49 protein-coding genes and 3 pseudogenes (2 of these 52 only partly in view) are annotated in these 57,671 nt (G+C 63.7%); 25 read left to right on the plus strand and 27 right to left on the minus strand.

The features are described 5' to 3' along the window. The 3 genes in view from QE449_RS05600 to QE449_RS05610 are tightly spaced (at most 30 nt apart) and all read left to right on the plus strand, a layout consistent with a single transcriptional unit that may run on beyond the window. A protein-coding gene (locus tag QE449_RS05600; RefSeq protein ID WP_307108399.1) for a Z1 domain-containing protein crosses the window boundary here: on the plus strand, positions 1-147 show its final stretch. It extends 2,769 nt beyond the left edge of the window; the window shows 147 of its 2,916 coding nt (coding positions 2,770-2,916); its start codon lies beyond the left edge, outside the window; its stop codon occupies positions 145-147. A 30-nt stretch (positions 148-177) separates the two neighbouring features. After that, on the plus strand, positions 178-1,032 hold the full coding sequence (locus QE449_RS05605; protein ID WP_307108400.1) for a ParA family protein: 855 nt from the start codon (positions 178-180) through the stop codon (positions 1,030-1,032). Beyond that, positions 1,029-1,529: a hypothetical protein gene (locus QE449_RS05610; protein WP_307108401.1), complete on the plus strand. Its 501-nt coding sequence runs from the start codon at positions 1,029-1,031 to the stop codon at positions 1,527-1,529. Before QE449_RS05605 ends, QE449_RS05610 begins: the two co-directional genes overlap by 4 nt. 204 nt (positions 1,530-1,733) lie before the next feature. Here the strand turns inward: QE449_RS05610 and QE449_RS05615 are convergent. Further along, positions 1,734-2,021 (minus strand): annotated as a pseudogene (locus tag QE449_RS05615) (HNH endonuclease); the annotation flags it as partial. A 430-nt stretch (positions 2,022-2,451) separates the two neighbouring features. After that, on the minus strand, positions 2,452-2,688 hold the full coding sequence (locus tag QE449_RS05620; RefSeq protein ID WP_307108402.1) for a hypothetical protein: 237 nt from the start codon (positions 2,686-2,688) through the stop codon (positions 2,452-2,454). A gap of 262 nt (positions 2,689-2,950) precedes the next feature. Here QE449_RS05620 and QE449_RS05625 point away from each other — a divergent pair, with 262 nt between their 5' ends. From QE449_RS05625 to QE449_RS05640, 4 genes are read left to right on the plus strand one after another with little or no spacing between them, the layout of a single operon-like run. After that, positions 2,951-4,090, plus strand: a complete 1,140-nt coding sequence (locus tag QE449_RS05625; protein WP_307108403.1) for a DUF6361 family protein — start codon at positions 2,951-2,953, stop codon at positions 4,088-4,090. Further along, positions 4,077-5,858 carry a phospholipase D family protein gene (locus QE449_RS05630; protein WP_307108404.1) on the plus strand — a complete coding sequence of 594 codons (1,782 nt, stop codon included), beginning with the start codon at positions 4,077-4,079 and terminating at the stop codon, positions 5,856-5,858. Before QE449_RS05625 ends, QE449_RS05630 begins: the two co-directional genes overlap by 14 nt. Next, positions 5,851-9,048, plus strand: coding sequence for a helicase-related protein (locus QE449_RS05635; RefSeq protein ID WP_307108405.1), 3,198 nt, complete (start codon positions 5,851-5,853; stop codon positions 9,046-9,048). Before QE449_RS05630 ends, QE449_RS05635 begins: the two co-directional genes overlap by 8 nt. A 50-nt stretch (positions 9,049-9,098) precedes the next feature. Next, positions 9,099-9,908 (plus strand): GIY-YIG nuclease family protein, encoded by an 810-nt coding sequence (locus QE449_RS05640; protein ID WP_307108406.1) that lies wholly within the window; start codon positions 9,099-9,101, stop codon positions 9,906-9,908. Positions 9,909-10,173: 265 nt separating this feature from the next. Here QE449_RS05640 and QE449_RS05645 read toward each other — a convergent pair whose 3' ends face one another. From QE449_RS05645 to QE449_RS05665, 5 genes are read right to left on the minus strand one after another with little or no spacing between them, the layout of a single operon-like run. Then, a complete protein-coding gene (locus tag QE449_RS05645) occupies positions 10,174-11,439 on the minus strand; it encodes a hypothetical protein (protein ID WP_307108407.1) in 1,266 nt (421 codons plus the stop codon). Between the two features lie 4 nt (positions 11,440-11,443). After that, positions 11,444-12,562 carry an AAA family ATPase gene (locus QE449_RS05650; RefSeq protein WP_307108408.1) on the minus strand — a complete coding sequence of 373 codons (1,119 nt, stop codon included), beginning with the start codon at positions 12,560-12,562 and terminating at the stop codon, positions 11,444-11,446. Further along, positions 12,552-13,112, minus strand: a complete 561-nt coding sequence (locus QE449_RS05655) for a hypothetical protein (RefSeq protein WP_307108409.1) — start codon at positions 13,110-13,112, stop codon at positions 12,552-12,554. Before QE449_RS05655 ends, QE449_RS05650 begins: the two co-directional genes overlap by 11 nt. After that, complete coding sequence (locus QE449_RS05660) at positions 13,109-15,262, minus strand: hypothetical protein (protein WP_307108410.1); 2,154 nt, start codon at positions 15,260-15,262, stop codon at positions 13,109-13,111. The genes QE449_RS05655 and QE449_RS05660 overlap by 4 nt, the downstream gene beginning before the upstream one ends. Then, entirely contained in the window at positions 15,259-16,338 is a 1,080-nt protein-coding gene (locus QE449_RS05665) for a DNA adenine methylase (RefSeq protein ID WP_307108411.1), read from the minus strand. The genes QE449_RS05660 and QE449_RS05665 overlap by 4 nt, the downstream gene beginning before the upstream one ends. Before the next feature lie 680 nt (positions 16,339-17,018). Between QE449_RS05665 and QE449_RS05670 the strand changes: the two are divergent. Further along, positions 17,019-17,995 (plus strand): annotated as a pseudogene (locus QE449_RS05670) (IS481 family transposase). An 816-nt stretch (positions 17,996-18,811) separates the two neighbouring features. Here QE449_RS05670 and QE449_RS05675 read toward each other — a convergent pair. From QE449_RS05675 to QE449_RS05695, 5 genes are all read right to left on the minus strand, one after another. Next, complete coding sequence (locus QE449_RS05675) at positions 18,812-20,167, minus strand: Fic family protein (protein WP_307108412.1); 1,356 nt, start codon at positions 20,165-20,167, stop codon at positions 18,812-18,814. 215 nt (positions 20,168-20,382) lie between these two features. Further along, positions 20,383-21,192 (minus strand): ABC transporter ATP-binding protein, encoded by an 810-nt coding sequence (locus QE449_RS05680; protein WP_307108413.1) that lies wholly within the window; start codon positions 21,190-21,192, stop codon positions 20,383-20,385. Positions 21,193-21,200: 8 nt separating this feature from the next. Beyond that, positions 21,201-22,226 carry an ABC transporter substrate-binding protein gene (locus QE449_RS05685; RefSeq protein WP_027504834.1) on the minus strand — a complete coding sequence of 342 codons (1,026 nt, stop codon included), beginning with the start codon at positions 22,224-22,226 and terminating at the stop codon, positions 21,201-21,203. Between the two features lie 40 nt (positions 22,227-22,266). After that, entirely contained in the window at positions 22,267-23,136 is an 870-nt protein-coding gene (locus QE449_RS05690; protein ID WP_042572922.1) for an ABC transporter permease, read from the minus strand. A gap of 116 nt (positions 23,137-23,252) precedes the next feature. Continuing rightward, a complete protein-coding gene (locus tag QE449_RS05695) occupies positions 23,253-24,284 on the minus strand; it encodes a LacI family DNA-binding transcriptional regulator (RefSeq protein WP_056074312.1) in 1,032 nt (343 codons plus the stop codon). A 214-nt stretch (positions 24,285-24,498) separates the two neighbouring features. On the opposite strand from QE449_RS05695, the gene QE449_RS05700 reads away from it, so the two are divergent. Genes QE449_RS05700 through QE449_RS05710 form a run of 3 tightly spaced genes read left to right on the plus strand, consistent with a single transcriptional unit; the run spans position 24,499 to position 27,658 of the window. Further along, positions 24,499-25,656, plus strand: coding sequence for a Gfo/Idh/MocA family protein (locus QE449_RS05700; RefSeq protein WP_307108414.1), 1,158 nt, complete (start codon positions 24,499-24,501; stop codon positions 25,654-25,656). Beyond that, on the plus strand, positions 25,653-26,834 hold the full coding sequence (locus QE449_RS05705; RefSeq protein ID WP_307108415.1) for a dihydrodipicolinate synthase family protein: 1,182 nt from the start codon (positions 25,653-25,655) through the stop codon (positions 26,832-26,834). The genes QE449_RS05700 and QE449_RS05705 overlap by 4 nt, the downstream gene beginning before the upstream one ends. Next, a complete protein-coding gene (locus tag QE449_RS05710; RefSeq protein WP_307108416.1) occupies positions 26,831-27,658 on the plus strand; it encodes a sugar phosphate isomerase/epimerase in 828 nt (275 codons plus the stop codon). Before QE449_RS05705 ends, QE449_RS05710 begins: the two co-directional genes overlap by 4 nt. Here the strand turns inward: QE449_RS05710 and QE449_RS05715 are convergent, their stop codons facing one another. From QE449_RS05715 to QE449_RS05750, 8 genes are all read right to left on the minus strand, one after another. Continuing rightward, entirely contained in the window at positions 27,659-28,675 is a 1,017-nt protein-coding gene (locus QE449_RS05715) for an HNH endonuclease signature motif containing protein (RefSeq protein WP_307108417.1), read from the minus strand. Between the two features lie 184 nt (positions 28,676-28,859). Further along, positions 28,860-29,567, minus strand: coding sequence for a hypothetical protein (locus tag QE449_RS05720; protein ID WP_307108418.1), 708 nt, complete (start codon positions 29,565-29,567; stop codon positions 28,860-28,862). A 6-nt stretch (positions 29,568-29,573) separates the two neighbouring features. Further along, a complete protein-coding gene (locus QE449_RS05725) occupies positions 29,574-30,854 on the minus strand; it encodes a competence/damage-inducible protein A (protein ID WP_307108419.1) in 1,281 nt (426 codons plus the stop codon). A gap of 24 nt (positions 30,855-30,878) precedes the next feature. Further along, a complete protein-coding gene (locus QE449_RS05730) occupies positions 30,879-32,171 on the minus strand; it encodes an MFS transporter (protein ID WP_373428260.1) in 1,293 nt (430 codons plus the stop codon). 55 nt (positions 32,172-32,226) lie between these two features. Beyond that, positions 32,227-33,621 (minus strand): dihydropyrimidinase, encoded by a 1,395-nt coding sequence (gene hydA / locus QE449_RS05735; protein WP_307108421.1) that lies wholly within the window; start codon positions 33,619-33,621, stop codon positions 32,227-32,229. Beyond that, entirely contained in the window at positions 33,618-34,004 is a 387-nt protein-coding gene (locus tag QE449_RS05740) for a gamma-glutamylcyclotransferase (RefSeq protein ID WP_042572931.1), read from the minus strand. Before QE449_RS05740 ends, hydA begins: the two co-directional genes overlap by 4 nt. A 6-nt stretch (positions 34,005-34,010) precedes the next feature. Then, a complete protein-coding gene (locus tag QE449_RS05745) occupies positions 34,011-35,165 on the minus strand; it encodes an FAD-binding oxidoreductase (RefSeq protein WP_307108422.1) in 1,155 nt (384 codons plus the stop codon). Beyond that, positions 35,155-36,117 carry a dihydrodipicolinate synthase family protein gene (locus QE449_RS05750; RefSeq protein ID WP_307108423.1) on the minus strand — a complete coding sequence of 321 codons (963 nt, stop codon included), beginning with the start codon at positions 36,115-36,117 and terminating at the stop codon, positions 35,155-35,157. The genes QE449_RS05745 and QE449_RS05750 overlap by 11 nt, the downstream gene beginning before the upstream one ends. A 169-nt stretch (positions 36,118-36,286) precedes the next feature. Between QE449_RS05750 and QE449_RS05755 the strand changes: the two genes are divergently transcribed. The 5 genes from QE449_RS05755 (at position 36,287) to QE449_RS05775 (ending at position 42,314) form a co-directional block, all read left to right on the plus strand. After that, positions 36,287-37,303, plus strand: coding sequence for a LacI family DNA-binding transcriptional regulator (locus QE449_RS05755; RefSeq protein WP_307108424.1), 1,017 nt, complete (start codon positions 36,287-36,289; stop codon positions 37,301-37,303). A gap of 165 nt (positions 37,304-37,468) precedes the next feature. Next, positions 37,469-38,329 carry an ABC transporter substrate-binding protein gene (locus QE449_RS05760; RefSeq protein ID WP_307108425.1) on the plus strand — a complete coding sequence of 287 codons (861 nt, stop codon included), beginning with the start codon at positions 37,469-37,471 and terminating at the stop codon, positions 38,327-38,329. Between the two features lie 11 nt (positions 38,330-38,340). Beyond that, positions 38,341-39,081: an amino acid ABC transporter permease gene (locus QE449_RS05765; RefSeq protein ID WP_222649603.1), complete on the plus strand. Its 741-nt coding sequence runs from the start codon at positions 38,341-38,343 to the stop codon at positions 39,079-39,081. A gap of 26 nt (positions 39,082-39,107) precedes the next feature. Then, the gene (locus tag QE449_RS05770; RefSeq protein ID WP_307109686.1) at positions 39,108-39,857 is read left to right on the plus strand and encodes an amino acid ABC transporter ATP-binding protein; all 750 of its coding nucleotides are present in this window, start codon (positions 39,108-39,110) and stop codon (positions 39,855-39,857) included. Between the two features lie 222 nt (positions 39,858-40,079). Next, the gene (locus QE449_RS05775; protein ID WP_307108426.1) at positions 40,080-42,314 is read left to right on the plus strand and encodes an NADP-dependent isocitrate dehydrogenase; all 2,235 of its coding nucleotides are present in this window, start codon (positions 40,080-40,082) and stop codon (positions 42,312-42,314) included. Between the two features lie 92 nt (positions 42,315-42,406). Here the strand turns inward: QE449_RS05775 and QE449_RS05780 are convergent, their stop codons facing one another. Further along, positions 42,407-43,468, minus strand: coding sequence for a hypothetical protein (locus QE449_RS05780; RefSeq protein ID WP_307108427.1), 1,062 nt, complete (start codon positions 43,466-43,468; stop codon positions 42,407-42,409). A gap of 117 nt (positions 43,469-43,585) precedes the next feature. Here QE449_RS05780 and QE449_RS05785 point away from each other — a divergent pair, with 117 nt between their 5' ends. Continuing rightward, positions 43,586-43,975, plus strand: coding sequence for a DUF4440 domain-containing protein (locus QE449_RS05785; protein WP_307108428.1), 390 nt, complete (start codon positions 43,586-43,588; stop codon positions 43,973-43,975). Between the two features lie 378 nt (positions 43,976-44,353). Here the strand turns inward: QE449_RS05785 and QE449_RS05790 are convergent, their stop codons facing one another. Further along, positions 44,354-45,295, minus strand: a complete 942-nt coding sequence (locus tag QE449_RS05790) for a GlxA family transcriptional regulator (RefSeq protein WP_307108429.1) — start codon at positions 45,293-45,295, stop codon at positions 44,354-44,356. Between the two features lie 107 nt (positions 45,296-45,402). Between QE449_RS05790 and QE449_RS05795 the strand changes: the two genes are divergently transcribed. The 4 genes and pseudogenes from QE449_RS05795 (at position 45,403) to QE449_RS05810 (ending at position 48,470) form a co-directional block, all read left to right on the plus strand. Then, entirely contained in the window at positions 45,403-45,714 is a 312-nt protein-coding gene (locus tag QE449_RS05795) for a putative quinol monooxygenase (protein ID WP_006247389.1), read from the plus strand. Between the two features lie 94 nt (positions 45,715-45,808). Next, positions 45,809-46,408 (plus strand): annotated as a pseudogene (locus QE449_RS05800) (transposase); the annotation flags it as partial. A 70-nt stretch (positions 46,409-46,478) separates the two neighbouring features. Then, positions 46,479-46,988, plus strand: a complete 510-nt coding sequence (locus tag QE449_RS05805; protein ID WP_307108430.1) for a hypothetical protein — start codon at positions 46,479-46,481, stop codon at positions 46,986-46,988. Positions 46,989-47,099: 111 nt separating this feature from the next. Beyond that, positions 47,100-48,470, plus strand: coding sequence for a cytochrome P450 (locus tag QE449_RS05810; protein WP_307108431.1), 1,371 nt, complete (start codon positions 47,100-47,102; stop codon positions 48,468-48,470). Between the two features lie 4 nt (positions 48,471-48,474). On the opposite strand, the gene QE449_RS05815 is transcribed toward QE449_RS05810, so the two are convergent. The 3 genes from QE449_RS05815 to QE449_RS05825 form a co-directional block, all read right to left on the minus strand. Continuing rightward, positions 48,475-49,050, minus strand: a complete 576-nt coding sequence (locus QE449_RS05815; RefSeq protein ID WP_056073380.1) for a zeta toxin family protein — start codon at positions 49,048-49,050, stop codon at positions 48,475-48,477. 4 nt (positions 49,051-49,054) lie between these two features. Beyond that, entirely contained in the window at positions 49,055-49,405 is a 351-nt protein-coding gene (locus QE449_RS05820) for a hypothetical protein (protein WP_052493090.1), read from the minus strand. A 69-nt stretch (positions 49,406-49,474) separates the two neighbouring features. Beyond that, the gene (locus QE449_RS05825; protein WP_307108432.1) at positions 49,475-51,364 is read right to left on the minus strand and encodes a DEAD/DEAH box helicase; all 1,890 of its coding nucleotides are present in this window, start codon (positions 51,362-51,364) and stop codon (positions 49,475-49,477) included. A gap of 397 nt (positions 51,365-51,761) precedes the next feature. On the opposite strand from QE449_RS05825, the gene QE449_RS05830 reads away from it, so the two are divergent. Further along, on the plus strand, positions 51,762-52,229 hold the full coding sequence (locus QE449_RS05830) for a hypothetical protein (protein ID WP_307108433.1): 468 nt from the start codon (positions 51,762-51,764) through the stop codon (positions 52,227-52,229). After that, positions 52,226-52,978 carry a hypothetical protein gene (locus QE449_RS05835; RefSeq protein ID WP_307108434.1) on the plus strand — a complete coding sequence of 251 codons (753 nt, stop codon included), beginning with the start codon at positions 52,226-52,228 and terminating at the stop codon, positions 52,976-52,978. The genes QE449_RS05830 and QE449_RS05835 overlap by 4 nt, the downstream gene beginning before the upstream one ends. 8 nt (positions 52,979-52,986) lie before the next feature. Here QE449_RS05835 and QE449_RS05840 read toward each other — a convergent pair whose 3' ends face one another. After that, positions 52,987-54,612 carry a long-chain fatty acid--CoA ligase gene (locus QE449_RS05840; RefSeq protein ID WP_027504863.1) on the minus strand — a complete coding sequence of 542 codons (1,626 nt, stop codon included), beginning with the start codon at positions 54,610-54,612 and terminating at the stop codon, positions 52,987-52,989. A gap of 87 nt (positions 54,613-54,699) precedes the next feature. Beyond that, positions 54,700-55,506 (minus strand): acyl-CoA thioesterase II, encoded by an 807-nt coding sequence (locus QE449_RS05845; RefSeq protein ID WP_307108435.1) that lies wholly within the window; start codon positions 55,504-55,506, stop codon positions 54,700-54,702. A 258-nt stretch (positions 55,507-55,764) separates the two neighbouring features. Between QE449_RS05845 and chvE the strand changes: the two genes are divergently transcribed. Together chvE and mmsA are read left to right on the plus strand one after the other, a co-directional pair. Further along, positions 55,765-56,901, plus strand: coding sequence for a multiple monosaccharide ABC transporter substrate-binding protein (gene chvE, locus QE449_RS05850; protein WP_307108436.1), 1,137 nt, complete (start codon positions 55,765-55,767; stop codon positions 56,899-56,901). Between the two features lie 8 nt (positions 56,902-56,909). After that, positions 56,910-57,671, plus strand: partial view of a multiple monosaccharide ABC transporter ATP-binding protein gene (mmsA, locus tag QE449_RS05855; RefSeq protein WP_285184593.1) — the start only. Its footprint extends 777 nt past the window's final position; only the first 762 of its 1,539 coding nucleotides appear in the window; the start codon lies at positions 56,910-56,912; the stop codon falls past the right edge of the window.

The following is a 57,671-nucleotide window of genomic DNA, read 5'->3' on the forward strand; positions in this document are numbered from 1 at the left end:
TTCAAGAAAGCTCTGACTGGCCCTGTTGATCCCCGCGATGTCGCTACGTTGTTTTCCTACGCACTTCCGTACGCGGCAGAACCCACGCCGCGTGTCGGTTTTCGAGTCAAAGCGTCTGGAGCAGGTGCGATAGTCGATGCAGATTGAGAATAGCAAAGATGTGAGGACTGATAGTCAATGGCCAAAGTGATCGCAACTATCAGCCTCAAAGGTGGGGTTGGTAAAACTACTATAACTGCGGCCGTTGCCGAGTTCATGTCTCTCGAGTTCGGTCAGAGGGTGCTGCTGATCGACTTGGATTCCCAGATCAATCTCACGACCATGATGATCAGCGAAGAAAAGTGGTTGACTCTCAACAATCACGGTCTCACGCTCGCTACAATTTTTTCTGACGCAGCGCACGGGTCAAGGAACTTCGACCTTAAGCAGACCATTCAACGCGGTGTTTCACCGGTGAAGGGTGTCAACGGGATCGACATGATCTCGTCGTCGTTGGATCTGATTGGTCTGCAGGAGGAGATAAGCGCTCTTCGCGTCGCCGGACAGATGGGGCTCGATTCAGTTCGAATTCTCGAACAAGCCGTGGCTCCGGTTAAAGACTTCTACGATTACATTCTCTTGGATTGTCCGCCGAATATTGGCCCGATTACCTTGAACGGTTTGGCCATGTCGGACGGCTACATCATTCCTACCATCCCCGACGTGCTGTCCACGTATGGCATCCCGCAGATCCAGAAGGAGGTGCGTAGTTTCAGTCGACAGCTTGGTCGCACGATCGTGGAGCTTGGACTGGTGATCACAAAATATAAATCTAACTCGGCAATACACAAGACTACTGTCAAGAATCTTCGGCGTGACTCGAATATCCAGAACGTACTCCCCGTGTATCTGCCGGAGGCGAACTCGATCGCGGCCTCAGCCGAATTCCAGTACTACGCGAGCCTGAAGGCAAAGTACGGCAATGCGGGTCAGTTCGACGCGCTGCGCGAAATCACCAAGCACATCATGACGGAGGCGCAGGCGAAACTATGACTATCGATGATGCGCAGCAAAGAGTTCAGGTTCAAGAACTGAGCGGGGCCTTGCTCAAGCTGGGGTCGAAACACGGCGACACCGCGACGCTATTGACGAGGCTTTTCCAGGTGATCGCGGACGAAGCAGTCAGAACGCCTCGATTCGCGACGGCGGTGACAGCTGCTCTAGCGGTGACCGCAGGTAGTGGTGGTGGCGGTGAGTCGGATGGCCCAGTGGTTCCCAAACCGCAGAAACGTCAGCGAGCTACACCGGCGAAAAAAGTCGGGCGGCAGCCTGGCATGTTCGACCCGTTCGAGGTACTCAAAGTGTCGGGTGAAGAAGAGTTGTTCGAAAAGCTTAGTCAGCTCACCGTGGACCAGTTGCGAGACATCATTGCCGAGCAGGAAATCGACACGAGGAAGGAAGCTGCTCGCAAGCGGTCGGCTGGGCCGATCGTCGTGTGGACGGTCGAGCGGGTCAAAGCTCTTGCCTCGAAGGGGAGTGTGTTCCGCTAGTCCGATTTGTGCAGGATCCGTGGGAGCGCGACTCGTCTAGAAGATGATGCTCTTTGATAAGAGACGACGGGGCACGCCAGCCGCTCGGCGTAGGATCCGCAACGCAATCCCCTAGAAGTTTGCATTTACGGTCAGTGGCCTCCCTTACTTTGCTGTGGCCCCGGTAGGGATGAGTAAAACGGAGCGGTCCTGCCGTAGGAAATCTCACGCAGCATCCACTCGCCACATGGTGCGGTGTGCAGCGAACCATTGTTGTTGCCGCTGAGTCGGTTCGATGGTGAGGCTGCGCCCATGGAGCTTGCCGTACAGCTCGAATGGTTCCAAGGATTTGTGCACGGCGATCGTGGCATCCTTGCGGACGGCGATCTTACCGAAATCAAAGAGTCGGTGTAGATCGCGTCGCAGCAACAGCCCACCTTCGTCGTGGTGTTCTCCGACCTGGGCGTAGCTGTAGAGATGCGCAGCTTCGAGTACTTCATGTGGCATGGCGCCGGAGAACGCGCAGTTCGACGCGTATTTTCTGCATCAGTTGTGCGCGAAAGGCCGGTTGCCCCAGCCGCACCCGAGTGATTCGGTCTGTGAACCCTCCGCCCAACTGGACGGACACCGAGTTCATGAGATTCAATCCGCGGTGGCTGTGGTCGGTCGAGAGACTCGCCGTGAATGCCGACCAATCCAGTTCGCGAATGCTCAGCTGTGACTTCGGGCTCTTGCATACCGAGCGGAGCTGCTCTGCAGTGAGCTCCCCGGTCAAGTCGATCCATGCCTCACCATGATGCGTTCGGTACACGGTGACGTCGATGTTCTCGGTCAGCGGGACGTCGAACTCGTTCTTGCATCGACCGCATTTATATCGAGGAGTTAGCGTGAGACGTTCATCGAGCGAGCGACCAGGACCGCAGTAGGGGCACTTTTTCTGCTCCTAGGTACCTGGTTCGCTGTCGACTCGCTCGACCACGGAAGCACCGAGCAATCGCTTCTGGTCCCACACCACCAGGGCATCCCCAGCCGCGATGTTCCGGCTGTTCGGTACCTGACTGTCGCTGACATAGCGGGACGACGGATCGTCGTCATAGGCATGCCCGCCGCGCCCGCCGAGCTGGTCGTCCTTGGACAGGACCAACCACGCCCGAGAAATCGAGCCCGTCGAGGGCCACACGTAGTCCACTATCGAACCCCGGCGGGGTGTCTGACAGTCTGCATGTCTCTGTCTAGCCGGTGCGCTTGCGTTGACGCAACTCCTTCGGAGACATCGCGGTGTTTCAGCACGGTCGAGCTTGATCATTTGTTGATCAGGGACTTCCGCGACGACTACCAGCACGAACGGCTTGGTGGAGGTTCATGAATGTCCGGTTCGCCACCTCGACCGACCGTCTCTGGCACTATCCGTATTCGAAGGCCGTTGATGAAGGGAAGCATTTGTGTCGAACATTGCCTGGCTGGACACGTCGCCCGATGAGGAGCGGCAGATGCGAGAGCTGGTCAAGCTGTTCTCCGACAACGGGACATTGGACGACATCGGCATCGGCCAGGTGCGAGACGCCCTGACCGACCAGCTGTTTCCCGCCACGTCGACGGTTCACACCCGCGCGAAGTACTTCCTGCTGGTGCCGTGGATCTACGAGGAGGCGGCCAGGAAGTACACCGGAACTTCGGCCCGGACCAAGGCGAGGGACGCGGAGCGCAAGCTCATCGAGGCCATGCGGCAGGCTGGGCATACGAGCGGACTCATCGGGCGGGTCGCCGGGGCGAGCGTTAACACCCTCCCATCGAACTTGTACTGGGCGGCATTGAAAAGGTTGAACATTCGTCTCGACGACCCGCAGGGCGTCGGATGGAACGTGGGCCCGACGCCGCCAGAGGGCTTTCCTACCCGGGTAGGCAATGGCCTCGACTTGAATCAGGAACAAGCGAGTTGGTTGCAGGAACGGATCCTGAGTTCCGCGCCGACCACTTATCTCGCGCACCTCGTGCGCCACGGGTTGGAGGTCGACATCACAGACGTCGTGCTGCCGTGGAACCATCCTGCTCTGTCGACGGCGTCCGATTACACCAAGGCGTTGGTCGATCATGCGCGGTTGTTCTCACTGACGATCCACGGAGCAGGTTTGCTGTACAACCTTCTGCTGGCTGAGAAGTTCGATGTGTCGGAAGGGTCGACGTCGTACGTTCAGGACTATCGAGATGCTCTGGACGACTGGGCGAATGACGTTGCAGCCTGTCGATCCGATATTGCCGGATGGAATGGACACGATTTCTGGAAAGCAGTCGACCGAGGACGGAACACCCCGGTGCCGCTGAACACTCGCTTGTTCGTCGACTCGTGGCTCACGGCGGTACGCGGTGGTAGCGCCTACGATCCGGCACGATCGCCCGCTCTTCGCACCCTGGTGGCAGACAGGGAGCGAGCGAACAAGGGAGAGCAATCCCGTCTCAACAACGACCGGTTGTTACGGGCGTGGTCGGGTGCGTCCGGTGCCGGGCGTCTGGTGTATCGCTGGCCGAATGTCCAGGTCCTCGTCGGGGACATTCGGGAAGGACTCAGTCGTGCTGCCTCCTGACAGTCGGGTCACCCTGTTGGAACGTCTCGAACCACCGCCGGGGTACGTCGTCACCCACGTGGTCGGAACCACGTACACGGTGGACCTCGACAGTGCGCTGCTACCGTCGCTGGCTTTGTCACGGAGTGCATCCGCGGCAACTGCGGACCCTCTCGAGACCATCGCTGCCGTCCAAGCCAGTATCGACAAGATCGACGTGTTTCATCAGCGCGGCATGATCGCCGTTCCTACCACTCGATCTCGCCTTCACACCTTGCTCGAGCCCGCATTGCACGCCGTACAACACTCACGTTCCTTCCTGTTTCATCCGAAGGTCTGGGTGGCGCGGTACCAGTCGGAAACCACGGACGACGTGACCGTCCGCATGGTCGTCATGAGTCGCAATCTGTCCAAGGGACGGTCGTGGGACATCGCGCTCACGCTCGACGGCGTGCTCGGGACTGCGCCGGACGCGAAGAACAAGCCGATCGCCGACCTGCTTCGATACCTCGCCGGATCGCCTCGACCGTCGCTGTCGGACGAGCGGGCAGACAGGGTGCGATCGCTGGGAGAGGATCTCAGACGTGTTCGCTGGGAGATGCCGTCAGGGGCGTCCGACATCGACTTTCACGTGTTCGGTATCCCGGGTGCTCGTACGGTCGCGCCGGACTTCTCGGGCTACAAACATCTTCTCGTGACACCGTTTCTCCAGGACGACGGATTACAGACGCTCGCCCAGTACGCCAAGAACAACATTGCGGTGGTGTCGAGACAGGAGTCGTTCGACGGGTTGTCAGCAGACATTGCCCAGTGGATCGAGCAACCGTACGTGCTGTCACCTACCGCCGGAATCCCTGCAGACGACCAGGAATCGACCGGGGGTCCCGCTCTCTCGGGACTCCACGCCAAGATGTACTGCGTCGAGAGGGCGCGGAAAGCGCACCTATTCATCGGGTCGGCGAATGCCACTCGTAACGCTTTCCATGGAAACGTGGAGATCCTCGTCGAATTGACCGGCCAAACAGGTGTATTCGGAGTCGAGGCTCTGCTCGGAAAGGGAGGCTTCTCCTCGATCCTGCAGTCGACGACGATCGATTCGAACGCTGAAGTCGATGAGGACCCTCAAACCACGCTCGACAACCAGCTCGGCCGGCTCGTCTTCGACGTACAGCTGAGGGCTGAGCTGGCTGAAGTGGACGAGCACTACGTCCTCCACCTCACAAGTCATGAGCCTGTTGCCGTACCCGAGGGGGCTGGCCTTGCTGTGTCCTTGCTGACGGTCAAGTCCAGCGCAAGCGACGTCACGGCTGGAGCTCCCATCGACGTTGCCTTCGATGACCTGCGACTGTCCGACGTCACGGCTCTCTTCGTGCTCACGTTGTCCGGTGACGGTGGTCGAACCGCCTCCGCCGTCGTCATGGCGGAACTCGTCAACGACGTTGCAGATCGCATGAGCGCGATTGTCACCCGCGAAATCAGTTCGCCCGACGCGTTCCGGCGATTCCTTTCCTTACTGTTGGCTTTCGGCGCGCCGGGCGCAGCACCAGGGGAGGCCGACGAAGGCGAAGTGGCTCCCGGTTCGAGTAGGTGGAGTTCAGTGGAGAACGGATTGTTCGAGCAGCTACTGCGAGTATCCCCGGCGAATTCGCAGGTTCTCGAACACCTTGCGGGCGTCGTGACAAGCATCATCGGGCAGGGCGATCCGCACGGAGTTCTGCCCGACGGATTCCGCGATCTGTGGTCTGCCATCTACTCGGTGACAGCGAAAGAGGAGAAGGTCCATGCCTGACGTCGAGCGCTTCGAGGCTGAACCGCACCTGGCGTCATTACGTCCGTTCCAGCGAGCAACTGTCGATCATGTGTCCGACATTCTGTACGGCCGAAAGACGAACACTCGGTTCCTCGTCGCCGACGAGACGGGACTGGGCAAGACGATGGTGGCTCGCGGCGTGATCGCCCGCGCGATCGAGTCCTTGCAGGACGACCCCGAGGTCGAGCGCATCGATGTCATCTACATCTGTTCCAACACAGACGTGGCCCGACAGAACATTCAACGTCTCGACATCCTCGGAAACAAGGTCACGATGTCGACCAGGCTCAGCCTGTTGGCGACCTCCACGGATGCTCTCAAGTCCGCCGGTGGAGCCGTGGGCAAGCCGATCAATTTGGTGTCGCTCACGCCGAAGACATCGTTCCCGGACAAGGGGTGGCGGGCCGGTACTGCGCGCGAGCGAGCACTCCTGTTCATCATTCTCGCGGACCACCTACAGCTGTCTGGAGCTCGAAAGACCGCCGCGTACCGCGTTCTTCAGGGAACGGTGCAGAGTCTCGACCGATTCAAACAGCGTGTGTCAGACCTCGAACATTCTGTGAAGGCCACGCCGGGGAGGGGAGTCGCGAAGCTCGACAGGGACATCGTGGCCAAGTTCCTCGAGCTCGTCTCTTCCGAAGCAGACGGAAACTCCCTACAGCAGCGCTTCCTCGATCTGGTCGAGCAGACGAGCGGCCGATCCGCAGTCCCCGGCGGGTACCACGCAACGTCGGGAATCATCAGCGACCTCAGGCGCGCACTGTCGCGCGCCGGTGTGGAGGCGCTCGAGCCGGACCTCGTCATCCTCGACGAGTTCCAGCGGTTCACCGAGCTCCTGCAAGTCGACAGTCCTGTCAGTGAGCTCGCACGTGACCTCTTCAACTACCGGCACGCCAAGGTGCTCCTCCTGTCGGCGACGCCGTACAAGCCGATAGACGATGGCCCCGACGGCGACGGCACTCACCAATCGCAGTTCTTGGGGGTCCTGGACTTCCTGGCTCAGGGGACCCGCGGTGAGGGGTCGCGAGGAGTCGCGAAGCTACTCGACGAATATCGGCAGGCCGTAAAGAACCGGCAGGATCCCGGGGAGTTACGCGACCGCATTCGCGGCGTATTGCTCACGATGATGTGCCGTACGGAACGCCCGCCCAGGCTCACCGAATCGATGGTCGCCGAGCGTCGTGCGGCCGCGCCTCCGATCACTGCCGAGGCGGTGACTCAGTTCAAGACTCTCACAGCTCTCGCGCGTCGCCTCGGCACGCAACTACCGATGGACTTGTGGAAATCCGTTCCCGAACTGGTGCACTTCCTCGATAACTACCAGCTCGGTCGATATCTGCGCGACCACATCGCTGAGAAGGATGTTCGCGCGTTGGTGGCATCGCTGGATCGACTCGATCCCGAGGCGGTCGACAGCTACGCGTCAATAGATGTGCGCAATCCCCGACTGCAAGCCCTCATCGACCGCACGACCGGTGAGGACTGGCACACGCTCCTGTGGCTGCCGGCATCGCTTCCTTACTTGAAGCCGGGCGGTCCGTACGTCGGCGCCAATGCTGCTCATGTCACCAAGAAACTCGTATTTTCTCAGTGGACGGCGACGCCGACGGCGGTCGCATCGCTGCTCAGTCACGACGCGAGCCGCAGAATCGCCCGGTCTGGCGTGCAGTCCGGTCGTGGGGTGACGGCGTCGAGCGAGAATGTCTCGCAACGCCTGCAATTCCGACGCCGCGGTGAGCAGCTGACAGCCATGGCCGGGTTCCTGCCGTTCTTCCCGATGCCCGGTCTCGCTGATATGGCGGATCCGCTGCGGCGCGCAGGCGCAGCTGGCCGACCGTTCGACCGCGAATATGCCGAGTCGCGAATCGCGGGAGAGCTCACATCGGCGCTCCCGTCCGATGCGCGAGAATCCGGTGCCAGTGACGTTGCAGCGCTCGTCTGGCAGTGGCCGCTGGCGCTGAGCGATGCCAAGTTGGACGAGGCGCTGAGCGGGACCGTTGCCGGATTGAGTGCCGCAGACGCCATTGCGGGCCGCGGCTCCGATCGTGGACTGGAGAGCGACGACGACCGTGCAGACCAGTCGACGGTGATCGACGAGTACGTGCAGGCAGCGGTAGACGCCCATCGGCGTCGAGGCGAACTCGACCTGTCCCGTATACCTGGCGACTTGACTACGCTGACCGCGAAATTGGCGATGCACTCGCCGGCGAATTGCGCGTGGCGTGCATTCGGCCGTCTGTCGGTGGACACCTCACGAGTAACGGTCGGCGGGCAGTGGCGAGCTGCAGCGATTCTCGCGTCGGGACTGCGCACGTTGTTCAATCGCTGGGAATCTGCGCTCATTCTGGACCACCTCTACGGGGAGGAGTCGTCGTACTGGCAGCGAGTGCTTCGGTACTGCGCCGACGGCAACCTGCAGGCCGTTCTCGATGAGCACCTGTTCCACTTGGTGCAGGTGGAGGGCAACAGTCAGTTCGATGACGAAGCCCTCATCGCGTTCGCATGGCACGCTGCGAGTGCGCTGAAACTCAAGCCGGCTGTGTACAAGGCCAAGGATCCGCTGCAGGAGGGTAAAGACATCGACTTCTCCAGCCGGTTCGCACTCCGCTACGGCGACGCTCGCCAGGAGGAGGAGTCGGCACGCCCTGGTGAGATCCGGGAAGCGTTCAATTCCCCGTTCTGGCCGTTTGTCCTCGTGTCGACCAGCGTGGGCCAGGAGGGTATCGACTTCCATCCGTGGTGCCACAACCTGGTGCACTGGAACGTGCCCGGTAGCCCCGTGGACTTCGAGCAGCGCGACGGCCGGGTCAACAGGTTCCGGGGACACGCGGTCCGGAGGAACATTGCGGACCAGCACGGCTCGGCGATGTTGGCTGCGGACAACCCGTGGCAGGAGGCATACAGGTTGGCGGCTCAGGATGCGCCCAACGCAGAGATCGCCGGGCTCGCGCCTGACTGGATCTACCCCGGTCCACATAAGGTGATTCGCGACATCCTGCCGTACCAGCTGAGTGTCGACTCCGCCCGGCTCGACCGCACGCGGGAACGGGTGGCGTTGTATCGACTGACCTTCGGGCAGCCTCGGCAGGAGGACCTGCTTGAGCTGTTGCGATCGTCGGGAGTGACGGATGAGGAGTCCGACGCCTGGAGAGTCAGCCTGCGTCCGTAAACGGCCACAGAGTACCGCGCGTCAGAACGCGGCCAACCATAGGAGTTCGTATGACAGAAGGCAGCTTGGTGCCGGAGGTGAGTGAAGTTCTCAGTCCCCGGGACGAACTGTCGGTGTTCATTCAGGGCCAACAGGGCCGGATCGGGGACGTTTCCAGGCTGAGCGCAGAGGGTCTTGATGCAACCCAGATCGCCAACGCTCTGAATGTAGCGTCCACGGGTTTCGTCTATTCCTACCGGGCGTACATCGACGCCGCCGTAAACGGCACGTTTTCGGCCGGTCCGACTATGCTCAGGCAGACTCAGGCCACGTTGAATAGCCTCATTGCTCGCGGCCAGTCTGAACTGAGCGTTGAAGCCCTCAATCTCTTGATTGCGCATCGTGCTCAGATTGGGCAAGCGCTATTCGAGGTCGATCCGGTAGAGGCTGCGCGCGATGATGACGCTACGGGTCGCCAAGAGGCAATCAGGACTGAGAGCTTTAAAGGTCTGTCGGGAATCTACGCCTTCTCCTATGGCTGGTACCTCGAAAAACCGGTCGCCGGGGACGGATTGAATACTTTAATCAAAGTCGGGCGTTCTGTTGATGTAGCTGCTAGGATCGCGGACCATCGAAGAAATGCACGTGCTCATATTCCTGAGCCTCTGGTGGTGTTAAGAGTGTACGGCTGCGATCTAAGTCTTCTTTCGGGTGTAGAGAAAATATTTCATCGCCTACTGGCAACCGCGGGACATGCAAATCCTCGACGCGAGTTGTACGAGACTAGACGGCCGAACGAGGTGGGCCAAGAATGGTTCTTAACCAATGCGGACTTTTTAGATGAAGTTGCATCAGCGCTCAAACTGCGGCCCATCTTCTAAATCTATCGATTCAATACGAATTCACGTTGGCGTTCACAGGAATTTTTATACTGTCGGCGTTCATGGTATTTTCAATCTATTGAGGCCCCGACGCTGGCATGTCGCGCTCGATGATAGATCTTCATTGGGCATCAACTCCACCAGAAGGACATCTTTAAGCGCTATTTGCGCTCGCTCGCATGCGCCGCCGTTACGAGCTAATTGACTACTGCTGAAAACTCGCGATCCAGCCCACAGCTTAGAATTCTGTGCGAGCCCGCGGGTTTCATTGTGACGTATCGGCCGCCGGATGGATTGCCTTGCGCGCACCCGAGACGAGTGCGTTGAAGCCGCCGCGCCGAGCGAGCCCCTGCACTTGTATCTCAAGTCCCTCCACCGTGAGGCCGTCGACTTTGACCTCGTCGAAGCGCCGCCAAGCGCCGAGGGGTGAATCATCGAGTGAATGCAACGAGGGGTAAAGGAGCAGCATTTTCGATGCCCCGGCCGCGTTTAAGAATGCGAGAGACTCGTACAGGTCGCCGGCGCTAATTCGCGGTGCTCGTCCGAGGCGCGTCTTATATTTTGCATCGAGAAGGAACTGCGCCGCGCCTCCGGTCATAGGTGAGATATCCGGTTTGACGTACACCGTCTGAGACCCTCGATGTCCCAGGGCCCACTGTTTCTGACCGACGACCTGATGATTCGGAAGTGCACGACGAACCACCTCTTCGCATAGGTACTCCCAAGCAGACCATGTGGAGAGGATAAAACCAGGACCGGTAAAAGTGCCCCGGTCGAGATTGAGCCCCATCCCGTCGACGATCATTCGGGCAAGTTCGTAGGGCTGCTTCCAACTCTGGTGACGTGGTGGCAATGATTCGAGATCTGTCGCTGGCTTGGGTTGTTGGCCGATCAGACGCCCGAGGAGACGAAGTTGAGACTCTGTGTCGGCGTCAGCGACTTCTGGGGTCAGCGTTCGGACGCTAGCTGCCAACACCGCGTTATACTGGTTTTGACGACTGAGCTCTAAACGACTTACTGAGAATCCGTCAGCGTCCGGTAGATAGACGGTCTCCCAGGCAACGTCTCCGTCGATAGCAAAGTCTGTTCTCCACGAGCGGCGATAACTACGAATCGGACGTCGCTCGTTCTCGGCGCAGAGTCGCAACAGAGATTGCGCGACTAGCGTTGCGAGGTCACCAAGTTCATCAGCTGCCGCTGATATCTCATCGTGCAGGAGCAAGTGACCAGTCTTCACTAAGACGGCGAGAAGAAAGAAGTCCCTACGCCACGAACCGGTGGACGGGTCAAGAAACTTAGGTACGACCTCAAGCTCTACGCGCGGATTGAGCCGCAAGAGCCCAGCAACTCCGTCTGCTTTCCACGAGCCGGCACCCGATACGGTGATGGGGTCCTCTTCGTATCCTAAGAGGGTCCGGACACGATCGTTGAGTTCCCGCAGCTGCATGAGGACCTCACCTTCAGAGATCCCGCTGTGCGCGGCGATGTCCTCCGTGGTTCCGGGCCTCGATCGAAGTTCCTGAAAGACCACTCGCTTAACTGTGGTCATCGGTACCGATCAACACCATGAGCTTGTACAGTTCCGCCGGTTTAGGCCTTAGGGGTCCTGTGATTCGCCGGACGGCCTGACCTGCGAAAGTGGTTTCCAGCATGGAATACGGGCTGTGAGAATTTTCGGCTCGAAGCACGTCCGAGATCGCGCGGGTGTTTCCGTAGAACACCTCATCTACGTGCCCCCGAAGTGTAGCCCAGGCGGTCATCACGTAGTCCTCTGCTGCTCCGATGTTGCCGGTGTCGACGGGTGCGTGCATCAGAGCGCCGTGACCCAGTTGATAGGCCTGCCCCCGCCCGAGTAGTACGAGCTCGTTGATGCGCGTGAACGCCTGGACGAGAGCCTCGTAGTAGTCCGCCGCTGTGGATGGTGTGTCGGCGAGCGCAGTTTTGCTGCCCAGCCCGAGATGTGTGCGCAGTGCAGACTCGTCGGGTTCTAGTCGGTGGATGTGAAAACGTCGGAGAAAGGCGACGTCGAGTGGTTCGACGCTGGTGTCGGCTTCGTTCATTGCGGCGAGGATATAGAGGTCGGACGGAAGGGCGAACGACTCGTGATTGCCGTTGTCGCCGAGGATCTCGAAGAACTGCGTCGTGGGGGAGGGTAGCCCGTCCGTAGGCACGCGTTTGTCAGCTTCGAGCCCGACGAGCGCGCTTCCGAAAGCCGCGACAGCGGGTCCCCGGTTGATCTCGTCGACAATGACGAGCGCTGCATTGCCGTCGAGGCGGGCGCGGGTTGCCGCTCGATGGAGGGTGCCGCTGGTCACCTCGAATGCGCCAGCTTGCGCCACCATTGGCACGAGTCCACGCATAAAATCACGGTATTTGGTGTTCTGGTCGAAGACCGTTTGAAAGACCTCGCGGCTGACGTCTTGGTCTGGACTCGGAAACCATGCGGGGATGGGGCCGGACGATGCCGGAATCGGGATCGGCCCTGTTGGTGCGCCACCGGTCTGGCCTTGGTCCCACTTGAACAGCTCGCGTACTTGGTTGAGCAAGCGCGACTTTCCGGTTCCTGGTGGGCCGGCGATAATGACGTTCTTACGGACGGCCAGTGCCCGAAGGACGCTCAGTGCGTCCTTACCGATGTCCGACTCAGTCGGCATGACAGAAGCCCTCCCCGGAGGTGAAGTCGTAGTAGCCCTGAACTGTGCGGTGTCCTTTGCGGGCTGACGCGGCGGTCATGCAGTTGAGGATCTGGCTGCTGAATTCTGTCGCCCACTTTCCTGCCCGGAGAGCGGTTTCGTAGGCGTAGTCGCATCGAACGATGCCATTGTCGAACTTGGTCAGCACCATAAAAACCCGCCCTTGATCGGTGAGCACAGGTTTCCCGCCCAACGCAGGGCTGGCGGAGACTTTAGCGATCCGGTCCTCGGTTGGACGGGAGGGAGTCGGCGGCCAGTATTCAAGCGTGGTCGTCTCTAGCACGTTGTTTCGGTCGAGGTAGGTCACCTCAGCCCACCGGAATTGCTTCCCACGTTCGACGCCGTTCTCGGTGAAGATGCGATGCATAGTCGGGCGGAACGTCTTCCACGGGAATCGCAGATCCCGAGCACCCCCGCCGTCCTTTTCCGACTTGTTAGATCGAGCAACCAATTTGAGCAGGTCACCCTCGATAATTTCTCTGTATACGGCCAGAACTGTGCGCGCGTTCATGTCAGCCCCTTCACGGCGAACTCGGCGGGGATGTAAGGGACCGTTCCCAAGGCTCGGTATCGTTGCACTCTCTCTGTGCTCGGATGAGCGACGGCTGTGAGTTGCGCGAGCTCGGCGAGGACGCAGTCGGCCGTCACTGTTGATCTGATTTCGCCGGCGAGCGTGGGCTGGCCTCGGTCGAGGAGGGGAAAGTCTCGGAGTATGACCTCGCAGTCGCCTACGTCCAGGCCCCATGCGGCAGCGACGAGTGCGTCTGATCGGGCTCGCCACTGGCCGACCTCCCACGCGTCTGTCGAAGGGTCACCCTCCGCAGCGGTCAACCGACGAGCTAGAGCGATGAGCTCCTGCCCAATGTCTCCGTCTTTGTCGACGTGAGGCAGGTGCAACGTGTCCAGTAGAAAGAAGTTGACAGTGGTGGTGACGATTCGCCGCAACATCCAGTCGACGACGAGGGAATTGGTCAAAGCCAGGAAGAGGTCTTCACGGTCTTCGCCGCCTTCTGCGAAGGCGATTGTCGGAACCTTGTTCCCGCACACGGCGCCATCGGGGACCCGGGCAACCAGAAGTGAGCGTTCGTTGGTCTGACCGGTGATGTCGCAGAACCCGATTCGTGAACGCGAGGTGCGCTGGAGGGTCGTCGGGTTCATGGCGGCCACGGGAACGTGCCACTGGGTTTTCAGTCGGCCGTGCGACAGGGGTTCCGGTGTCCAGATGGCGGACCGGCCTTCGCCTGACCGGTAGCTCTTAGCCCTCCACCGGTACTGGCTCACGTGACGACCTTCGAGCAAGGGCAATGTGGTGTCATCACCTCGGCGGCGAAACATCTTGCTGTCGAGGGTCATGTCTATTTCCCGGCGATACGTGGGCCTCCATGGCCCGGTCAGGTCGCCGACGGTAACGGCATTGCTCGCGAGGCGGGAATACAGGTTCCATTCTACCGTGCTGCGGACCTCCGGGAGGCTCAGATCCGGTCTGACTTCGGCTAATCGAGACCGGCTGAGCTTGACTGCCCGTTCGGGTAAAACGCCAGCCCGGTCCGCCACCTTGAGCCCAATGGGCTGCTTGCGGCCGTCTCCGAACTTGGCCGTCACGGAGACGAACTTGAACCTGGTGTCGATCGCGAAGTGGCTGGCACGGTTCTCGACCACCGCGATGGAGAGATCCCGGGCCATCGAGGTGAGCTCTCGCCGCAGACGCTCTGTGCCCTGTGACCTGATCAACCCGGCAGGCAGCAGAAGAGCCAGGACACCCTCTTGGGCGACGATGCCCATACCGAGCTCTAGAAAAAGTTTGTAGAGGTCGTGCTCGCCACGACCCTGGAGACGCGTTCCGGAGGCAACTTGTTCGACGTAGGCCAGTAAATTCGACCGGTCATGGGTGACGTCGACGTCGTGCTCGAAGCTCTGACCGTAATCTCTTCTCGTCCCAGCATCTTTAGCCACTTCATGGCGGGACACCCGCAGTTTCTCCCAGGGCGGATTACCGATGACCAGGGCTGCTCCGGCTGGTGCCAGTGCGGTCCACGTCGGACCACTCGTCAAGCTGTCCTGCCGAAGCAGTCGCTCGGCGAATCCGCTGACGGCGGTCAGATCCGCGGTCAAACTCGCGACGGACAGGAGTGTCCCCCGGAGGGCATTCGCCGAGAGATCGGCTCCTACGAGTCGGTCGCGGATCACCGCATCGCGAGCAGGTCCTGCTGGCAGGACCATGGCGGCCGCGGCGAGCAGGACCCCTGAGCCGCATGCGGTGTCGACCCAAGGGCCATCGGCTGCAACCTCCGGGACGGCGGTTGCAGCGAGTGCACGAGCGAGGCGCCAATCCGTGTAATAGGCGCCGGTCTTGCGTTGTAACGAGGGAGGAAGCACTTCGCGGCTCAGCGCAGCCAGCGCCAACGCCGTGGGAATTCCTGTGGCGTCGATGCTCGTGCCAATCTTGTCGGCCCAGGGCGCCGGGTCCGCATGGAGGCGAGCCGAGTTCCTTCCGACCAGGGTCCAGAAATCATCGAGGCGCCACCCCCCGGACCTGGCTGCCACGGCCTCCAACACCGTCAGACGAGCATTGGTGTGGTCGGCGCGCGGCAGCACGTCGGCTGCGGCTTCGTTCAGGAGTCTGTTCGTGGGTTCGAGAAGTCGTTGCTCGACGCTCTTCACGCTGTGTGCACCACTGAGCCACGATATCGGTGCGCCTTCGGCACCTCCGGATCCATCCGAACCGGTTGGATCTCGATGACATACTCGTCGACAGTGTCGGCGTTCGCCGATGCCCTTGCGTTCGGACGATACCGACCGATGGTCTGTATCTCGTGCACTGTGACCGTGCCGGCCTCACTCAACGCGTTGATTAGGTAGTCACGAGGGACGTGACCCTCGTTGCTGTAACTCAGCAGAATCTGTCGCGCAGTAGTACCCAGCACTAACTGGGTGAGCGCGCCCAGAGCGCGGGACTTATAGCAGAAGTCCGAGGCCTTGTCTTTCCACGGCCGGAGCCCCGTGACGCCACCGACCTGCGGGGAATCGCCAGCGTGAAGTGTCTCAAGCAGGTGGTAGTAGGCACTGTACTGCCGCTTCGTGTACGGAGGATCGAAGTACACGGTGTCGTTCGTGGTGGTCTGCAGCAGGGTGACGTCGCCGACTACCGCGTCGAGGTCTGTGGTGCGAGGCGGGAGGAGTCGCTCTCGGACCAGAACTGGACGAAGGGCGGCCGGTGACCAGGCCTTAAGAAAGCATCCGTAGGTGCCCGAGATGTTGGCGACCTTGTTGGCGGCTTGAAGAAGGTCCGCGATCAACAGCTCTTGTTCCACTTTGGTCAGATAGCCGGCGGTGACCCATTGTCCGATTCGAGCTCGCATCGCATCCAGCCGTGCAGCGTTCTCCTCAGTGAAATACCGCCGTTCCACCTCACCGGTCGCAGTGGAGGCCGGGCTGTACTGGGAATGAACAAAGCCGGGGCTTCCGGGTACGGCGTTCAACGCACGCACTGCCGCGGAGTAGCCCCCGAGGGGCGCGAACGAAACATTGCCTCGACCGACTGTCGCGCCGACGCTCATGGCGACAGCCGACGGAAGTGTGTCGTTGACGGTGATCGCCCAACCGCGAGACGCGGCGGCACTGGCCACAGAGCCGGTCCCGCAGAAGGCGTCGACGAATCGCCCACCTCGCGAGGGCCCGGCCAAGTCCACAATGGCATCGGCGACGCGCGCCTTACTGCCGATATAGCGAACTCCCACCACCACTCCTTCATCTCGGCCCCAGCACGTCTCACGCATGCCGTACGGCCGTCAACACTATCGGCCGGGACCGACAGGAGGTGGTTTCCCTCACGGACTGCGGTCGACCCTGCATCGGTTGGCTGCAAGCGTATCAACAAGAGACGTACAGCGACGTTCGCGACAAGCCGATCGGAAGAGGTGCGTAGCCCGCCCGGCACAGGCCTCGGAGCGCGCATATTCAAGCTTGGGAGCCCAGTCCATCTTGGCAGCGCCAAGTCGCTGGCGAAGCAGATGGCTGGCTGTCACAGACCGCCATGCCTCTAGAAACTCTTCGGGCTCGCTGCCGCGGCATGTAATGTTGCCGGTTTTGGAGCTCCCGTCCAACTGGATCCCTGCTTGCTGCCAGAACGTGGTGAGTGTGGGTATTTACCTGGCGATCGACGACCGCACCCGGCTGGCACCGGCCGGGCGTGAGACACACACGGTCGTCGCTCGCAGGAACCCCCGCGGTGTTTCCGCAAAGTGGACGCACGCCCCTTGAGTTCGTCGACTCGATCCGCGAGCAAGGAGCCCGGCTGCCGATACGTAACTAGCTGTAATGGTCAGGGACGTTGTGGACGGCGTGGCGACAACAGATAGGTGAGGACCTCCGGTATCGGTGTGGTTACCACAACTGCACCGACAACCGAGAGGTCCTCGTGTCCCACGCTAACGCCTCCCTCACCCCGAAGGGACGATTGAAGCTCGCGAGTTCGATCGTCGACGACCACTGGTCCATCCGGCGGGCCGCCGAACGCTTCCAGGTCTCACCGACCACCGCCAAGAAGTGGGCCGACCGGTACCGGGCCGGCGGGGCGCCGGCGATGATCGACCGGTCCAGCCGGCCCCGCCGCAGCCCCGCGCGCACACCGAGACGCACCGAACGACGAATCGTGGCGCTGCGCTTCACCAACCGGTGGGGACCGCACCGGATCGCCTACCACCTGCACCTGCCGCGCAGCACCGTCTCCGCGGTCCTGGCCCACTACCGGATGCCGCTGCTGCGCCACCTGGACCAGAACACCGGCCTGGCGGTGCGCCGCCCCGCACCCCGCCGCTACGAACACCCCGCCCCCGGCGACCTGATCCACATCGACATCAAGAAACTCGGCCGGATCCCCGACGGCGGCGGGTACCGCAAACTCGGCCGCACGATCGGCAACCGGCACAACAAGAAACAAGGCCGCGGCTACGCGTTCGTCCACCACGCCGTCGACGACCACTCCCGCCTCGCCTACTCCGAGATCCTCGGTGACGAACGCAAGGAGACCGCCGCCGGGTTCTACCGGCGCGCCGCTGCGTACTTCACCGACCACGGCATCACCATCGCCAGAGTGCTCACCGACAACGGATCCTGCTACCGGTCAACACTGTTCGCCGAAGCACTCGGATCGGTGGTGCACAAGCGCACCCGCCCCTACCGACCGCAGACCAACGGCAAAGTCGAACGGTTCAACCGCACCCTGAACCAGGAATGGGCCTACACCCACACCTACCTCTCCGACGAAGCCCCCGCGCAGCGACCTACCAGGACTGGGTCCATCACTACAATCACCACCGACCCCACACAGGCATCGACGGCAAGTCACCCATCGAGCGACTCACCGTCCACAACCTCCCCGCGAAGAACAACTAGCGCCGGGATGGCGGCATCCTCGCCACCACAGGCAGTCGACGGCATGCCAACGCCACCGGACCCCCCGGCGCTCCACAGTTCATCCGCACCAAGAAGGCGACCAAGTGGCTCCGCCGTACCGTCGACTGGATCGTCTTCGCGACCGGCGCGCCGGTCGCAGAAGTCGCACACTTGCGCGCCTCGCGCGCATCAGTTTGAGAGGGTCGCGCGAGACTTGTCGGACCCATACGGCGGCGAAGGCGGCTCGTCGTTTCGGTGGCTATCGCACCGCCCAGGCGACGCTCTACACCTCTGACCTTAACCACAAGCGCGTCGATCAAGGCCTTTTCCGGTAGAGGGTGGAGGAACTTCGTCGCAAAGGAGGTCGCCGTTGCCGACACCTCTCCCGATTGACTTCGCGCGCAGGCTTTTACAAGTCGTTGCGGCGACTACACCCGCGGATTTGTTTGGCACCCCCATTCTCACGCACGGATGGCCCGGTACCCGGCAACCTAGTTTGGAACGGTTACACCACCGGATTGCTCGAAAAATCTCCGCCGGTGAAACACCCTCATCGAGGTCACCGCCAGCGACAGGAGATGAATTGATTCGCACGTGGTTCAGCGGCCCCGCCACAGGATCAGATCCGCGCCTCCTGCCATAGAGGCCGAACCGCAGGGGTGAAGCGGGTTATTTATTCGCGCTCCCGCGCGCCTAAAGCGTATTTGCGGTCCCAAACTTGCCATCCCCTTTTCGGGGTTGCTAGTTCGCATCTAGATAGTTCTTTGAAGACTAACATTTCGGACCGGTAAGGGGGATTTTTATTCGCGAACTCTGCTACACGCCAAACAGGGCGACTCTTATGGCGGTAGCTGCGTTGATGACTCCCTCGCTCGTGGAGTAGTCGACCACGTCATGATGCGTTCGTATAAGAACCGGGTGTGTTGTCAGGGGTTCGAAGTACAACTCGTTGAGAAATCCATCATTCGCATCAATGCGAGGACGGAACGGGTGTGCCGAGTGCGGTTCCATCGACTTCGGGCTCAGAAATAACGAGGGGTAGCGCAGCTCAACCCTGTCTAGCTGAAGCGTGGATCGCAGGTTATCCGATGGAAAACCGAACCATAGGAGACAAGATGTGGCCTTCGTATCGAATATGGCAGCCCAGCTATTGCCCGAAGAATCCAACTCTTGTAGTTCTACAAAAGAATCGATTGCTGGAACGCCTTGGTACGTAACCTTGATTCCGTCAAGTTGCAGATTGGTTGTTAACTCGGTAAAAAATTTTTCGACCAAGCCCGACCACTGTTGGTAACGCATCCGATGATCGTTCAGTAACGTACCCTGGATCTTCTTGCGGGCATAGCCGTCCCTGCACATCTGCTTGCTCGTTCGACGCAGCACCTTGATGAACATGTCGAACAGTGGTAGAAGTTCTCCATTATCCGATAACGCAAGCGCCTTGTAGTACTGGTTTCGGTCGGATTCGCTGCGGAGCAAAAAAGGTGGGTAACCGTCTTGCACGAGAGTGAGATTGGCAAGTATTCTAGCCATCCTTCCATTGCCATCTTCGAATGGATGAATGTGCGTAATCCACGCGTGTACGACGGTGGCGTCGAGTACGGTATTCCCTGTTCCTGTAGACCACCAGTCCGAGAGCTCCTGCATCGCTTGCGGCACCACGAAAGGCTCTAGTGGTTTATGGTCGGATCCCCCAATTTCGTTCGGATAAAGCTTGTAACGTCCAGCGTGGTTCTCGTGACCGATGATGAGTTGGTGCAATTCACGTATCTCGCTTTGCCGAGGCCTCCTACGTTCATTCGCCCATTCGTCGGCGATTTGGTAGGCGCGATACAGACCAAGTGCTTCATAAACTCGCGCGTCGCCGCGCAATGCGTCCATGAAATCGCGTACCGGTCGCTCCAAAATCTCTCGGTAGTGCTGAACCGTTTGGGCAACAGAGGCAGTCGACCAAAGGTAGCCTTCGATTTTATTGCTTTCGGATACCAGGTCTGCTCGAATCTCGTCTCGAAATTGAGCAAAGATTAGTTGAGCTTCAGCTTCTATCTTCGCGGCGGCCTTACCTGCTAGAGACCTCGCTGCGTCTGCCCTCCCCAAGAGCTTGTCGAAGTCGCCCAGCACGGCAGCGTCGTCAGTCAAAAGGTACGGGGTGCCGTCGAGGATATCGGACATAACCGGACCATACCTTGATCGGGTCCCGTTCGCCATGATGAGGACTTTTTGTTGATCGCCGTTAGTGCGACCGATGTTTGTCCCAGGACGAGCAGTGAACTTCGATCGCGTTACGTCAGCGACGAGTACGAACGCGCTCGTGCCTATCGATCTATCCAGCGTGCTTGCAGTTGACAACGCGCGCTCGTCCTGCAAGCTCCCCTGTTTCACGCTGCCTAGTCAGCACCGGTCGTAGCCCCCAGCAGATCCCTCACCGTGTTTGCTACGGAGATGAACTCAGGCTTCTCCATGGTCGCGCTGTACTCCCGGTGCGCCGGCAGGTCTACGTCGAGGATGTCCACGATCCGCCCCGGCCTCGGGCTCATGACGACCACCCGGTTGGCGAGGTAGACGGCTTCGGCGACGGAGTGGGTGACCAGCATGACCGTCGTCCCGGTCTCCCGCCAAATGCGGTGCAGTTCGACGTTCATCTTCTCGCGGGTGAGGGCGTCGAGGGCCCCGAACGGTTCGTCCATCAGCAGCACCTCGGGCTCGTGCAGCAGCGCCCGGCACAGCGAGACGCGTTGCTGCATGCCGCCGGACAGCTCGTGGGGGAGTGCTCCCTCGAAGCCCGTCAGGCCCGTCATCTCGATCAGCTGGTCGGCCTTCGCCGCGGCAGCCTTCTTGTTCATGCCACGCATCTCGCCCTGGAGCAGGATGTTCTTGCGGACGGTGCGCCACTCCAGCAGTGCGGCGCGCTGAAAGACGTAGCCGATGTTGCGCTGCGGTCCCTTCACCTCGCGGCCGGCCAGCTCGACCGAGCCGCGGGAGGCGCCAGTCAGGCCGGCGACCACCTTGAGCAGTGTGGACTTGCCGCAGCCCGACGGGCCGGCGATAGAGACGAATTCACCCCTGCCGACCTTCAGGTCGACGTCGGACAGCGCGGTGACGTCGCCACGCTTGGACGAGAACTGGACGGTGAGGTTGTCGACCGAGACCGCGGTGTCGGTGACGGTGGTGGGTCGTTCGTGGGTGATGGCGCTCATGTCGTCGCTCATTCCTTGCTGGAGGTGAAGGAGGAGTCCCAGTACTTCGACGGCTCGGCTCCGACCTCGGTCAGCCCGGCGTCACCGAGGATGGAGATGGTGTTGGTCCAGTCCTCTTCGGCATTGACGCCCGGTGCCTGGCCCTCGGTGTTGGCGGTGGTGAGCAGCGGAATGGTCTCCTGCCACTGCTGCAGCAGCACCGACTCCGGCGGGGTCTGCGGGTCCTTGCCCACCATGGCCTTCACGGCCTCTTCGGGGTTGGCGATGGCGGCCTCGAACGATTCGGTGGTGGCGTCGACCATGGCCTGCACCAGTTCCGGCGAGCTCTCGATGGTCGAGGTGTTGGCGATGAGGCCGTTGCTGAAGAAGTTCAGGCCCTCGTCGGAGTAGCGAAGGTAGCGCATCTCGCGGCCCGACTTGTTTGCGATGTTCGGCCCCTGGTCGTGCGCGAACCCGATGAGGCCGTCGACCTGGCCGGACAGCATCGCGGCGATCTTGCCCGCGGAGTCGAGGCTCTGCTGCTGTACCTGGTCCTCGGGGACACCGGCGCGGTCGAGGAAGATCGGGAACGTCGTGGTCGGCGCGTCACCGGCGGAAACGGCGATCGTCTTGCCGGCGAGGTCGGCGGTGGTCTGGATGGGACCGTCGGCGTAGACCTGGACGGCCGACGGCGTCGTCTGCAGGAAGACGCCCAGGCTCTTCACCTTCACGCCCTTGTCGATGTTCGACATGACGGCGGCGGAGTCGGCCCAGCCGAAGTCGGTCTGGTTCGAGCCGGCGGCCTGCGCGGTCTTGGTCGAGCCCTGGCCGGCGGTGATGGTGAGGTCGATGCCGTGCTTGGCGAAGATTCCCTCCTGCACGCCGTAGTAGAACGGTGCGTGCTCGCCGTAGGGGTACCAGTTGAGCATCAGCGACGTCGCGGTGGTCTCACCGTCAGCGCCGGGGGCCTTCTCCGCACCGCCACCGCCGCCGCCACATCCGGCGAGAGCGAGCGACGCGGCTACCGCAGCCACGAGGGCAGTCTTGAGCTTCATGGAAGTCTTCTTTCGAGGAGGTAGGGGTGAGGCAGCCGGGTCACACTGCGCCGACGGACGCGGTGGAGCGGCGCGATGCATGCCAGGGGATGAGGAACTTCTCGGCGATCTCGATGACGAGGAACAGCAGGATGCCGAGCAGAGACATGATGATGAGGGCAGCGAACAGCATTGCGGTGTCGATGTTTCCGTTCGCCTGGAGGATTACGTAACCGAGTCCTTCGTTGGCGCCGACGAACTCACCGACCACCGCACCGGTCACCGCGAGCGTCGCCGCGATCTTGAGTCCCGACATCAGCTGCGGCAGCGAAGCGGGGAAGCGCACCTTGCAGAACGTCTTCCACTTGCTCGCACCCATCGTGGACGTCAGTTCGAGGATCTCCGGGTCGACGGACCGCAGGCCCGCCATGCCGGCGATGACGATGGGGAAGAAGGCCATGAGGACAGCGACCAGGATCTTGGGGCTGGCGCCGAAGCCGAGCCACACGACGAACAGTGGTGCGATGGCGATCTTCGGGATGACCTGAGCGAAGAGGATCAGCGGGTACATCGTCTTCTCGATCGACGACGAGTAGATCATCACCACCGCGACGGCGATACCGACCAGGCCGGCGATGACGAAGCCCGCGATGGTCTCGTAGGTGGTCACCCAGGTGTGGCCGGCGAGGTAGGACGCGTTGTCGACCATCGTCGACCAGGTGTCGCCGGGGGACGGAAGGATGTAGGGCGCAACCAGTTCGGTGGTCGTGACCGCCCACCACGCGACGACGAGCGCAGCCACGAGAGCGAGGGGCCGCCACAAGCCGGACCAGGTGTTGCGGAACGAGGGAAACCGTCGACGACGCGTCGGCGCGGGATGCGGTGCCGACCGTGCAGCGAGTGGGGCCTCGACCGACGTTGTTACCGCCATGAGGAGTCCTAAAGCTAGTAGTGGTGCGGGTCCGACTACTCCCGCTGGAATGCGCTTTCCGAAGCTGCGGCCGAATCTAATGTGATCGCGCCCACAGTGTCAAGGAAAACGGACAACTACCTGCTTAGGGCGCTGCTCGCGCGCAGGACGACCGTTCCCGGTGCGTACTCGTGCGCGTCGAGGGCGCGGTCCGACGGGTCGAGCGCCAGTCGTACGGCACGCTCGCCGATGTCGACGAGCGACAACGCGACCGTCGACAAGCTCGGAACGTGGTCCCGCAGGGTGGGGATGTCGTCGAAACCCGCGACGCAGACATCGTCGGGAACGCTCAGGCCCAGCTCACGCCACGCGGCGATGGCTCCGATGGCCATGACGTCGGTGACGGCGAAGACGCACGGGGGAGCGCCGTGACCGGGCGTGAGTTCCAAGGCTGCCGCGAGGCGTCGTGCCGCGCTGTAGCCGCCGTCGCGGGAGAAGTCGCCGGCCACCTCGATCTCCGGGGTGATGCCGTGGCGGCACAGTGCCTCGACGAATCCGTTGCGACGGTCCGCGGACGTGCGGATGTTGCCCGGGCCGCCGATGATCGCGAACCGCCGATGGCCGTGCTCGTACAGTGCTTCAGCCAATGCTGCTGATGCAGAATGATTCTCGGGTTCGACAGCCGCTCCGAACGGCATGGGCTGGCCGATGACGACGACGCGGCCGCCGTTGTCCCGATACGCCTCGAACTCGCGTTCCAGGGCGCGGTCGAGGTCGCCGCTCTGCCGCGATCCGGCCAGGATGATGGCGTCGGCGCGGTGGGAGATGAACGTACTCACCGACTGTCGCTCGATGGCGAAGTCGCGCTCGGTGCTCGCGAGCAGCACGAGTTTGCCGGCGTCGCGCGCCTCGTTCTGCACGCCGCGGACGATGGAGGAGAAGTACGGGTCGGCGACATCGTGCACGACTAGACCGATCAGGCCCGTCGACGACCGCGCCAAAGCCTGGGCCTGGGCATTCGCAATGTAGCCGAGATCGGCTGCGGCGGCGCGCACTCGGTCGGCCACCCCCTCGCCGGGCACCCTCGACGAGCCGTTCAGCACCCGTGATGCCGTGGCTTGGGAGACGCCGGCCGCTGCTGCCACGTCACGCAATCGCACTGCCGCCATGCTCGCCACCCCCACGAAATCGTTGCGGTCTGCCGGTACCTGTTGACCGATCGACCTCGACAGCATAGCTTGGAAAGCGCATTCCGAAGCTGACTTGCCCCTCGACGCGTGCAGGACTTTCCGCCGCACCGTCTCCCGAGGCCCTCGCGCGCCTCGACTCCCTCGGTCGTGCACTCTTCAGACCTGGCTGCCGAGCAGTCAGAAAGGCCATTCGATGTCTCACCCCACCCGAACCCTGCGCATCGCCATGAACGGCGTCACCGGTCGCATGGGCTACCGTCAGCATCTTCTGCGTTCCATTCTCCCCATCCGCGACGCCGGCGGATTGCTGATCGCGGACGGCTCGCGCGTGCAGGTCGAGCCGGTGCTCGTCGGTCGCAACGAGGCGAAGCTGCAGGAACTCTGCGCTCAGCACGGCATCGCCGAGTACACCACCGACGCCCAGTCGGTCATCGACGATGCGTCAATCGACATCTACTTCGACGCCCAGGTGACCTCGCGTCGCGCGGACGCACTGTCGTCAGCGATGAAGGCCGGCAAGCACATCTTCACCGAGAAGCCGACGGCCGAGACGCTGACGCAGGCCATCGAGCTGGCGCGCATCGGGCAGAACGCGGGCGTCACGGCAGGCGTCGTCCACGACAAGCTCTACCTCCCCGGATTGGTGAAGCTGAAGCGACTGGTCGACGAGGGCTTCTTCGGACGCATCCTCTCGCTGCGAGGCGAGTTCGGCTACTGGGTCTTCGAGGGTGACGGTCAGCCCGCGCAGCGGCCCAGCTGGAACTACCGCGCCGAGGACGGTGGCGGCATCGTCGTGGACATGTTCTGCCACTGGAACTACGTGCTCGAGGGCATTCTCGGCAAGGTCGAGACGGTCACCGCCAAGGCAACCACCCACATCCCGACGCGGTGGGACGAGCAGGGCAACGAGTACGCCGCCACCGCCGACGACGCCGCGTACGGCATCTTCGAGATGCAGAACGGTGTTGTCGCGCAGATCAACTCGTCGTGGGCCGTGCGAGTGTTCCGTGACGAGTTGGTCGAGTTCCAGGTGGACGGCACTCACGGCTCCGCAGTGGCGGGACTGCGCAATTGCGTCGCCCAGCACCGCTCACACACTCCCAAGCCGGTGTGGAATCCCGACCTGCCCGTCACCGAACCCTTCCGCGACCAGTGGCTCGACGTCCCGGCCAACGCCGATCTGGACAACGGCTTCAAGCTGCAGTGGGAGGAGTTCCTGCGCGACGTCATCGCCGAGCGCCCCCACCGCTACGGCCTGTTGTCCGCCGCGCGCGGTGTCCAGCTGGCCGAGCTCGGCCTGCGTAGCTCCGCGGAGGGCCGCCGCCTCGACGTGCCGGAGATCGCGCTGTGACCGCCGTCGCCTCGCGCCTGACCATCGCACTGCCGGGCCACGGCGCGTATCAGCTGGGCGAGCCGGGTGAGTGGTCCAAGCCCACTTCTCCGATCACGTCGCGCATCGCCTACGCAGCCGCACATGTCATTCCGCGTGCGACGGGTGACAACACTCCGGGCGCACCGGCCGACATCGACTGGGATGCCACCCTCGCCTACCGGCACGAGCTGTGGTCCTACGGGCTCGGTGTCGCCGACGCGATGGACACCGCGCAGCGCGGCATGGGTCTCGACTGGGCGGCGACCGCCGAGCTGATCCGACGATCCGGTGCCGAGGCTGCCCGGGTCGGCGGCCTGCTCGCCTGCGGGGCCGGAACGGACCAGCTCGACCTGACGACGCTGCCGTCGGGTCGGGAGGGTCTCGCTCGTGTCCTCGACGCCTACCACGAGCAGATCGCGGTGGTGCGGGAGTCGGGCGCCAAGGTCATCATCATGGCGTCGCGTGCGCTGGCACGGGTGGCGTCATCACCCGACGACTACCTGTCCGTCTACTCGACGTTGCTCGACGAGGTCGATGAGCCCGTGGTGTTGCATTGGCTCGGAACGATGTTCGACCCTGCGCTCGAGGGCTATTGGGGAAGCGCGTCCGTGGACGAGGCGACCGCGACGTTCCGTGGACTGATCGAGGCGCACGCCGCGAAGGTCGACGGTGTGAAGGTGTCGCTGCTGGACGCTCAGCACGAGATCGCCCTGCGCGCAGCTCTGCCCGCCGGGGTTCGTCTCTACACCGGGGACGATTTCAACTACCCGGAGCTCATCATGGGCGACGGTGAGCACCACTCCGATGCGCTGCTCGGCATCTTCGCCGGCATCTACCCCGCGGCGTCCACGGCGTTGCAGGAGCTCGATCGCGGCAATACAGCCCGGGCCGAGGAAATCCTGCGGTCGACGCAGGAACTGGGTCGGCACATCTTCGCGGCACCCACCTACTACTACAAGACGGGCATCGCGTTCTTGTCATGGTTGAACGGGAAGCAGCCCGGATTCTCGATGGTCGGCGGGTTGGCGTCAGGTCGCAGTGTGGAGCACCTGACGCAACTGTTCGTCCTGGCGGCTCGTGCTGGGCTGCTGGCAGACCCGGCCTTGGCCATTCACCGGATGGGCCTGTATCTGGAGCTGAACGGGGTGTCGGCATGAGTCTCGAACGTTTGTCACTCAACACCAAGACGGTGAACAACTGGAGCCTGAAGGAGGCCGTCGAGGGTGCGGCGCGGGCGGGACTCGGTGCTATCGGACCGTGGCGTGACCGCGTGCAGGAAGCCGGGGTCACGGAGTCGGCGAAGATGATCTCCGATGCCGGGCTGCGGGTGTCGACCCTGTGCCGCGGTGGCTTCCTCACGGCCCTCGACGACGACGGGCTCGACGACAACCGACGGGCTCTCGACGAGGCGGCCGAGCTCGGGGCTCCTGAGCTGGTGATGGTGATGGGCGGTATCCCGGATCGCGACCTGATCGGTGCGCGGGCACGGGTGGCCGAGAGGCTCGCCGAGTTGGTGCCGTACGCGCTGGAGCGCGGTGTGCGAATCGCGTTGGAGCCGCTGCATCCGATGTTCGTGGCCGATCGAGCGGTGATCTCGACGCTGGGTCAGGCTCTGGCCATGGCGGAGCCGCATCCGGTGGAGGCGGTGGGGGTCGTCGTCGACACGTTCCATGTGTGGTGGGACCCCGACCTCGAGGCGCAGATCAAGACGGCGGGGGAGCGAGGACGCATCAGCTCGTACCAGGTGTGCGACTGGTTGGTTCCGATGGAAGCCGACCCCCTCCTGTCCCGCGGAATGATGGGCGACGGGGTGATCGATTTCGCCACCATCGGGCGGTGGGTCGAGGAAGCCGGCTACCTCGGTGACGTGGAGGTGGAGATCTTCAACGCGGCTGTCTGGGCGGCGGATGGGGATCAGGTGATCGGGACGATGGTGGAGTGGTATCGGACCTCAACCACTGCCGCTCCAGTCTCTCGATAGTTACGACCAAGAGATCTGCGTCGACCATCCTTGTTCGCTGTGCTGTGTGCGATGAGTTTCGAACCATTTCTGCATTGCCCTGTTGGGTTTGAATTCCAAGCTCTTGCCATCCAGCAGGGCGTATTGCGGGTAATCCAAGAGGGTTTGATCCAGTTCGATCGCGTGTGCACTCGACACCCTGATTAGTCCCTGGTCGAACAGCGAGTGGAGGTCACGGCGCAGCAGAATGCCGCCATGTTCGTGATGGAGTCCCACCGCAGCATACGAGTACAGGTGGGCCGCTTCGAGCGTGGCCAGCGGTGAGGGTCCCGTGAATGCGCAAACAGAGCCAAACTGCGAGATCAGCTTCGCCCGAAAGCTGGCTTGACCGATTCGCGCTCTTGCCATGACTGAGCTGAATCCCCCAGGTGGCTCCTGCGGATACGCGAAATCGATGGATTTCGTGAAGCGGTGAGCGTGCAAATCAAGGGTTCTCTTGACGGCAGCGCTAGGCGCATCTTGTAGCAGGTTGCTGAAACGTTGCCAGCTGAGGCCCCTGATGGAAAGCCTCTTGTTGTCATTGTCGCACGCGGCGTGAACCTGCTCTTTTGGAATATTCAACGACAGAGGAAGGAAGGCCTCCTCGTAGTCCGCAGAATAGACAGTTAAATCAGTCCAGTCGTACCTGGGATGCATAGTCCGGTGCCCACAGCCCCTGTTCAGTTCGCAGATGAAGGGGCCCTTTTCGGAACGGCGTCGTATATTTCTAGGACTGCCGCAGTTTGGACAGTATCGCATTCTCTTCTTGCCCGGACCCGACGTGACCGACGAGACGACGGAGGCGCCGAGAGCGTTGCTGGTGTCCCACAGCACGACTATGTCACCGGGACGAATTTTTTCGCAGTTCTTCACGTTGCTGTCGTAGGAATAATGTGACGACAGAACGTCGTCGTATGTGTGACCACCACTTCGTAGTGAGGGCTCGACACCATCGCGGTAGGTCAAGAGCCAGGCGCGAGTGTTTTCAGCTGGTTGCACGCACGCAAGTCTAGAGGGGCTGTGGCCATTGGCGGGTGACGGATGCTGAGAAAATTTGAGGGCTTGGTGCGTTCGTCGCCGTGCTGCCTCGAAGCTGCGGGCGGGATTTAAGCGACTATGTCGAAGTGGTCCACGATCGGAAGCACAGCGACGACTTCAGGGAATGGCCCGCATGCGCGCGTGGTCAGTTGCCCTCGACGCGCCGCGGCAACTCGTCCGCGAAGTCGAACGAACACCCGAGCCGATCGGCGGCCTCCACGCCGCCGGCATCACGCACCCAGGCGACGCATGCGCCGGCCGCGAGCGCGAGATCGCGGCTGAACAGGTACCCGTCGGTGCAGTCGTCGAAATGCCCGTCGTGGTGCCATCTGTCGAGAATCAGTCCTTGCACGGAATGGTCTGCGAAGCGGAGCGTGTGCAGGATGCGCCGGGACCGGCGCACCATCACCACACCGTCGTCGAGGCGGTGCAGCTGCGCGGTGATGAGCTCGATGTCGTCGAGCTCGTCGTCGGGGATGTCGGTATTGGGTCCGAGATCGATGACGAGCCCGGCGGGTTCGTCCTGCATCGACTCGACGAGCCACGCGGTCATCGCGTCCCACTGGTCGACCTCCAGCAGGACGCCGGTCGGCGTTTCGAGACTGATCAGCAAGGCTGCGGCATCGATCTCTGCGGCCCACACCTGCGTCGGCCCGTCGTCGTGGAAGAACACCCGACCGGTGTCGTCGACAAGCCCCGGCTGCTCGTTGAACCGAGACGTGTCAGTTGTGCCGTCGACATGGTGGGTGTGGATGGACCAGCCGCGCATGTCCTCGTCGTTGACCACCACGTATCGCGTGAGGAGATCATCCGAGGCGAACTGCCAGCGAGGGAGTGGAGGGGTGGTCTCCATCGAGGCTCAGGCGTCGCCCAGTGCGTCCGCGAGCATGTGCATCGCGACGGTGACCGAGAGCGCCCGGACATTCGCACGATCACCGGGTAGCCGCAGCGTCCGCGTGACGGTCGGTCGCCCCGTGACAGCGATGCCGAAACACACGGTGCCGACGGGCTTGCTCTCCGTACCGCCGCCCGGTCCCGCTACACCACTGGTCGAGACGGCGGCATCGGCACCGACGCGGTGCAGCGCTCCCTCGGCCATGCGAGCCGCCACGGGTTCACTGACGGCGCCGTGCTCCTCGATCATGGCTGCTGGGACGTCGAGTGATCCGATTTTCACCTCGTTGGCGTACGACACCACACCGCCGACCACGTAGGCCGACGAGCCCGCCCGATCGGTGAGCCGTGCGGCGATCATGCCGCCGGTGCACGATTCCGCCGTCGCGATGCGGCGGCCACCGGATCGAGTCGCCACGATGTCGTCGATGGTGGAGCCGTCGGTCGAGAAGAGCTGCGCGCCATGGTGTTCTTCGATGAGTGCCAGTACGCCGGAGTAGGCGCCCGCCGCGGACTCCTCGTAGCGGGTGACCATCTCGAGTTCACCGCGCGACAGGCAGGTGGTGATCGCCAGGCCGCCGAACCCCGCAATCGAGCTCTCTGCGGTGCGCAAGGTCGCGGCGAGGTCGGCCTCCGACAATCCGTAGGCCCGGATGGTGTCCTCGGTGACGGCTGTTCTCCGTGCGAGCACGGTGGCGACGGGTGCGCTCTCTATCGCTTCCGGCCACATCGACTGCAGTTCGGAGGGTGGCCCCGGAAGGATGAGGACCGTGGGGAGCGTCCCCGAGTCGTCGGCCATCGCCACGCCCGGTGCCGTGCCCGTCGGCGAGATCGAATGCGCTCCGGCAGGAACCATCGCCTGCTTTCGTACGCCGGCTCGCAGTGGTTCGGAGTCGGCGACGCTTCCGAGTCGACTGCGCCAGCGCTCGACGATGGCCGTGATGCGGCCTTCGAGTTCGACGTCGAGGTGCATCTCGCGGCCGTACAGCGCGGCGACGGTCTCGACGGTGAGGTCGTCCGCAGTCGGGCCGAGGCCTCCGGTCGTGATGATGAGGTCGACGTGCTGGTCGGCGAGGAACTGGACTTGTGCAGTCAGATCGGCCGGCCGGTCACCGCAGACCGTCAGATGGGCGACATCGACTCCCATCTGCAGAAGTTGCCGAGCCACCCAGGGGCCGTTGCGGTCGTTGACCCGCCCGGCCAGAACTTCGCTACCCGTGACCACCACACCCGCGCGCACTGCCATGGTTCGACACTACGGCGGCCGAGGTCAGCCCCTATCGGGGGCCATGACGCCCGACTTGCACAACTGCACGGGGCCGACGCCCTTCTTCAGCGCCCAGAGCAGGAGCGCGCACCCCAGCCCGGACAGGACGAGGCCCGTCCCGAACATCGCGGCGTAACCGAAGGCCTGGCCGACCACGCCTGCAGCGAGTCCGGCGATGCCCTGCGAGAAGACGACGGCGCAGGCGAGAAGGGTGTAATCGGTTCCCGCGTAGACACGTTCGGAGGCGTCCATCATGAGGGCGAATAAGACGACGGTCGCGGCGCCGCCGAAGACATGCTCGCTGACGCTGGCGGTCACCACGAGGGCGATCCCGCCGATATCGAGTGCCGCGGCGACGTAGAAGCCGAGCGCCAGGGTTTGAGTGATGCCGGCGACGAGCAGCGCACGCCGTCGGCCGAAGCGCGTGGCGTACCACGCACCGAGGGCGGCACCGGCGAGCGCGGAGCCCGAGGCGACTCCGCCTTCGAGGAGCGCGATCTGACCCAGGGAGAGCCCGAGGTCGGAGAGAAACGGACCGACGAGGGCCGACCCCATCGAGTTGCCGAACTTGTAGGCGGCGATCAGGCCGATGAACGCCAGGACACCCGGTCGGCGTAGGCGAACCCACCACGTCCCGGCGAGGCGGACAGCGGTCGTCGACTCCACCGGTCTCACATCCGCCCTGTCGAGTTGAGTCCGGAGTAGGAGGACCGGGATCGTGGACGCGACGATCAACACGGCCATCGCGACGAACAGTGCTCGCCATCCCGCGAACGAGAACAGCCACAGCAGAACGCCGCCGCCGACGATCATGCCGATGCGGTACGCCCCGAGTTGGATCCCGTTGCCCACACCTCGGTCGCGTGCGTCGAGCAGCCGGACGGCGAGCCCGTCGGTGACGACGTCTTGCGTCGCGGACAGGACGTTCACCACGGCGATGCCGACGAACAGCCACTGCAGGCCGGACGCGAGGTCGAGGCAGGCCAGTACCAATGCGACTGCCGCTGCGCCGAGTTGGAGCGAGAGCAGCCACCGTCGCCGACTTCCGTACCTGTCCACATAGGGCGCCCAGAGGAACTTCAGTGCCCATGGCGCGAAAAGAACCCCGCTCGCGCTGATCGCGACCAGGGAGTAGCCGGACCGCCGCAGCACCACGGGCAGCGCCTGGGTGAAGAAGCCGAACGGCAACCCCTGCGCGAAGTAGAGGGCGCCGAGCAAGGCGAACGTGCCGCCGACGATGCCGGAACGGGGGACGCGTGCTCTGTCGGTCGTCGACACGGTGGAAGTCTGGCGCATTCACCGGCGTCCTGCTTCCTCACCCCACTGCGCCGGGGACATCGAGACCGGGAAGTCAGACTTGCGTCCGCCGCCCGCCCTCGAAGTCGAGCGGGGCGGCCTGCAGGTGCCGACCCCTCGGCGTCCCGTCGACCAGTTCCTCGTTCTGGACGACGATGGTTCCTCCGACGAGCACGGTGACGGGCTTCCCTCGAAGCGTCATCCCCTGATACGGCGTGTAGTCGGTGGCCATGTGGAGCAAGTCGACGTCGACTGTCCATTCGAGGTCCGGATCCCATAGTGCGATGTCCGCGTCGGCGCCGGGCATCAGCGTTCCCTTGCGAGGGAAGAGTCCGTTGGTCTTGGCGGGATTCGTCGACGTGAGCTCGACGAACCTGCTGGCGGTCAGGTTCGAGTCGCGGACGTACCGCGAGAAGATGACCGGCAGCCTGGTCTCCACTCCCGGTAGCCCGTTGGGCATGTGGCGGACATCGTGGCTGTGGACCTCCTTCTGCGCTGTGTCGTAGCAGCAGTGGTCGGATCCGATGGTGGTGATGTGACCGGTGAACAGGTGCTGTCCCAGGTCCTCGACTGCGTCGGCCGCCCTGAGCGGTGGACAGCACACGAATCGTTCGGGGTTCTCGCCGCCGTAGGCGCTGTCGTCCAGGATCAGGTGGTGCGCCACCGACTCCGTGAAGGCGACGAGTCCTCGGGTGCGCGCATCCGCCACCAGCTCGACTGCCGCCGCCGTGGACTGGTGCACGAAGTAGACGGGCGCGTCCTGAGACTCCGCGATCGCCAGAATGGCAGCAACGGCTGCCGTCTCGGCGATCTCGGGTCGCGTCATCGACATGTGGGCCGCGTCGATGCCCTCGGTGGCGGCCGCCGTCGTCTGCGAATCGGTGACGATGGCGTCCGACTCGCAGTGGATGATGACCATCCCACCCAGATCGCGAGTGGTCTGCATGGTCTTGAGAATGGTGTGCTCGTTCGCCATGGTCTCGCCGGCGTATGTCGTGAACATCTTCACGGTGCGGATGCCGTCCTGCGCCATCGTGGCCAGCTGGTCCGCGGTCGTGTCGTCCCAGTCGACGACGCACGCGTGCAGGGCCGAGTCGCACAGGCCGTCGGTCGCCTTCTGCCGCTGTTGCTCTGCGGCATCGAGCGGGGACTGACCGGGTCGCGGGATCGCGAAATCGACGATCGTCGTGGTGCCGCCGAACACGGCCGCCGTCGTGCACTCGCGGTACGAGTCGAGCGAGGTGAACTCGCCCGACGTGAAGCCGACGTGGCAGTGCGGGTCGACGCCTCCGGGCATGACCAGCTTCCCGGTGGCGTCGACGACCTCGGCTGCTGGGTCCACGTCGGCGCCGGGCGCGAGAACGGCGATGATCGTGCCGTCGTCGATCAGCAGATCGGCGGGCCCGTGCCAGTTCGACTCGACGAGGGTTCCTCCTCTGATCACCTTCATCGCAGCGTCGCCCGGTATGCGAGCCACCCGCCGAGCTCACTGATGTCGGTGACATCGGAGCGGTCGAGTGCCTCACGGCGCATGCGCATCGAGAGGGAGCCACCCCCGTCGGCGAGCTCGATGACGCCGAGCTCCAGTTCCTCGGGCTCGCGAGGAAGAAGCTCTTCCCGGAGGACGTCGTACTCCACCTCGTACAGCTCACCGGGTACGGCGTGGCCACCGGAGGACACGGGGTGCAGTCCGGGGAATTCGTCTCGTACGGAGAAGAACTGGTACTTCGGTGCGGTGACGGCCGGGCCGAGTAGTCGCGCCCGGTGAAGTGCGTCGTTGAGCGTTCCTCCGGACATCGCCTGTCCGTTGACGAACATCGTGACCAGTGCCATGGGTGCCTACCTACCGTGTTCCGCGAACGAGGTGAGTCGAGCCGGTGAGAATTCGCTGACGTCGATGTCCGGCACTCGTCCGTGCACCATCGAGGTGAGTAGCTGCGCCCAGAGCGGCGCGAAGGTGAACGAGTAGGTGCCGCCGGCGACGTAGAACCCCGGTGCGCCGTCGACGGCACCGATGACCGGCATCTCGTCGGGCGTCGTCAGTACGGGGCCGGTCCACGTGTCGACGAGGGGGAGCAAGGCGAGGGAGGGGAGCAGTCGCTCGACCTGTGCGAGATTTCCGGTGGTGCTCTCGGGCAGGGACGGCGCAGCGTCCGTGTCGTGGAACGTGCCGGCCGGCCATCCACCGCCGAGCACGAGGCGACTCCGCCTATCCTGCTTGATCGACATGCCTTCTCCGACGTGCTGCACGAGGACGTCGAGGGTGTGCGAGGGTGCGGCGAGTGCGTGCATCTGCAGTGACGTCGGCCGAAGGTCCAACGAGATGCCGGCCATCGACGCGATGCCGGCCATCCACGGACCGGCGACGTCGATCACGGTGGGTGCGACCCACGTGGAGTCGGGAGTGGTCACCCTCCACAGGTCGCCGACTCGTTCCACACCCGTGACGGGAGAGTGCGACCGCAGGACGGCACCCTCGGCCTCGGCCTGACGCAGTGTTGCGGGCCCCGCGAGGTCAGGCTCCGCGAATCCGTCGAGGGGACACCAGGTCGCCGCTTGGACGCTGGGTCCCAGAGCCGACAACAACCGGCGTGCCTCGGATCCGGTCAGCACCTCCGTGGGAATTCCCGCTGTGCGTTCCCAGTCGTGTTTGGTCTCGAGTGTCTGCACCTGGTCGTCCGTCTCGGCGACCATGTAGCCACCGCAGCGGTTGAGGCCGAGACCGGGAACGCTGTCGGCAAGGTCGTTCCACAGCGAGCTGGTGCGGTGCTGCAGCGGGAGGAGTCGTCGGACGTCCACGGCCGCGCCTTGGCCGGGGCGGCGAGTGTGAATCGTCTGGATGTGGAGGTTGCCCGCCGTGGTCCCGGAGCCACCGGTGTTGGGTGCGGATCGGTCGAGCACGACGACGCGAGCGCCGGACCTCGTCAGTGCCAGGGCCGTCGCAGCGCCGACGATGCCGGCTCCGACGACGACCACGTCGAAGTCAGACTGCACTGCCCACTCCTGCCGTCCGGGATGCCTCGGCGATTCCCGTGTTCTCGACGATCCGCGCCAGGTGGTCCAGCGTCGTCTGGTCCGTCACGGGCAACAGCGGTTCGCGCACGCTCCCGCCGGGTTGTCCGAGAAGGTTCATGACGGCTTTGAGCTGGGGAATGGGAGAGGCGTAGACGCCGCTGTAGTCGGGGTTGATCAGACGTCCGGACAGCGCGCGGTACCTGTCGGCCCAGGACCGCGCGGCGGCCGCGTCGCGCGCAGCGACGGCACGGTAGAACGGCACGGCGAAGGGTGCGCCCACTCCGCCGCCGTCGATGTTCCCGTCGCCACCCAGATTCAGCAACGCTGCGAGTCCGCGGTGGTGAAGGAAGCTGCCGAAGACTCGGACCGTGCCCGCCACCGCCTCGACGGTGTCGAGCATGGAGAGCCAGTTGCCGGTGCTGTCCTTGACGGCCACCACGTTGTCGAGGGCTGCGAGCTCGGTGAACAGCCCGGGGAGAGTGCCCATGTCGACAGCGACGCCACGCGGCCAGTTGTAGACCATGAACGGCAATGCCGTTGCGGTGCTGACGGATCGGTAGAAGGCGAGCAGTTCGTCCTTCGACGGATGAACGTAGGGCGGAGGTGTGGCCAGCACGCCGTCGGCGCCCGACGACTCGGCATGCCGCGCGAGTGCTGCGGAGTCGCGTGCGGTGTATGCGCTGACGCCGATGACGACGGGGAAGCGTCCGCGCACTGCGTCGATGGCGACCTCGGCGACGGTGCGCCGCTCCGCGTCACTCTGGCTGAACCACTCACCGGTGCTGCCGTTGACGAGAACGCCGTCCACCTCGTGGTCGGCGTACAGGTTCATGAGAGAGGCCAGGGCATCCGTGTCGACTGCGCCACCGGCGGTGAACGGGGTGGGTGCTGCGGGCCAGTAGCCGGACCAGGCGACGTCATCGCGGTTCATGAATACCTTTCGTTCGGCATTGAAGCCGGACTGGGTCGGATCGATGGGATCGATTGCATAGACTGCCGTCGGTGAAGACACATCGTCAAGCCGGAAACGCACTTGTAACGAGCGAGGCTCGGCGTGGGAGAGTCTGTGCACGATCGGCGACGAGGGGAGGTGAGGGTCGATGACGGTCACTCTGGCTGACGTGGCTGCTGCCGCGGGAGTCTCGCGCAGCACGGCTTCCCGGGCGTTGAGCGGGTCGACGCTGATCTCGGCCGATACCCGACGGACCGTCGAAGAGGCGGCCCGAACACTGGGGTACCGGCCCAACAGGGCCGCGAGTGCGCTGCGCTCCAACAAGTCGCATCTCGTCGGTCTCGTGATGAACAACCTCCTCAACGCGACGTTCCACACCGTGGCCGAGGTTGTCCACAAGAGGTGCTCGGACAACGGCTTTCAGGTTCTGCTGTGCATCACCGATGCGGACCCGTCCCGCGAGCGAGACGTGCTCGCGATGCTGGGCGACCACGGAGTCGATGGGACCATCGTCATCGGGAGTGGGCGCAGCGCAGTCGAATCAAACGCGCTGCTGTCCCAGGGCCGGGCTGTTGTCAACGTGATCAGGTCTGTCCGGGGGAGCGCCGCACCCACCGTCCTCGCCGACGACCTGGACGGTGCGCGCGATGCGACGGCGCATCTCCTCGACCTCGGTCACCGACGCATCGGCTACATCGGCGGTCTCGAAGACGCCACCTCCGGTAGGGAGCGGTTCGAGGGCTACCGCTCGGCACTGGCGGACCACGGCATCGAGGTCGACCCGTCGCTGATCCGGAAAGGGCCGTTCACCACGGAATTCGGTGTCGCAGCAGTCGATTCGCTGCTCGACGAACCGTCCGGCATGACCGCGCTCTACGCGGCGAACCACGAGGCAGTGTTCGGGATTCTGCCTACCCTCGTCGGACGAGGGGTGTCGGTGCCCAGCGACTTGTCGCTTATCTGCCACGAGGACATGCCGTGGCTCTCGCTGTGGCACCCGGCCGTGACCGTCGTCGACAATGGCGCCTCACAGCTCGCCAACGTCGCGATGGATCTCCTGTTCCAGCAGATGAGCGAGCCGTCGAAGCCGGACGGCCGCACGTACCGGATCGGCGCCCGATTGGTCGAGCGCGCGTCGTGTGCGCCCGTCGTCAACCGTAATTGACGAGGGCCGACGTTAACTTTCGTTGAAACACGTGTCGTCCGTGTTAACCACGTTGACGTGTTCGCGGGAACTCTGCGATGGTTCATGCAATCGATCCCATCGAGGTCGACCATCCCGATCCAGACAGTCGCTGCGAACAGCAGTCGACACCGAAAGGTCTCTCCTATGCGCACGCTCATCGGAATTGCCGCTGCCGGCGTCCTGACCCTCGGCCTCGTCGGGTGCGGCTCCTCGTCGGAGCAGGATGCCGCGCCGACGGACTGCACTCCGACTCTCGGCGCAGCCGATCTCGCCGAGGAGGGCTCGCTGACCATGGCCACGAATGCCACCCTCCCGCCCATGCAGTACGTCGACGCCGACGGAGACGTGATCGGCATGCGGGTCGACCTGGGCAAAGAGATCGCCAAGCGACTCTGCCTGACGCCGAAGTTCGTCAACATCGAGTTCGAGGCTCAAATCCCCGGTGTGCAGAGTGGTCGGTGGGACATGATCGACACCGGCATGTTCTACACACCCGAGCGCGCCGAGACCATCGATCTGGTGCCGTACGAGGTTCAGGCAGTGTCCATCTCGGTTCCGTCGGGCAATCCCGAGGGCATCAGCACGGTCGACGATCTCGCCGGCAAGACGGTCGGCGTGGAAGCGCCGGGATACGAGTTCGACACTCTGACGGCGCTGTCCGAGCAGTTCGAGACAGAGGGCAAGGCGCCGCTGACCGTGCAGACGTTCAAGACGAATGCCGATGCCTATCAGGCACTCTCGGCAGGGCAGCTCGACGGAACATCGATCGTCGAGTCGGTCACCTCGTTCTACCAGGAGGACGGCCGCTTCGAGACCGCCATCGGCGGCATCAACGAGGCGCCCCTCGCCATGGGCTTCGCGAAGGGCAGCAAGTCCGCCGGTGAGGTCGCTCGCGTCCTGTCCGAGATGCGCGACGACGGCTATCTGCCGGACCTGTTCGAGCAGTACGACGTCAGCGGGTACGAGGGTGACATCGCCGTCAGCACCGGCCCGCTCGAGAGCTGAGAGGCTCCGACATGTGGTCGTGGGACGCGTTCTTCTCCATCCTCACCAGTAAGCAGCTGCTGGAGGGCGCCTGGGTGACCATCTGGCTCACCGTGGTCAGCATGATTCTGGGGCTGGTGTTGGCGGTGGTCGTCGCGGTCGCCCGGTCGTCGAAGTTCCTGCCGTTTCGTGCGGTATCGGGGTTCTATGTCTGGCTGATGCGAGGGACCCCGCTGCTCGTGCAGCTCGTCATCATCTACACCGGACTACCCCAGGTCGGAATCAAGCTCGGCGTCATCGAGGCGGCGCTGCTGGGACTGGTGCTGAACGAGGCTGCCTACCTGTCCGAGATCGTGCGATCCGGACTGCTGTCCGTCCCGACGGGGCAGACGGAAGCGGCACGTGCGCTGGGGATGTCGCCGACCAAGGTGTTCCGCGTCGTCGTGCTGCCCCAGGCGCTGCGCGTCATGATCCCTCCGCTCGGTAACAGCTTCAACGGCCTGCTGAAGACGACGACGCTGGTCTCGGTGATCTCCGTCCAGGAGTTGTTGCGCCGCACGCAGTTCCTGGTCCAGGTGAACTTCAGGGTACTCGAGGGGCTGTGCGCAGCAGCGCTCTACTTCCTCCTGCTCACCACCCTATGGGGTCTGATCCAGAAGCGCCTGGAAGTACGAGCCGGACGTGGATACGACAGGAACTACCGTCGCAAAGGGAGAACCGACATGGCAGCGCTCGACGACAGTGTCATCGACGCGGAGGCGGTGAACCGATGACCGATCAGGCGATCGCGAACCTGACGATGATCGACGTTCAAGACATGACCAAGGCGTTCAACGATCTCGTGGTGCTCGACGGCATCGACTTCCGCGTCGCCAAGGGCGAGGTGGTGCTCCTCCTCGGGCCGTCGGGAAGCGGGAAGAGCACGTTGCTCCGCACGCTCAACTGCCTCGAGACCATCGAGTCGGGGACGGTCCGGGTGTGCGGGGAACTGATGGGGTTCTCCGACGACGGCAAGCGGACACCACTGTCCGAGTCGAGCATCGCCCGGCAGCGCCACTACACGGGGATGGTGTTCCAGAACTTCAACCTGTTCCCGATGATGACGGCGCTCGACAACGTGGCCGCCGGCCCACGGCACGTGCTCGGAACGCCCAAGGAAAAGGCGCGAGCGCAGGCTCAGGAGCTGCTCACGCTCGTCGGACTCGGTGACAAGAGTGAGAACTACCCGTCGCAGCTCTCGGGCGGTCAGCAGCAGCGGGTGGCGATCGCGCGAGCGCTCGCGATGAAGCCCGAGGTCATGCTGTTCGACGAGCCGACCTCGGCGCTGGATCCCGAGATGGTCAAGGAGGTCCTCGACGTCATGCTGCGACTGCGCGACGAGGGAATGACCATGGTCGTGGTGAGTCACGAGATGGGGTTCGCGCGAGCGGCTGCCGATCGCGTGGTCTTCATGAGCGACGGGCGGATCGTCGAGGATGCGGCGCCGAATGAATTCTTCGACAATCCGCGCAACGAACGCACGAAGCAGTTCCTCAGTCGAATGCTGTGAGTCACCGGCGCCCGACCTCCGCCGCCGGTCACGGCAGGTTACTCACCGGTAGCCTCCCGGACCGCCGGTGGAAGATCGTCGGCGCAGGTCAGGTTATGTCTCGAGACACATCGAGCCCGCTGGACCGGGGTCGCCACAACACAGCCCTGCACGACTAAAGTTGTCTCCGAGCCCACAAGGACAGACGACGTCGAGCAGACGGAAAACGAGGCAAGACCTGCAATGACTGAGAAAAAGCCGACCATCATCTACACCCTGACCGACGAGGCGCCCATGCTGGCGACTCACGCGTTCCTGCCGGTCATCCGCACTTTCGCCAGCGCAGCCGGGATCGAGGTGGAGTCGAGCGACATCTCCGTTGCCAGTCGCATCCTCGCCGAGTTCCCCGATTACCTGGACGAGGACCAGCGGGTTCCCGACAACTTGGCCGAGCTGGGCAAGCTGACCCAGCTGCCCGACACGAACATCATCAAGCTCCCCAACATCAGTGCCTCGGTACCGCAGCTGCACGCCGCGATCAAGGAACTGCAGGACAAGGGCTACAAGATCCCCGACTTCCCGGGCAACCCGAAGACGGACGAGGAGCGGGAGATCCGCGACCGCTACACCAAGTGCCTCGGTAGCGCCGTCAACCCCGTCCTCCGTGAGGGCAACTCTGACCGCCGCGCGCCGAAGGCCGTCAAGGAGTACGCGCGCAAGCACCCGCACAGCATGACCGAGTGGTCGCCGGCGTCGCGCACACATGTCGCGCACATGCGCGAGGGCGATTTCTACCACGGTGAGAAGTCGATGACCGTCCAGGGCGACCGCGAGGTCAAGATGGAGCTCGAGACGAAGAGCGGCAAGACGGTCGTCCTCAAGCCGAAGGTCTCGCTGACCGACGGCGACGTCATCGACAGCATGTTCATGAGCGCCAAGGCGCTGGACAAGTTCTACGAAGAGCAGATGCAGGACGCCTACGAAACCGGCGTCATGTTCTCCCTGCACGTCAAGGCCACGATGATGCGGGTCTCGCACCCCATCGTCTTCGGTCACGCGGTGCGCGTCTTCTACAAGGACGCCTTCGCCAAGCACAACGAGCTGTTCGAAGAGCTCGGTGTCAACGTCAACAACGGCCTCTCCGATCTCTACAGCAAGATCGACACCCTTCCGGCGTCGAAGCGGGACGAGATCGTCGAGGATCTGCACAAGTGCCACGAGCATCGGCCCGAGCTGGCCATGGTCGACTCGGCACGCGGCATCTCCAACTTCCACTCGCCCAGCGACGTCATCGTCGACGCCTCCATGCCCGCGATGATTCGCGCCGGCGGCAAGATGTGGGGAGCCGACGGTCGTCCCAAGGACACCAAGGCCGTCAACCCGGAGTCGACCTTCTCCCGCATCTACCAGGAGATGGTGAACTTCTGTAAGACGAACGGCCAGTTCGACCCGACGACCATGGGCACCGTTCCCAACGTCGGCCTCATGGCGCAGAAGGCCGAGGAGTACGGCTCGCACGACAAGACCTTCGAGATCGAAGAGGACGCCGTCGCGAACATCGTCGACCTGGCGACCGGCGAGGTCATGCTCACGCAGAACGTGGAGAAGGGCGACATCTGGCGCCTCTGCATCGTCAAGGACGCGCCGATCCAGGACTGGGTCAAGCTCGCCGTGAACCGTGCGCGCGACTCGGGGATGCCGGTGCTCTTCTGGCTCGACCCGTACCGCCCCCACGAGAACGAGCTGATCAAGAAGGTGCGCACGTACCTGAAGGATCACGACACCGAAGGCCTCGACATCCAGATCATGTCGCAGGTCCGCGCGATGCGGTACACGCTCGAGCGCGTCGTCCGCGGCCTGGACACGATCTCCGCGACCGGCAACATCCTCCGCGACTACCTCACGGACCTGTTCCCGATCCTCGAGCTCGGCACCAGCGCGAAGATGCTGTCCATCGTTCCCCTGATGGCCGGCGGCGGACTGTACGAGACGGGTGCCGGCGGCTCTGCGCCGAAGCACGTCAAGCAGCTCATCGAGGAGAACCACCTCCGCTGGGACTCGCTCGGCGAGTTCCTCGCGCTGGCCGTGAGCCTTGAGGACCTGGGCAAGAAGACCGGCGGCAAGGCGAACGTCCTGGGCAAGGCCCTGGACGCCGCGACCGGCAAGCTGCTCGAGGAGAACAAGGGCCCGTCGCGCACCACCGGCGAGCTGGACAACCGCGGCAGTCAGTTCTACCTCGCCAAGTTCTGGGCGCAGGAGCTCGCGAACCAGACCGAGGACGAGGAGCTGGCGAAGCACTTCGCGCCGCTCGCCAAGACGCTGGCCGATCAGGAAGAGGCCATCGTCAAGGAGCTCGGCGACGCGCAGGGTGAGCCGGTCGACATCGGCGGGTACTACTACCCGGATCCCGAGAAGGCAACGTCGATCATGCGTCCGAGCAAGACGTTCAACGATGCGTTGGAGTCTGCGACCACGTAGTTCTCGACATCTGGCCCATGCACGCGCGTCGTGCATGGGCCAGAGTTGTCTGTGGACTTTGGGCCCCGGAATCCGGGGTCTGAAGTCCACGATCAGGATCGACGCTCGAGATACGCCGGCGTCGACGTGTCGAGACGACGACGATCGAGCGCCTCGATAAGTGCCGGCGCGTGAGAGTCCGGAACACAGAACTGTCCGTTCACCGGGACGATCAGTCCGAGGTCGACCATGGTTGCCAGTCGCACGAACACCCACGCGCTGACTTTCTCGATGTCGGTGTCGATGCCCGCGTCGAAAGCTTCGCCGTCATGGGCTGGGTCGTCGACCAGGGAGCGGACGAGGATGAACCACAGCGCCGCGCAGGCTGCGGCTATCTCCCGCTGCGGCGAGGCGTTCAGTGCGACAAAGGGTTCCAAGCACGCGATGTAAGCCTCGACGAGACTTCTGCGTCGCCACTCCTCGCTCGGTGCCGAGAGCCAGTGATCGAATGCGTCTCCTGCTCGAAGTGTTCGATCCTCGTTGCGCAGGACGCCCACTCCCAACGCGGTCGCGATAACCACCTGGTACGTCACCGTCGACAGCAGTTCGCTGATGGTATCGCCTTCACCGGTCGGGCCGAGGGCGTCTCGAAGCTGCCTGCTCGAGCGCGGGTGTGCGAAGCAGGGGTCGGGAACGCTGCCGTTGTCCTCGCACCAGGCAGCAACCCGCCGGACGTGAGACGTCAGGGTGGTCGGACCGAGTGGTGCCGAGCAACGACGCGGGACCGATGCCACGCGTGGTGGCGAGACCCCGACGATCTCCGCGAAGTCGTCTGCCTGTGTCGGCGAAACACGTTCTTCGACAACAAATTTAGCGAAGAGACCGAGAGCACCGACAGTGTCGTAAGGCGACCAGGGTGTGTGTCCGCAGTCATCGGCGAATAAGTCTGTGTCGAACAGCTCCAGTGGAATGTCGGATCCCGCGACCACGATGTCGTGTTCGCGACTGGATCGGTCGACTGCCATCGCCGTCGAATATGCCGCCAACGGGTCTGTGGTGCAGCCTGAGCGCACCAACCACTCGGCGAAACGTTTCAGCACGTAGTGCCAGCACAATGCCGGCCGTCTTTGCGCGGTGCGCTTTTCGGCCTTGGCCCTACGTTGGCTCTTACTCATCAGGTCCCCCCCAGGATCGTGTGCTCGGAGAGTACGGCCGGCGTACGACAGGACCTGATAGTGGAAATCTGCCCCCGGAAACCGGGGTTCATAGTCCACGATCATGAGGTGGAAGACATGACGATGGAGCACGTGATCGGTCTGGAGAAGACACTGCTCGAGCCGGCGACGCGCTCATCGCCAACTGAACTCGACCGACTGCTTGACCCGTCGTTCGAGGAGATCGGCGCGTCGGGTCGGCTGTGGACGCGGCGCGAGATGATTGCGGCGCTGATCGACGCGCCCGAGTCCGAGCCCATCAAGAGCGCGAACTTCAACGGCCGGAGGATCGCCGACGACATAGTTCACGTGACCTACGAGACCTGGCATGAGGGTCGTCACGCGCGCCGAAGCTCGTGGTGGCGCAGGGTAGATGCTGGGTGGACGCTGCTGTTTCATCAGGGAACTCCAATCCAAGCAGTCGCCCGCAAGCGGTCGGCAGACATCAAGACGGCTCTTCCCAGATGACGGTGTAGGTCGGCCGGGCGCGTCGGTCCGCAGATAGACGTCGAGGTCTCCCGACGATGGAGGTTCCTACGCCATCCATCCGAAAGACCTCGACGTGTCCGACGCTACCCCGCCGGCCGGCTTCGGCCGCCCTGACCTGACCGCCTTCGCGGCTCATCCCAATCGACCCTGATCGGGTCTGCTGACCCCCTCGACGAGAACGCAGCGACATCACAGCCACCCAACCCCGACCGTCCGGGAAGCCGGGGCACGTCACATGGCCTGTGCTGCGGGCGTGTCGAGTGGGTCGTCCAGGGGCGACGCAGGAGCGTCGACGCGACGTGCTGAGAGGTGGTTCCAACCGAGCGCTAGGACACCGGCTACAGGCATGGCGATAGGTCAGGAACGGCGTCGCTCCCTGCGCAGGAGGGAGCGCAGAGTCTCGGCGTTCGCGTAGCCGACCCGTAGCGCGATCTCGGCGGAGGTGAGGTCCGTGGTTGCTGAGAGGTGCCGAGCTCGTTCGATGCGAAGCCGTTGGACGAAGCCGAGCGGAGTGAGGTTGAGCGCCGCACGGACTCGTCGTTCGAGGGTGCGCCGGCTGGTGCCGAGCGACTGCGCGACGAAGGCGACGTTGAACGTTTCGTCCAGGCGGGCGCGCACGAAGCGCTCGAACTCGACGACGATCGGGTCCTCGTGCCGGAGATGTTCGTAGGCGACGAAGGCCGCCTGCGACGGACGCTCGTCGATGATGAGGAGCTTGGCGACATGTTGGGCCAGGTCGGGGCTGATCGATCGCACGAGTGAGAGCGCGAGGTCGATGTGGGCGAACGCGGCGCCGGCGGTGACGAGGTTCCCGTCGACCACGACCATGGTGTCGAGATCGAGGGCTACGGTCGGATAGCGCTTCAGGAACTCCGGCCCCAGGAACCAGCTGGTCGTCGCCCGCCGATGATGCATCCGTCCAGTCTCGGCGACGGCGAACACGCCGGTGCACGCCGCGGCGATCCGGGTGGTCGCGTCGTCGAGGCGCCCGAGTGAGGCGATGACCGAACGTGCATCTCGGCTCTGGAGGGCGTCGTTGGTAGCGGCGGCCGTGAGGGTTCCAAGCGCAGGGACGACGACCACGTCGAACTCTCCGGACTCCGACAGCGGGTGGTCTACCGACAGGGTCATCGATGCCGTCGTGGTCACTCGCCGTTTCGGTCCGAGGATGGCGAGTTCGATCGGGTCGATCCGCGGGTCGACATCGGCGCGGGCTCCGTCGGCCACCCGCACGATGTCGATGACCGACGCGACAGCCGAACCGAAGCAGCCGTCGATCGCGATCAGTCCGATACGCATGGCGCGAACAATAGCAATACTGTCGTATACGCCACTCCCCACCGGCCCTCGCTCGTCATACGCTGAACTCGCCCCACGAAGAACCCCGACTTCAAGGAGAACCCCTCATGTCCACACCCGCATCACTTCCGTATGCCTTCGTCGCCAAGATCGTCGCGGCCGATGGACAGCACGACGCGCTCGCCGATCTGCTCGCCGGCGCTGTCGCACTCGCCAACGAAGAAGTAGGAACGATTGTCTGGTTCGCGGCTAGGACCCACGCCGACACCTTCTGGATCTTCGATGCATTCCCCGACGAGGCCGCTCGCGACGCCCACGCCAACGGCGCCATCGTCGCAGCCCTGATGGCCAACCAGCACCTCCTCGGCGCAGCACCCGAGATCCTGGCGGCCGACGTCCTCGCGTCCAAGCTCCCGTAGTCCGCCAACGCACGAGACGATCGCGCCCCGCCGAGCCGTCGGACCCGATCGCCTCGACACCCGCACCACGTTGACGATCCCCGACGGGCCGATCACGAGGAGGCCAGAGGAGATCCCGGACGCAGTCACGATGATGGATCCCTTCCACGTCGTGCGCCTGGCCGGTGACGCCCTCGAGAGGTGTCGGCGCCGGGTCCAACTCGCGATCCACGGGCACCGTGGGTTCAGGGACGACCCGCTCTACAAGTCGCGGCGCACGCTGCACACCGGCGCGGACCTGCTTACCGACACGCAGAGCGACAGGCTACGCGCGCTGTTCGTTGATGACGCTCACGTCGAGGTCGAGGCGACCTGGGGTGTCTACCAGCGCATGATCGCCGCCTATCGCCACGAGGACCGGCAACGTGGCCGCGAGCTCATGGAGAAGCTGATCACCGACCTCAGCGCCGGCGTCCCCAAGGTGCTCACCGAGCTCACCACCCTGGGCCGGACCCTGAAGAAGCGAGCCGCCGACGTGCTCGCCTACTTCGAACGACCCGGCACCAGCAACGGGCCGACCGAGGCGCTCAACGGACGGCTCGAACACCTGCGCGGCTCCGCACTCGGGTTCCGCAACCTGACCAACTACATCGCCCGAAGCCTGCTCGAGACCGGCGGCTTCAGACCCCAACTCCTACACCCCCGATTGGGATGAGCCATCAAGACTCGGTAACAGTCACAAAACGATCGGTCTTTTTCTGCCTGACGGTGCCAGAGTGATGACCATGCGACAGACAACGCGTCGAGCGGCAGTGGCCTTGGCACTAGCGATCCCGGTGTTCCTGGGGGTGGGCGCGGGAACGGCATCCGCTGCACCCCAGACGTCGATCTTGCAGGTGCCCGTCGTGACGGGTCTGGAGATCGGCCCGGTCAGCGTGCCCGGCGGGCTCATCCAGACCACGCCGATCAAGGCGACGGTGGGGGAGAGACCGGGCTCGGTCCGGTTCTCCGCTGCCGACATCAAGCCGTACTACTACCAGTACAACTACCGGTGGATGACTGTGCAGTGGCGCAATCTCTCGACGGGAGCGGCCGGCGCCGTCGACTTCCGCCACTGGGCCTCCGAGGATCTCTCGGCCGTCGATCCGAACGCCGGCACCCGAGGGCTCCCGCTCGACGTGGTCGCAGATACCGGACCCGGTACGGTCGCCGTTGTGGTGACGCAGAGCCGCCAGTTCCCCGCGCCGTTCTCCGAGACATTGTTTCCGGGACTGGGCCTTCTGACGGTCCCGTGAGGTTGACCGCCGCTCGTTGTGAACCATCCCAGGCGCAGTGACCTGCTGGGCACTACTGTCACGCTGAGTCCGGTTCGTGGCAGACCCGGCCCTGTCGAGGAGCGTGGTGGCGTGGCGTCGGTGTTCGCTCAGCGCGCCAGCTACCAACGGCAAGGGATCCGTTTCGTCGGCGGATCGTTGCCGTTGTCGTCGGAGCGGAAGGTGTCCGACGCGTTCGGCAAGAAGTTGTCGCGCGACTACCTCTTCGTCGACGATCGGGAGTCCGACTTCATCGGTACCTGGCGTGGCAGTCGAGTGCAGTTGTACGCGGTGTCGCGCCGGGCCATCGAAGCGATCGTCAACCCGAAGATCGCCGGTGTGCACATCGATCGTGACACCGCCGCGCAGTATTCGTTCGGTCAACTGAGTCCCGAAGCGCTGACCTTCTCCTCTGCGCAACAGCCCCGTTTCCGCGACCGCAAACGCAACATGATCGTGGCGACGAGCGCCGGATCCGCCCTTAAAGCGATGACGCGCGCACTGCCGACGCACGTTCGTGCGGGTGACGACAGCATCGACCTGCGGCCGATCGTCACCGAGTGCGTCCGCGCTGCTGTGGCGGAGGCAGTGTGGGGTGACGCGGCGACGACGGTGATCGACTACGTCGACGAGAGCGGTGCCCATCAGACACTGCCGTTCGCAGATGCGATGTACGACAACTTCTTACGCCTTCGACGGTGTGCGAACACATACGCCATGAGAGTCGAGCCACGGCTGCAACGTTGGACGTTTTCGCGGGAGCAGCGGTGGATGCGAATCAACACTCGGACACTGGTGCGGCACGCCTCGGTTCTGGCGGATATGCCGCTCGACGACACCATCGCCGGCCACATCAGGCGGTTGCACGGCATCTCGGGGTTCTCGTCGACCATGGTCCGTGACGACACCACGACGTCCTTCATCGCCGGCGTCGACACGACGCGCACGGCCATTCTCGCCACGCTGAAGCATCTGCTCGCTCCCGCCAACACGCAATGGAAGGACGCCTTCTCAGCTGTGCCCGTCGAGTCGCTGGGTGATTCTGCAGTGGTTCGTGCGTGCGTGATGGAAGCGTTGCGCATCGACACCCCCGGGTCCGTGTTCAACGGGCGGGTGATCGAAGACTGCCGCATCGCGCTCGGTGACGGCAGTGTCGATCTGCACCGTAATACGCTGGTGATGCCGAACCTTCATGCCGCGCACGCGGTTCACGGTCCGACATTCGATCCGAACCGGATACTGAACGCTCACGCGACGGATCACGTCGCCCCGCTGGTGATCCCCTTCGGCAAGGGTCCGAGATCGTGCCCTGGCAAGTCGTTCGCGTCGTCGATGATCGCGGTGTTCGTGCACGACTTCCTTCAGGCGCACCCGGACGCCGCGGTGGGCACGACGCACCCGGACAACGCCTATCCGATCCACACGGCATCCGAGCATGGTCTGCACGTGTCGCTGCGTGGCTGAGGTGTCAGGTCATCAGTGCGGCGGGAGCCCACGACGGCCATGACGGGTCCCCAACCAGTCGACCATGGTCGTAACGAGCGATAACGCGAAAGGGGTTGCTTGCGTTGGTATTGTCGTAGACGCGGGCATTTTCGACGACATCGATCGCGGATCGAACCAAGGGCCACAGGCGCACGTATCGCTCACGGACCTTTGCCTCGGGCACGGAATGACCGCCGATCTCGACGCGGTTGACGACGCGGGCTACGGCCAGGTCGACCGGAATGGCGACGATATGAAGTGTGACGAGGTACCCGGCCTCGTTCGCCGTCTCGATCAGATCGAGCTTCGACGGATGCGAGAAGACTGTCTCGGTGACGAACGACGCGGCCTGTGCGAGTAAGGCCACCCGCTGTTCGGCGGCCAACCTCGATGCGTCGTACGCGTGCGCTTGTTCGTCACCGGGCCAGTTCTCGGTAGCGATCTCGTCGGCGTTGACGAAGGGAAGATGAGTGACGGGCGCCAGCACCCGAGCAAAGAAGGTGCTCTTGCCGGCGCCGTTCGGGCCGGCAAGCAGGTGCAGGACCGGGTCGCGGGTCATTCCGTCAGGGACGGTGCTCGATCACAGCGCCGTCTTCGTCGCATTCGACGAAGGCCCGTCCTTCTGCCTCGAATTCGCTGCGCAGATCCAGGCCTTCTGACATCGCGTCGATTCGCTCGGACCATTCCGCGCGTACGACTGCCTGCTCTCGCGGGGTGAGCGCGTCGTAGTTCTGCCGACCTGCCAATACCCCGGCGATGTCGCGTGAGGCTATGTGATGTGAGGCCTCGATCTCACGCCCGACCAGTGCCCAGTGTGCAATTTGTTGGGCTGCGCTCCGGCTCGACGCACTGCCGACCAGCTTCGCCGATGCATACAGTTCATCGTCGACCCGTAGCGATGACGTCGTACCCATGAGCTGCTCCGTTCGTTGTCGTGCACCTAGTGTAGCAATCTGCCACAGCTATGTACTGCCGGATGATGACTAGCTGTCAGCAGTAACCCGAGCCGCCAGGAACGCTTCCGGATCGATCAGATCGGCCTGACCGACGATCGATCCCAGGTCGGCGATTCGCTCCACTCCGGTCAGCACCATCTCCTCCTCGACGGTCCCCTCGGCGTAGCCGTAGTAGCAGGTGGACGTCGTGTGGTTGTGGTCCTTGTCGATGCGGTTGGCGCGGCCCTCGATCTGGCGGATATCGATGGGTGTCCACCGAGGGTCGTGGATCAGCGTCACCCGCGGCGCGAGCGTGGACGTCGTGCCTTCGGGCAGCAGCATCTCGTTGGTGTGCAGGTTGATGGCGCTCGTTGTGGTCGACACGATGACGGTCGCGTCCCCGGTTTGGAAGCGCCGGATCTCGGCCTCCTGCTCCGGACTGCTCATGCTTCCGTCGACCACCGCAACGGCAAGCCCGCTCTCGCGCAAGTCGTCGGCGAGAGCGGCGACGGACTCGCGGTAGAACATCGACACGAACACCTGGTTGCCGGCCTTCACCCACGTGCGCACTTGGTCGGCGGACGCGGGAATGCGGAGGTACGAACACTTCTGGCGGAACCGCAGCGTTGCAGCGCGAACACTCGGATTCTTCTGCAGCACCCGTTTGCCGCCGGACACCTTCCACATCGGCAGACCGACCTCCTTGCGATAGTCGACCCATGCGGAGTTGTACAGCCGCTTCTGCGCGGCGGTCAGTTCTTGCCCGAGCGGTTCACGTGGTGTGGGCGGGGACGGTCGCGAGATCGACCACGGCACAGCACCTCCCGACAACCACCCGTGCACGGCGGCGATATCGCGCTCGCGACGGGCAGCATCCTCCGGCTCCCAGCGCCACGTGGCCAGCCCTGTCGACGCCTTGCCGGCCTTGATCGCGAAGCCGGACTCTTCGAGGAAGTTGGCCCACTTCACGGTGAGGGCGTAACCGAGCTGGTCGTCGTCGCCCACGATTTCGACGCCGCGTGACTGCTCGATCGCGCGCGCCATGTACGCGAAGTGCAGCGGCTGGTAACCGGGGGTCGCGGACATCCACACCACCGACCGCGCGGCTTCCTGATAGCGCCACACGATCTGCGACTGCTGCGATTCGATGTTCATCAACGCATGGCACTCGTCGGCGATAACCACGTCGATCTCGAATCGCAGTTCGCCTAGCGTGATGGTTCGCTTGTTCTGTGTCCGTTTGCGTTTGCCCAGATCGGTGTCGGGTGGGACGGACAGCAGCTTCTTCGTCGACTGGTAGGTGACCAGGAGCCAGCGCTTACGGTCGGAGGGCTCGATGTCGGCTTCACTGTCCGCGATCGTGCGACGCCATCCGGGCAGCGCACCCTTCGGTGCGACGACCAGGACGGTGCCGATTTCGGCGGCAGACATCTGCCGCACGGCCTCGCACACCGACAGGGTCTTGCCCAAGCCGGTGGAGTCCATCTGCGCGAAGTACGGGAAGCCCTCGTCGAGGGCAGTGAGGTGCCGACGGACCGATTCGAGCTGGGTGTCGCGAGGGAGCAGGGAACGGACATGCACGGTCTCCGGGCGCCAGGTCTCGTTGGCATCATCCTCGAGCCACCGCTGCAGGCTGTACGGCATCGACTCGTACGGCTGCAGGTACTCGGGCAACTCGGTGCCGTAGTACGCGAACACTCGTGGGCCTGGATACCAGCGCGCTCCTGCAGCACTCGCGGCGGAGCGGTCCTCGAAGGGAACATCCAGCACCCACACACGCTCGCCGGCGTCGGGCACGCGCAGGTCGGGAGCTGCGGTCTTCTTCGCCGGTGCGCGGCGCTTGGTCGGCTTCTTCGCAGTTCCGGCGAACTTCCGGGCTGCGCTGCTCTGACCGGCCTTCACGGTGCGAGTCGTGGTGGAGCGTCTACGTGGTGGCATCGGGAACATCCTCTCCGATCGCAACTGATGGTCACGACAAGGGTCGTCGGCGGGAGTGGGGTCCTGTGCCGTGGGAACCAGGCACTGCCGAGAGTGGCATCGACGTCCGACACCGTCGACAAGGTTGGATACGACCGCGCCATACCCAACCTTGTGGCCATAAGGTTGGGTATGGCCCGATGCAGGGGCCGGTAACTCAGTCCCTGCGTTGCTCACCACGCCAGGGACGTGGTGGGCTCAGCGACTGGTTTCCCTGGTGTGACACAGCCAGTGCACAGAGTAATTAGTGAAATGTGTGAGTGAACAATCGAGGCCGCATCCGTGTCAGTGCGCACTGCTAGGTTGATGTTGCCTCCACTCGGACGGCAACCCCCTCATTGTTTCAACCGGGAGACGCATGCCTGAAAAGAAGATTCTGTACGTCGATCTAGACAACACGCTGGTCGACTTTCAATCCGGTATCAAGCGACTACACCCGTCCGAAATCGTCGGGCTCGAGGATGACCTGGACGAGGTTCCGCGCATCTTCTCGCTTATGGATCCGATCGACGGCGCTTTGGACGCCTACAGGCTGCTCGCGGAGCATTTCGATACGTACATCTTGTCCACTGCCCCGTGGAAGAACGCCCAGGCGTGGCACGACAAGGTCAAGTGGGTGCAGTGGCACCTGGGCTACGAGTCGGGGTCGGTGGCCTACAAGCGCCTCATCCTCTCTCACCACAAGAATCTCAACCGGGGTGACTTTCTGGTGGACGATCGAGGTGCCAACGGTGCGAAGGAATTCGAGGGTGAGTTGATCCCCTTCGGTACCGGGAACTTCAAGACCTGGGCCCAGGTCACGAAATACCTGCTCCCGCTGGCGTGACCGGCGAGGAAGGCCTGTCCGCCGAATTGTCCGCCACTGCGGAGCTTCTCAGCAGGACGGGCGACCTCGACGAGCCGAGCGGACCGGCCCCCTGGCTGGTGAGGCAGGTCCTGGCATCGCAGCACGATGACGAGCAGTTGGCCCAGTGGACATCGTCGACGGTGATCGACGACAACGTGCAGGCACCGGTGTTCGACGAGGCGACCTTCGCCTGGCTCCACAGAGGGCTGACCGATGTCTACGACTTCCCCATCGGCCATGCGGGACTGATGCACACGTACGGCTATCTGCTGTCGACAGTGGTGACCCCCTACGGACTGAAACGTCAGAGGTGGCTCACGAGCGACCTGGCCGTCGCCTTCGGCAAGGAGCCCACTCACCTTCAGCCGACGGCATCCGAGACCCCTCTGATGGAGCGCGTCGCATCCACGGTCCTGCCGGCGCTCAGCGATCCGGTCGGAACCACACGCGTCGTCCTCGCCTTCGACGAGGTGCTCGACACCGTCAACGCGATGCGCACCGTCTTCGTGGCCGATCCCGGAAGCGGTTCCACCGCAGTCGTGTACGGACTGGTGACGAGCTCGAAGACCCAGATCGTCTCGACCTTCCCGGTCCAGCCTTTGGAGCAGGAATGGGCGCGGACTCGACTGAGTGAGCCGACCCGGTACCGCTTCAACTACGCCCCACCCACAGCTTCACCGGGAAGCGCCTTCGACGGGTCGACGGAAGTACTCGTGTCCCGCGTCTGACGTTCGTGTCAGCCGACCTCGACGACCTCCAACGCACCATCCGCATGCGACCCGCGCAGCCGCTTCTTGTCGAACTTGCCGACACTCGTCTTCGGCACCTCGTCGATGAAGGTCCAGCGTTCCGGCAACTGCCAGTGCGCAACTCGGCCGTCGAGGAAGTCGCGGAGCTCCTCCGCGGTCACGGTCTGACCCTCGCGCACGACGACGGCGACGAGTGGTCGCTCGTCCCACTTCTCATCGGGCACACCGATGACCGCGGCCTCGCGCACAGCGGAATGCTCCATGACGTGGTTCTCGAGCTCGACGGACGAGATCCATTCCCCACCGGACTTGATGATGTCCTTCGACCGGTCCGTCAGCGTCAGGTATCCGCCCTCGGAGATGGTGCCGACATCGCCGGTCCGCAGCCACCCGTCGTCGAACTTGTCGGACGCGTCGCTGCGGTAGTAGCTGCCCGTGATCCACGGCCCGCGCACCTCGAGTTCGCCGACGTGCGTGCCGTCCCACGGCAAGACGGTGCCCGAATCGTCGACCAGGCGAGCACGGACAGCGGACACGAAACGTCCCTGGGTGCAACGTAAGTCGAACTCGTCTTCCGGAGACAGTCCGACGTCGGGGCGCCCGGACGTGCCGAGCGGCGACGTCTCCGTCATGCCCCACGCCTGGGAGATGGGAACGCCGTACTTCTCGTGGAACGCCCGCATCAGGCTCGGCGGGCACGCGCTGCCGCCCACGGTGACGTCGCGCAGGCTCGACAGGTCAGCCGGGTGGTCCTCGAGGTGGGCGAGCAGTGCCTGCCAGATGGTGGGGACGGCGGCGGCCGCCGTGGGTCGCAGCGTCGTCATCATCTCTGCGAGCGGCGCCGGCTGCAGGAAGCGGTCCGGCATGATGAGCGACGCCCCCACCATCAGCGCGGCGTACGGCAGTCCCCAGGACATGGCGTGGAACATCGGCACGATGGCGAGCACGGTGTCCGACTGCGCGAGCGCCATGGCATCGGTCATGCAGACCTGCATCGAGTGCAGCCAAATCGATCGGTGCGAGTAGACGACGCCTTTCGGGTCACCGGTCGTACCCGAGGTGTAACACATTGCTGCAGCGGATCGTTCGTCGAGCTCGGGCCAGTCGTACTCGTCGGGATGGCCTGCGAGCACGTCCTCGTAGCCCAGCACCTCGATGTGGTCCGGTGCCTGCACCTGTGCGGGGTCGGCGCCCACGACGACGAGGTGCCGCACGGTCGTCATGGTCGGCAGGAGCGGCGTCAGCAAGGGGAGCAGGCTGGCGTCGGCGATGATGACGCTGTCCTCGGCGTGCTCGACGATGTACGTGAGCTGCTCGGGGAACAGGCGGATGTTCAGCGTGTGCAGCACGGCACCCATGGCCGGCACGGCCATGTAGGCCTCCATGTGCTGCGAGTTGTTCCACATGAAGGTGGCGACGCGCTGGTCCCCGTCGATCCCGAGCGCTCGAAGACCGTGGGCGAGTCTGGCGGCGCGTCGACCGAGCTCGGCGAAGGTGATGTTCGACGGCCCCGCCTCGCTCCACGTGGTGATCGTCGCCGATGCGTGCATCGACGTGCCGTATCGAACGAGCTGGCCGATGGACAACGGGGTGTCCTGCATGGTGCTCTTCATGACTCTCCTGCCGGTCGATCCGCGAGGCGCACGACCTACGTGCCCTGTGTCACATTGTGCACACTGCGGCTCGGCAGGGACCCGATATCAGTCCTTGTAGTAGACGACCTGGTGTCCGGTGGCGAGGAGAGTGCCGCTGGTGCTCCACAGCTCGGCGGTCTGGTCGAAGTAGCCCTGATGGAATCGTCGTGCGTGCGCGGTCCCGAGGACGTACCCGTCGTATTGAGCCGCGAGATCCTCCGCCGTCGCGAAGTAGTGCACGGTGAGCGAGATGGTTCCGGCGGCGACGTACTTCCCGCGCCGCTGGAAGACCCGCGGGTAGAAGATATCGCTCATCGACGTCAGGGACGCGAAGTCCATCGGGCGCGGGGGAGAGTCCCGGATCCACAGCGTCGCAACGGAATCGGCGGACTCCGTCTCGGTCAATGCGCCGGCGGTGAACCGCATCTCGTAGTTGTTCGCCCAGGCGATGAACTCGGGGAAGTCGATCGTGTCGACGTCCGCGGGGTCGGGCATCGCGGGCGGCGACGACTCGAGGGCGTCCCAGGTGGTGCGGCGCGTACCGAAGACCGCGGTCGCGGTGGTGGCGACCGTGCCGTCCTGGCTCAGCTCCAGGTACCAGTGCTGGTTGCTGCGATTCGTCCGCACGGCGCGAGTGGAGATCTCGAACTCGCCCTCGGCGATGGGCCCCGCGAAGTTCACGGTCAGCGTCACCGGGTCGCCCAGTCGGTCGGGATGAAGCTCGACGGCCCGGACCAGCGTTGCGGCGGTGAGCCCGCCGAAGGGGCCGACCATGTTGTTGTACGGCGCGGAGGTCCGGCCGCGGTAGCGACCGTCGCCCAGAGGCTCGAGGGTGAGGCCGTCGTCGAAGGCGTGCGATCCGGGGTGAGTCATGAGTCGTCCTGATTCGGTAGTTGTATGCACCGAAGCATAACGGTGGTCTGAGCGGGGTGGTGACACCGCGGATCGACTTGCGGACTCTGTTAGCGCTAACACGTCGCAAAGTCCAGTTCGGGGGACCCGTTGACATCGTCGATGTTATCGCTCACACTCGCTGGGCGGTGTGATTCACACCACTCGACAGCAGCATGATCCGCAGCACGGCGAATCGAATGCCGGCCCTGCCGACCAGCCACCACCCGAGGAGACACGATGAAGTTCCGACACCTACCGGTGGCTGCGGCCGCGGTGGCGATAGCGATCACGGTGACCGCGTGCGGGTCCAGCACGAAGACCGCCGACGTCGCCCCCTCGGCGGGAGGCGACACGGCCGGCGCTCTGATCGGCGTCACGATGCCGACGAAGTCGTCCGCCCGGTGGATCGCCGACGGCGACAACCTGAAGAGCGCGCTGGAGTCGAAGGGCTACAAGGTCGATCTGCAGTACGCCGAGAATGACATCCCCACCCAGGTCAACCAGATCGAGAACCAGATCACCCAGGGCGCGAAGCTGCTGATCGTCGCCTCCGTGGACGGCACCGCCATCACCACGCAGCTGCAGGAAGCCAAGGACAACGGCATCGGCGTCATCGCGTACGACCGCCTGATCCGCAACTCGCCGAACGTCGACTACTACGCCACCTTCGACAACTACAAGGTCGGCGTCGACCAGGCCACGTCCCTGCTGGTCGGCCTGGGCCTGAAGAACGAGGACGGCACCGACAAGGCCGACGCCCCCGCCGGCCCGTTCAACATCGAGGTCTTCGCCGGTTCGCCCGACGACAACAACGCCACCTTCTTCTTCGACGGTGCCATGGAGACCCTGAAGCCGTACCTGGACAAGGGAACCCTGAATATCGGCAGCGGTGAGTCCGACTTCGAGACGGCCGCAACCCTTCGGTGGGACCCGGCGACCGCCCAGAAGCGCATGGAAGACCTGCTGACCAAGACGTACTCGTCGGGTCAGAAGGTGCAGGGCGTGCTCTCGCCCTACGACGGTCTGTCCATCGGAATCCTGTCCGCGCTCAAGAGCAACGGATACGGAACCGCCGGTCAGCCGTACCCGATCGTCACCGGTCAGGACGCCGAGGTTCCGTCGGTCAAGTCGATCATCGCCGGTGAGCAGTACGCCACCATCTACAAGGACACCCGCGAGTTGGCGGCGGTCACCATCCAGATGGCGCAGGCAGTTCTCGAGGGCCAGACCCCCGAGACCAACAACACGACCGATTACGACAACGGTGAGAAGGTCGTTCCCGCCTACCTGCTGCAGCCCGAGATCGTCTACAAGGACAACTACGAGAAGCTCCTCGTCGACGGCGGCTACTACACCGAGGATCAATTGAAGTGAGTTCGGCGATGACGAGCCAGATCTTGGAAATGCGCGGGATCACCAAGACGTTCCCGGGCGTGAAAGCACTGCAGGATGTCACCTTGACGGTGGAGCGCGGCGAGATACACGCGATCTGCGGCGAGAACGGCGCGGGAAAGTCCACGCTCATGAAGGTTCTGTCGGGTGTGTATCCCCATGACACGTTCGACGGCGACATCGTGTTCGACGGTCAGGCCTGCGAGTTCTCCGACATCCGGAGCAGCGAAGCCAAGGGCATCGTCATCATTCACCAGGAGCTCGCGCTCAGTCCGTATCTGTCCATCGCCGAGAACATCTTCCTCGGCAACGAGCGGTCCAAGCGTGGGTTCATCGACTGGAACCGCACCAACTCCGAGGCCGCAGCCCTACTGAACCGTGTAGGGCTGCGGGAGAACCCGGTCACCGTGGTCAACGACCTCGGTGTCGGCAAGCAGCAACTCGTGGAGATCGCCAAGGCGCTGTCCAAGGACGTGACGCTCCTGATCCTCGACGAACCGACTGCAGCGCTGAACGACTCGGATTCCACCCATCTGCTCGAGCTGCTGCGCGGGCTGCGGGACGAGGGCATCACGTGCGTGATCATCTCGCACAAGCTCAACGAGATCGCGGCCATCGCCGACCGGACCACGATCATCCGGGACGGTCGGACCATCGAGACGCTGGACATGCGCAACCCGGATGTCACCGAGGATCGCATCATCTCGCTCATGGTCGGCCGCGATCTCGAGCACCGCTTCCCGCCGCACGAA

The sequence above is a fragment of the Rhodococcus sp. SORGH_AS_0303 genome, from assembly GCF_030819335.1.
Taxonomy (GTDB): Bacteria; Actinomycetota; Actinomycetes; order Mycobacteriales; family Mycobacteriaceae; genus Rhodococcoides.

Excerpts from the sequence above, each read along its gene's own strand:
- QE449_RS05605 (WP_307108400.1), top strand. The coding sequence starts at position 178 with ATGGCCAAAGTGATCGCAACTATCAGCCTCAAAGGTGGGGTTGGTAAA.
- QE449_RS05610 (WP_307108401.1), top strand. The coding sequence starts at position 1,029 with ATGACTATCGATGATGCGCAGCAAAGAGTTCAGGTTCAAGAACTGAGC.
- QE449_RS05635 (WP_307108405.1), top strand. The coding sequence starts at position 5,851 with ATGCCTGACGTCGAGCGCTTCGAGGCTGAACCGCACCTGGCGTCATTA.
- QE449_RS05640 (WP_307108406.1), top strand. The coding sequence starts at position 9,099 with ATGACAGAAGGCAGCTTGGTGCCGGAGGTGAGTGAAGTTCTCAGTCCC.
- QE449_RS05650 (WP_307108408.1), bottom strand. The coding sequence starts at position 12,562 with ATGCCGACTGAGTCGGACATCGGTAAGGACGCACTGAGCGTCCTTCGG.
- QE449_RS05655 (WP_307108409.1), bottom strand. The coding sequence starts at position 13,112 with ATGAACGCGCGCACAGTTCTGGCCGTATACAGAGAAATTATCGAGGGT.
- QE449_RS05675 (WP_307108412.1), bottom strand. The coding sequence starts at position 20,167 with ATGTCCGATATCCTCGACGGCACCCCGTACCTTTTGACTGACGACGCT.
- QE449_RS05680 (WP_307108413.1), bottom strand. The coding sequence starts at position 21,192 with ATGAGCGCCATCACCCACGAACGACCCACCACCGTCACCGACACCGCG.
- QE449_RS05685 (WP_027504834.1), bottom strand. The coding sequence starts at position 22,226 with ATGAAGCTCAAGACTGCCCTCGTGGCTGCGGTAGCCGCGTCGCTCGCT.
- QE449_RS05690 (WP_042572922.1), bottom strand. The coding sequence starts at position 23,136 with ATGGCGGTAACAACGTCGGTCGAGGCCCCACTCGCTGCACGGTCGGCA.
- QE449_RS05695 (WP_056074312.1), bottom strand. The coding sequence starts at position 24,284 with ATGGCGGCAGTGCGATTGCGTGACGTGGCAGCAGCGGCCGGCGTCTCC.
- QE449_RS05700 (WP_307108414.1), top strand. The coding sequence starts at position 24,499 with ATGTCTCACCCCACCCGAACCCTGCGCATCGCCATGAACGGCGTCACC.
- QE449_RS05710 (WP_307108416.1), top strand. The coding sequence starts at position 26,831 with ATGAGTCTCGAACGTTTGTCACTCAACACCAAGACGGTGAACAACTGG.
- QE449_RS05720 (WP_307108418.1), bottom strand. The coding sequence starts at position 29,567 with ATGGAGACCACCCCTCCACTCCCTCGCTGGCAGTTCGCCTCGGATGAT.
- QE449_RS05725 (WP_307108419.1), bottom strand. The coding sequence starts at position 30,854 with ATGGCAGTGCGCGCGGGTGTGGTGGTCACGGGTAGCGAAGTTCTGGCC.
- QE449_RS05730 (WP_373428260.1), bottom strand. The coding sequence starts at position 32,171 with ATGCGCCAGACTTCCACCGTGTCGACGACCGACAGAGCACGCGTCCCC.
- hydA (WP_307108421.1), bottom strand. The coding sequence starts at position 33,621 with ATGAAGGTGATCAGAGGAGGAACCCTCGTCGAGTCGAACTGGCACGGG.
- QE449_RS05740 (WP_042572931.1), bottom strand. The coding sequence starts at position 34,004 with ATGGCACTGGTCACGATGTTCGTCAACGGACAGGCGATGTCCGGAGGA.
- QE449_RS05750 (WP_307108423.1), bottom strand. The coding sequence starts at position 36,117 with ATGAACCGCGATGACGTCGCCTGGTCCGGCTACTGGCCCGCAGCACCC.
- QE449_RS05755 (WP_307108424.1), top strand. The coding sequence starts at position 36,287 with ATGACGGTCACTCTGGCTGACGTGGCTGCTGCCGCGGGAGTCTCGCGC.
- QE449_RS05760 (WP_307108425.1), top strand. The coding sequence starts at position 37,469 with ATGCGCACGCTCATCGGAATTGCCGCTGCCGGCGTCCTGACCCTCGGC.
- QE449_RS05765 (WP_222649603.1), top strand. The coding sequence starts at position 38,341 with ATGTGGTCGTGGGACGCGTTCTTCTCCATCCTCACCAGTAAGCAGCTG.
- QE449_RS05770 (WP_307109686.1), top strand. The coding sequence starts at position 39,108 with ATGATCGACGTTCAAGACATGACCAAGGCGTTCAACGATCTCGTGGTG.
- QE449_RS05775 (WP_307108426.1), top strand. The coding sequence starts at position 40,080 with ATGACTGAGAAAAAGCCGACCATCATCTACACCCTGACCGACGAGGCG.
- QE449_RS05780 (WP_307108427.1), bottom strand. The coding sequence starts at position 43,468 with ATGAGTAAGAGCCAACGTAGGGCCAAGGCCGAAAAGCGCACCGCGCAA.
- QE449_RS05785 (WP_307108428.1), top strand. The coding sequence starts at position 43,586 with ATGACGATGGAGCACGTGATCGGTCTGGAGAAGACACTGCTCGAGCCG.
- QE449_RS05790 (WP_307108429.1), bottom strand. The coding sequence starts at position 45,295 with ATGCGTATCGGACTGATCGCGATCGACGGCTGCTTCGGTTCGGCTGTC.
- QE449_RS05795 (WP_006247389.1), top strand. The coding sequence starts at position 45,403 with ATGTCCACACCCGCATCACTTCCGTATGCCTTCGTCGCCAAGATCGTC.
- QE449_RS05805 (WP_307108430.1), top strand. The coding sequence starts at position 46,479 with ATGCGACAGACAACGCGTCGAGCGGCAGTGGCCTTGGCACTAGCGATC.
- QE449_RS05815 (WP_056073380.1), bottom strand. The coding sequence starts at position 49,050 with ATGACCCGCGACCCGGTCCTGCACCTGCTTGCCGGCCCGAACGGCGCC.
- QE449_RS05820 (WP_052493090.1), bottom strand. The coding sequence starts at position 49,405 with ATGGGTACGACGTCATCGCTACGGGTCGACGATGAACTGTATGCATCG.
- QE449_RS05825 (WP_307108432.1), bottom strand. The coding sequence starts at position 51,364 with ATGCCACCACGTAGACGCTCCACCACGACTCGCACCGTGAAGGCCGGT.
- QE449_RS05830 (WP_307108433.1), top strand. The coding sequence starts at position 51,762 with ATGCCTGAAAAGAAGATTCTGTACGTCGATCTAGACAACACGCTGGTC.
- QE449_RS05840 (WP_027504863.1), bottom strand. The coding sequence starts at position 54,612 with ATGAAGAGCACCATGCAGGACACCCCGTTGTCCATCGGCCAGCTCGTT.
- QE449_RS05845 (WP_307108435.1), bottom strand. The coding sequence starts at position 55,506 with ATGACTCACCCCGGATCGCACGCCTTCGACGACGGCCTCACCCTCGAG.
- chvE (WP_307108436.1), top strand. The coding sequence starts at position 55,765 with ATGAAGTTCCGACACCTACCGGTGGCTGCGGCCGCGGTGGCGATAGCG.